At 63.2% G+C, this 53148-nt stretch carries 57 protein-coding genes and 2 pseudogenes; 25 read left to right on the top strand and 34 right to left on the bottom strand.

Features of this window, described 5'->3' with window-relative positions:
- Positions 1–23: 23 nt before the first annotated feature.
- The 10 genes and pseudogenes from WMO24_RS04040 to WMO24_RS03995 all read right to left on the bottom strand — a co-directional run bounded on the left by WMO24_RS04040 (position 24) and on the right by WMO24_RS03995 (position 6869).
- On the bottom strand, positions 24–1346 hold the full coding sequence (locus WMO24_RS04040) for a hemolysin family protein (protein ID WP_349215033.1): 1323 nt from the start codon (positions 1344–1346) through the stop codon (positions 24–26).
- 192 nt (positions 1347–1538) lie between these two features.
- Positions 1539–1985 carry a hypothetical protein gene (locus WMO24_RS04035; protein WP_349215032.1) on the bottom strand — a complete coding sequence of 149 codons (447 nt, stop codon included), beginning with the start codon at positions 1983–1985 and terminating at the stop codon, positions 1539–1541.
- A gap of 112 nt (positions 1986–2097) precedes the next feature.
- The gene (locus WMO24_RS04030) at positions 2098–2508 is read right to left on the bottom strand and encodes a flavodoxin (protein WP_349215031.1); all 411 of its coding nucleotides are present in this window, start codon (positions 2506–2508) and stop codon (positions 2098–2100) included.
- A 21-nt stretch (positions 2509–2529) separates the two neighbouring features.
- Positions 2530–3084: a DUF3793 family protein gene (locus tag WMO24_RS04025; protein WP_349215030.1), complete on the bottom strand. Its 555-nt coding sequence runs from the start codon at positions 3082–3084 to the stop codon at positions 2530–2532.
- Between the two features lie 126 nt (positions 3085–3210).
- Positions 3211–3618, bottom strand: coding sequence for a metal-dependent transcriptional regulator (locus WMO24_RS04020; protein WP_349215029.1), 408 nt, complete (start codon positions 3616–3618; stop codon positions 3211–3213).
- A 14-nt stretch (positions 3619–3632) separates the two neighbouring features.
- Positions 3633–3941, bottom strand: a complete 309-nt coding sequence (locus WMO24_RS04015; RefSeq protein WP_349215028.1) for a hypothetical protein — start codon at positions 3939–3941, stop codon at positions 3633–3635.
- Between the two features lie 84 nt (positions 3942–4025).
- A complete protein-coding gene (locus tag WMO24_RS04010; RefSeq protein ID WP_349215027.1) occupies positions 4026–4172 on the bottom strand; it encodes a FeoB-associated Cys-rich membrane protein in 147 nt (48 codons plus the stop codon).
- 13 nt (positions 4173–4185) lie between these two features.
- A pseudogene (gene feoB / locus WMO24_RS04005) lies at positions 4186–6358 on the bottom strand (ferrous iron transport protein B).
- 62 nt (positions 6359–6420) lie between these two features.
- Positions 6421–6642 carry a FeoA family protein gene (locus WMO24_RS04000; RefSeq protein WP_349215026.1) on the bottom strand — a complete coding sequence of 74 codons (222 nt, stop codon included), beginning with the start codon at positions 6640–6642 and terminating at the stop codon, positions 6421–6423.
- A 14-nt stretch (positions 6643–6656) separates the two neighbouring features.
- Positions 6657–6869, bottom strand: coding sequence for a FeoA family protein (locus WMO24_RS03995; RefSeq protein WP_349215025.1), 213 nt, complete (start codon positions 6867–6869; stop codon positions 6657–6659).
- Positions 6870–7019: 150 nt separating this feature from the next.
- Between WMO24_RS03995 and WMO24_RS03990 the strand changes: the two genes are divergently transcribed.
- From WMO24_RS03990 to WMO24_RS03980, 3 genes are read left to right on the top strand one after another with little or no spacing between them, the layout of a single operon-like run.
- Positions 7020–7409: a metal-dependent transcriptional regulator gene (locus WMO24_RS03990; RefSeq protein ID WP_349215035.1), complete on the top strand. Its 390-nt coding sequence runs from the start codon at positions 7020–7022 to the stop codon at positions 7407–7409.
- Complete coding sequence (locus WMO24_RS03985; protein ID WP_349215024.1) at positions 7406–8200, top strand: DUF1848 domain-containing protein; 795 nt, start codon at positions 7406–7408, stop codon at positions 8198–8200. Before WMO24_RS03990 ends, WMO24_RS03985 begins: the two co-directional genes overlap by 4 nt.
- Before the next feature lie 18 nt (positions 8201–8218).
- A complete protein-coding gene (locus WMO24_RS03980) occupies positions 8219–8689 on the top strand; it encodes an NADH-quinone oxidoreductase subunit NuoE family protein (RefSeq protein WP_349215023.1) in 471 nt (156 codons plus the stop codon).
- Between the two features lie 37 nt (positions 8690–8726).
- Here the strand turns inward: WMO24_RS03980 and WMO24_RS03975 are convergent, their stop codons facing one another.
- Positions 8727–9644 (bottom strand): NAD(P)-dependent oxidoreductase, encoded by a 918-nt coding sequence (locus WMO24_RS03975; protein WP_349215022.1) that lies wholly within the window; start codon positions 9642–9644, stop codon positions 8727–8729.
- 119 nt (positions 9645–9763) lie between these two features.
- Here WMO24_RS03975 and WMO24_RS03970 point away from each other — a divergent pair, with 119 nt between their 5' ends.
- The 5 genes from WMO24_RS03970 (at position 9764) to WMO24_RS03950 (ending at position 13646) form a co-directional block, all read left to right on the top strand.
- Entirely contained in the window at positions 9764–10594 is an 831-nt protein-coding gene (locus tag WMO24_RS03970; protein WP_349215021.1) for an HAD hydrolase family protein, read from the top strand.
- Position 10595: 1 nt separating this feature from the next.
- Complete coding sequence (mutY, locus tag WMO24_RS03965; protein ID WP_349215020.1) at positions 10596–11639, top strand: A/G-specific adenine glycosylase; 1044 nt, start codon at positions 10596–10598, stop codon at positions 11637–11639.
- A 61-nt stretch (positions 11640–11700) separates the two neighbouring features.
- Positions 11701–12024 carry a hypothetical protein gene (locus tag WMO24_RS03960; protein WP_349215019.1) on the top strand — a complete coding sequence of 108 codons (324 nt, stop codon included), beginning with the start codon at positions 11701–11703 and terminating at the stop codon, positions 12022–12024.
- An 80-nt stretch (positions 12025–12104) separates the two neighbouring features.
- The gene (locus tag WMO24_RS03955; protein ID WP_349215018.1) at positions 12105–12254 is read left to right on the top strand and encodes a hypothetical protein; all 150 of its coding nucleotides are present in this window, start codon (positions 12105–12107) and stop codon (positions 12252–12254) included.
- Positions 12255–12350: 96 nt separating this feature from the next.
- Complete coding sequence (locus tag WMO24_RS03950; RefSeq protein WP_349215017.1) at positions 12351–13646, top strand: MFS transporter; 1296 nt, start codon at positions 12351–12353, stop codon at positions 13644–13646.
- A gap of 44 nt (positions 13647–13690) precedes the next feature.
- Here the strand turns inward: WMO24_RS03950 and WMO24_RS03945 are convergent, their stop codons facing one another.
- The 11 genes from WMO24_RS03945 to WMO24_RS03895 all read right to left on the bottom strand — a co-directional run bounded on the left by WMO24_RS03945 (position 13691) and on the right by WMO24_RS03895 (position 24381).
- Positions 13691–14293 carry a GNAT family N-acetyltransferase gene (locus WMO24_RS03945; protein ID WP_349215016.1) on the bottom strand — a complete coding sequence of 201 codons (603 nt, stop codon included), beginning with the start codon at positions 14291–14293 and terminating at the stop codon, positions 13691–13693.
- On the bottom strand, positions 14290–15057 hold the full coding sequence (locus WMO24_RS03940) for a C39 family peptidase (protein WP_349215015.1): 768 nt from the start codon (positions 15055–15057) through the stop codon (positions 14290–14292). Before WMO24_RS03940 ends, WMO24_RS03945 begins: the two co-directional genes overlap by 4 nt.
- Before the next feature lie 108 nt (positions 15058–15165).
- A complete protein-coding gene (locus tag WMO24_RS03935) occupies positions 15166–16011 on the bottom strand; it encodes a prephenate dehydrogenase (protein WP_349215014.1) in 846 nt (281 codons plus the stop codon).
- Positions 15998–17266: a 3-phosphoshikimate 1-carboxyvinyltransferase gene (gene aroA, locus WMO24_RS03930; protein ID WP_349215013.1), complete on the bottom strand. Its 1269-nt coding sequence runs from the start codon at positions 17264–17266 to the stop codon at positions 15998–16000. Before aroA ends, WMO24_RS03935 begins: the two co-directional genes overlap by 14 nt.
- 4 nt (positions 17267–17270) lie before the next feature.
- Positions 17271–18287 carry a 3-deoxy-7-phosphoheptulonate synthase gene (gene aroF, locus WMO24_RS03925; RefSeq protein ID WP_349215012.1) on the bottom strand — a complete coding sequence of 339 codons (1017 nt, stop codon included), beginning with the start codon at positions 18285–18287 and terminating at the stop codon, positions 17271–17273.
- Positions 18284–18742 carry a type II 3-dehydroquinate dehydratase gene (aroQ, locus tag WMO24_RS03920; RefSeq protein ID WP_349215011.1) on the bottom strand — a complete coding sequence of 153 codons (459 nt, stop codon included), beginning with the start codon at positions 18740–18742 and terminating at the stop codon, positions 18284–18286. The genes aroF and aroQ overlap by 4 nt, the downstream gene beginning before the upstream one ends.
- Entirely contained in the window at positions 18714–19973 is a 1260-nt protein-coding gene (locus tag WMO24_RS03915) for a shikimate kinase (protein ID WP_349215010.1), read from the bottom strand. Before WMO24_RS03915 ends, aroQ begins: the two co-directional genes overlap by 29 nt.
- Positions 19958–21079: a chorismate synthase gene (gene aroC, locus WMO24_RS03910; RefSeq protein ID WP_349215009.1), complete on the bottom strand. Its 1122-nt coding sequence runs from the start codon at positions 21077–21079 to the stop codon at positions 19958–19960. The genes WMO24_RS03915 and aroC overlap by 16 nt, the downstream gene beginning before the upstream one ends.
- Positions 21076–22089, bottom strand: a complete 1014-nt coding sequence (aroB, locus tag WMO24_RS03905; RefSeq protein WP_349215008.1) for a 3-dehydroquinate synthase — start codon at positions 22087–22089, stop codon at positions 21076–21078. The genes aroC and aroB overlap by 4 nt, the downstream gene beginning before the upstream one ends.
- 13 nt (positions 22090–22102) lie before the next feature.
- The gene (locus tag WMO24_RS03900) at positions 22103–23176 is read right to left on the bottom strand and encodes a bifunctional chorismate mutase/prephenate dehydratase (protein WP_349215007.1); all 1074 of its coding nucleotides are present in this window, start codon (positions 23174–23176) and stop codon (positions 22103–22105) included.
- Positions 23177–23217: 41 nt separating this feature from the next.
- Positions 23218–24381: an aminotransferase class I/II-fold pyridoxal phosphate-dependent enzyme gene (locus tag WMO24_RS03895; RefSeq protein ID WP_349215006.1), complete on the bottom strand. Its 1164-nt coding sequence runs from the start codon at positions 24379–24381 to the stop codon at positions 23218–23220.
- A 157-nt stretch (positions 24382–24538) separates the two neighbouring features.
- On the opposite strand from WMO24_RS03895, the gene WMO24_RS03890 reads away from it, so the two are divergent.
- From WMO24_RS03890 to WMO24_RS03840, 10 genes and pseudogenes are all read left to right on the top strand, one after another.
- Positions 24539–25030, top strand: coding sequence for an SLOG family protein (locus WMO24_RS03890; RefSeq protein ID WP_349215005.1), 492 nt, complete (start codon positions 24539–24541; stop codon positions 25028–25030).
- Between the two features lie 56 nt (positions 25031–25086).
- Positions 25087–26325, top strand: a complete 1239-nt coding sequence (locus WMO24_RS03885) for a M23 family metallopeptidase (protein ID WP_349215004.1) — start codon at positions 25087–25089, stop codon at positions 26323–26325.
- 10 nt (positions 26326–26335) lie between these two features.
- A complete protein-coding gene (locus tag WMO24_RS03880) occupies positions 26336–28012 on the top strand; it encodes a M23 family metallopeptidase (RefSeq protein WP_349215003.1) in 1677 nt (558 codons plus the stop codon).
- 16 nt (positions 28013–28028) lie between these two features.
- Positions 28029–29180 (top strand): AI-2E family transporter, encoded by a 1152-nt coding sequence (locus WMO24_RS03875; RefSeq protein WP_349215002.1) that lies wholly within the window; start codon positions 28029–28031, stop codon positions 29178–29180.
- A gap of 342 nt (positions 29181–29522) precedes the next feature.
- Positions 29523–31162: pseudogene (locus tag WMO24_RS15795) on the top strand (carbon starvation CstA family protein).
- 135 nt (positions 31163–31297) lie between these two features.
- A complete protein-coding gene (gene epsC / locus WMO24_RS03860) occupies positions 31298–31960 on the top strand; it encodes a serine O-acetyltransferase EpsC (protein ID WP_349215000.1) in 663 nt (220 codons plus the stop codon).
- Positions 31961–32043: 83 nt separating this feature from the next.
- Entirely contained in the window at positions 32044–32211 is a 168-nt protein-coding gene (locus tag WMO24_RS03855; protein WP_349214999.1) for a hypothetical protein, read from the top strand.
- Between the two features lie 12 nt (positions 32212–32223).
- Positions 32224–33249, top strand: a complete 1026-nt coding sequence (locus tag WMO24_RS03850; RefSeq protein WP_349214998.1) for a Gfo/Idh/MocA family protein — start codon at positions 32224–32226, stop codon at positions 33247–33249.
- 24 nt (positions 33250–33273) lie between these two features.
- Positions 33274–33711 carry a hypothetical protein gene (locus WMO24_RS03845; RefSeq protein ID WP_349214997.1) on the top strand — a complete coding sequence of 146 codons (438 nt, stop codon included), beginning with the start codon at positions 33274–33276 and terminating at the stop codon, positions 33709–33711.
- Positions 33712–33727: 16 nt separating this feature from the next.
- Positions 33728–33892, top strand: coding sequence for a hypothetical protein (locus WMO24_RS03840; protein WP_349214996.1), 165 nt, complete (start codon positions 33728–33730; stop codon positions 33890–33892).
- An 82-nt stretch (positions 33893–33974) separates the two neighbouring features.
- On the opposite strand, the gene asnS is transcribed toward WMO24_RS03840, so the two are convergent.
- Positions 33975–35360, bottom strand: coding sequence for an asparagine--tRNA ligase (gene asnS / locus WMO24_RS03835; RefSeq protein WP_349214995.1), 1386 nt, complete (start codon positions 35358–35360; stop codon positions 33975–33977).
- A gap of 445 nt (positions 35361–35805) precedes the next feature.
- Between asnS and WMO24_RS03830 the strand changes: the two genes are divergently transcribed.
- A complete protein-coding gene (locus WMO24_RS03830; RefSeq protein WP_349214994.1) occupies positions 35806–37347 on the top strand; it encodes a UDP-glucose--hexose-1-phosphate uridylyltransferase in 1542 nt (513 codons plus the stop codon).
- A gap of 60 nt (positions 37348–37407) precedes the next feature.
- Here WMO24_RS03830 and WMO24_RS03825 read toward each other — a convergent pair whose 3' ends face one another.
- On the bottom strand, positions 37408–38271 hold the full coding sequence (locus tag WMO24_RS03825) for a hypothetical protein (RefSeq protein ID WP_349214993.1): 864 nt from the start codon (positions 38269–38271) through the stop codon (positions 37408–37410).
- Positions 38272–38348: 77 nt separating this feature from the next.
- On the opposite strand from WMO24_RS03825, the gene WMO24_RS03820 reads away from it, so the two are divergent.
- Positions 38349–38489: a hypothetical protein gene (locus WMO24_RS03820; protein WP_349214992.1), complete on the top strand. Its 141-nt coding sequence runs from the start codon at positions 38349–38351 to the stop codon at positions 38487–38489.
- A 23-nt stretch (positions 38490–38512) separates the two neighbouring features.
- On the opposite strand, the gene WMO24_RS03815 is transcribed toward WMO24_RS03820, so the two are convergent.
- The 7 genes from WMO24_RS03815 to WMO24_RS03785 form a co-directional block, all read right to left on the bottom strand.
- Positions 38513–38734 carry a helix-turn-helix domain-containing protein gene (locus tag WMO24_RS03815; protein WP_349215034.1) on the bottom strand — a complete coding sequence of 74 codons (222 nt, stop codon included), beginning with the start codon at positions 38732–38734 and terminating at the stop codon, positions 38513–38515.
- Positions 38728–39351, bottom strand: coding sequence for a DUF2975 domain-containing protein (locus WMO24_RS03810; RefSeq protein ID WP_349214991.1), 624 nt, complete (start codon positions 39349–39351; stop codon positions 38728–38730). The genes WMO24_RS03815 and WMO24_RS03810 overlap by 7 nt, the downstream gene beginning before the upstream one ends.
- 124 nt (positions 39352–39475) lie before the next feature.
- Complete coding sequence (locus tag WMO24_RS03805) at positions 39476–39994, bottom strand: stage V sporulation T C-terminal domain-containing protein (protein WP_349214990.1); 519 nt, start codon at positions 39992–39994, stop codon at positions 39476–39478.
- A gap of 107 nt (positions 39995–40101) precedes the next feature.
- Entirely contained in the window at positions 40102–41700 is a 1599-nt protein-coding gene (locus WMO24_RS03800; protein ID WP_349214989.1) for an SGNH/GDSL hydrolase family protein, read from the bottom strand.
- A gap of 105 nt (positions 41701–41805) precedes the next feature.
- Positions 41806–43038, bottom strand: coding sequence for an MFS transporter (locus WMO24_RS03795; protein WP_349214988.1), 1233 nt, complete (start codon positions 43036–43038; stop codon positions 41806–41808).
- Between the two features lie 178 nt (positions 43039–43216).
- The gene (locus WMO24_RS03790) at positions 43217–43858 is read right to left on the bottom strand and encodes a TetR/AcrR family transcriptional regulator (RefSeq protein ID WP_349214987.1); all 642 of its coding nucleotides are present in this window, start codon (positions 43856–43858) and stop codon (positions 43217–43219) included.
- Positions 43859–43959: 101 nt separating this feature from the next.
- The gene (locus WMO24_RS03785; RefSeq protein WP_349214986.1) at positions 43960–44520 is read right to left on the bottom strand and encodes an ECF transporter S component; all 561 of its coding nucleotides are present in this window, start codon (positions 44518–44520) and stop codon (positions 43960–43962) included.
- A 121-nt stretch (positions 44521–44641) separates the two neighbouring features.
- Here WMO24_RS03785 and pdxR point away from each other — a divergent pair, with 121 nt between their 5' ends.
- A complete protein-coding gene (gene pdxR, locus WMO24_RS03780) occupies positions 44642–46060 on the top strand; it encodes a MocR-like pyridoxine biosynthesis transcription factor PdxR (RefSeq protein WP_349214985.1) in 1419 nt (472 codons plus the stop codon).
- On the opposite strand, the gene WMO24_RS03775 is transcribed toward pdxR, so the two are convergent.
- From WMO24_RS03775 to WMO24_RS03765, 3 genes are all read right to left on the bottom strand, one after another.
- Positions 46032–47210, bottom strand: a complete 1179-nt coding sequence (locus tag WMO24_RS03775) for an MFS transporter (protein ID WP_349214984.1) — start codon at positions 47208–47210, stop codon at positions 46032–46034. The genes pdxR and WMO24_RS03775 overlap by 29 nt on opposite strands.
- An 85-nt stretch (positions 47211–47295) precedes the next feature.
- Positions 47296–49083, bottom strand: coding sequence for an aspartate--tRNA ligase (gene aspS, locus WMO24_RS03770; RefSeq protein WP_349214983.1), 1788 nt, complete (start codon positions 49081–49083; stop codon positions 47296–47298).
- 58 nt (positions 49084–49141) lie between these two features.
- A complete protein-coding gene (locus WMO24_RS03765; protein WP_349214982.1) occupies positions 49142–50416 on the bottom strand; it encodes a DUF1015 domain-containing protein in 1275 nt (424 codons plus the stop codon).
- 76 nt (positions 50417–50492) lie between these two features.
- On the opposite strand from WMO24_RS03765, the gene WMO24_RS03760 reads away from it, so the two are divergent.
- From WMO24_RS03760 to WMO24_RS03745, 4 genes are all read left to right on the top strand, one after another.
- Positions 50493–51326: a DMT family transporter gene (locus WMO24_RS03760; protein ID WP_349214981.1), complete on the top strand. Its 834-nt coding sequence runs from the start codon at positions 50493–50495 to the stop codon at positions 51324–51326.
- Positions 51327–51398: 72 nt separating this feature from the next.
- Positions 51399–51686 carry a hypothetical protein gene (locus WMO24_RS03755; protein WP_349214980.1) on the top strand — a complete coding sequence of 96 codons (288 nt, stop codon included), beginning with the start codon at positions 51399–51401 and terminating at the stop codon, positions 51684–51686.
- Between the two features lies 1 nt (position 51687).
- Positions 51688–51879, top strand: coding sequence for a helix-turn-helix transcriptional regulator (locus WMO24_RS03750; RefSeq protein ID WP_349214979.1), 192 nt, complete (start codon positions 51688–51690; stop codon positions 51877–51879).
- Positions 51880–51916: 37 nt separating this feature from the next.
- Positions 51917–53116, top strand: coding sequence for a hypothetical protein (locus tag WMO24_RS03745; protein WP_349214978.1), 1200 nt, complete (start codon positions 51917–51919; stop codon positions 53114–53116).
- The last annotated feature ends 32 nt before the right edge of the window (positions 53117–53148 follow it).

The raw sequence follows: 53148 nt of genomic DNA, 5'->3' as shown, positions 1-53148 counted from the left end.
CGCGGCCGCGTGCGGAGCACTTTTTATTCTGCGGTCTGCACCCGGGAGACCTGCGCCTGCGGGATGCGCCGGCCCTGCACCGCGTCCACATGCACGTGCAGGCCCAAGCACTCCACGTCCAGCGGGGTGCCGTCCTGGGGGATGGTGTGCAGGCAGCTGAACACCATGCCGCCCAGCGTGTCGTAGTCCAGCTCGTCGGGCAGTTCCAGCCCCACGGCTTCGGCCAGGTCCTCCATGCTCACGCTGCCGGACACCTGCCACAGGTTCTCGCCCAGCTGCTGGATCTCCTCGGGCTCGGCCGGGTCAAATTCGTCGTAAATATTGCCCACGATCTCCTCCAGCAGGTCCTCCATGGTGATGACGCCGGCCGTCTCGCCGTATTCGTCCACCACCACCGCCAGATGGATCTTTTTCTGCTGCAGGTCCTGAAACAGCACGGTGCAGCGGATGCTCTCGGGCACGAAATAGGCCGGGCGCAGAAGCTGCTGCAAAGGCGCTGTGTCCCCCGTGCTGCGGCACAGCAGAAAGTCCCGGGCGTTGAGAACGCCCACGATGTTGTTGAGGTCCTCGCCGTACACCGGGAAGCGGGTCAGGCCGGTGCTCCGGATCCGCGCCAGGATCTCCGCATCGGTGTCGGTCAGGCACACCGCCTCCACGTCGGAGGCATGGGTCATGGCGTCACTGGCAATGGCGTCGCCGAAATCGAACACATTTTCGATCCACTCTTTTTCCTCCCGCTGGATGGCGCCCTTTTCCTCGCCCAGGTCCACCATCATGCGGATCTCCTCTTCGGTGACCGCTTCCTCCTCGGCCTCGGTCTTCATATGCAGAAGGCGCAGCACGCCGTTGGTGGAAGCGGACAAAAACCAGATGACCGGCCGCATGACCACCGACAGCCCGTACACCACCCCGCAGGTGAAGCGTGCCACCGGCAGCGGCTTCTGCATGGCGATGCGCTTGGGCACCAGCTCGCCCAGAATCAGCGTGAAATAAGACAAAATGATGGTGATGACGATGACCGCCAGCGCGTCCAGCGTGCCGGGGGAAAGCGCCCGGAAGCCCAGGTCCTCATACACCCAGTCCACCAGGTATTCGGAAAAGCTGTCCGCCGCGAAAGCGCTGCCCAGAAAGCCCGCCAGCGTGATGCCGATTTGAATGGTGGACAGAAAGCCCGCGGGCGTCTCCACCATTTTCAAAAGCCGCCCGGCCTTTGCGTCGCCTTCCTCCGCCATTCGCCGCAGCTTGGCCGGGTTCAGCGAAATGACCGCGATCTCCGTCATGGCGAAAAACGCGTTGAAAAAAATCAAAACTGCCTGCAGCAACAGCTGCCTTCCAATGTGATCCACTGCTTCTCTCCTCTTTCTTTTGAAAAAAACAATAAAAGGCACAGCCCGCCTTCCCTGCGGAAGGCAGACTATGCCTTGTTCGATTCAGTTCGGTCCGGGTGCGCGGCGTCGCCGTCAGCGTCGTCCATAGTGGCCCTGCGTTCTCCTTTTTTGAATAAATTAAGACGATTATACGTGTTTTGGGGTGTTTTGTCAAGGGGCCGTTTCCCGCCGCTCATACACGATGGGGCCCCGGTGGCAGATGCTCAGCGTCACTTCCGCCAGCCGGTCGGGCAGCGACAGATACCCTGTGTATTGCACCTGATCGTAGCCGAAACTCTCGTCCAAGATCTCCAGCGGGCAGCTGCCGTACCGGCTCACAAACCGGCTCAGCTCCATCTTTTCGCCCTGAAAGCGGCCATGCCGGCCGCTGGGGCTCAGCACCCAGGCCACCGAAAAATCCCAGTTCACCTGCTTTACGCACACGTCGCCGTCCTCCTGCCGCACCGGCCGGGACAACTTGAAATACCCCGTTTCCAGCCGCAGCCACAGATCGCCGCCCGCCCGCTCCAGCGCGCGCACCCGGGCGTCGTGCAGGCTGCAGGGCGCGTCAAAGACGTACTTGTACTCCATGGTCTCACCTCGGTGCCATCTTACCACACCGGCATTCTTCCCGCAAGGAAAAAGCCGCCCTTTCCGACCCCGTCCAAAGGCGGGAAAAGGCGGCTTTTTATGGAGGAAGTTTGTCTATGTAAAGAGAAGAAAGGCTGTTTTATTGTGCGGCCAGCGCCCGGCCCAATGCCCGGCATTCGTCCAGCTCGCTGTCCTGCGGCGCTTCGTTCACCGTCACCGGGTCGGCACACAGCTGCGCGCCGGCTGCCCGCACCCGGTCTGCCCAGTCACGCATCCACTGTCCGTCACCCCATCCGTAGGAGCCGAACAGCGCCATGGGTTTTCCCGCAAGATGCGGTTCCAGTTCTGTGAAAAAGGGCTCGAACGCGCTCTCCTCCAGCACCTCGGCCCCCATGGCCGGGCACCCCAGGGCCAGCGCGCCGTACTGGGCCGCCTCACCGGCGTCAAGCTCGCTCACTTCAAACAGGTCCGCGCCCGCGCCCTCGGCCACCGCCTGCGCCATGGCCTGGGTGTTGCCCGTGCCGGACCAGTAGATCACTGCTGTTTTCATTGTCATCGCCTCCGTAGAAATTCACGCCGCCTGCAGCAGCTGCGCCAGTGTGATTCCCTGTTCCACCGCGCGCAGCACACAGGTGCGGCATGCGTCATAACATACAAAGCGTGCCCGGGCGGCCTCTACGTCGCCGTATACTTTCCAGTATCCGCACAGTTTGCACCCCGCGCCGCCTTTTTCCACAAAGGCCAGCACATCGTCCGCCGGATAGTCCAGAAACAGGCCGATCTCATGGGGAAACGCCCCGCCCTGCGCCAGCCGCGCCCGCAGCCGGGCCAGGTGCCCGTCCAGCGTGTCGCCGGGCGCATACCCGAACCGGGCCAGCACATCGCCGTCCCGCCGAAGCCGCCGGGCCAACAGCGCCGGCCGGTAGACCAGCAGCAGACTGCGGCGCCCGCATTCACACAGCAGCGTGAACGCGAGCCCGCAGGCCGCAAACTGCCGGTTGTAGGCCTCCACCGTACCCTGAAGGGCCGGAACCTTCTGCGCGTCCAGGGAGACCAGGTTGGCCGCTTTCGCCCCCAGCAGGGTCGGAGCACAGTACCTTGCCAGGTGCATTTCAAACAGGTCCAAAAGCGGCGCCTCCCTTCAGTTAGCCTTTGCTAACCAACTCGGAAAAGAAAAAGCGCGGCTTGCCTCACGCTTTTCTCTCCGTCGGTTAGTTTCGACTAACCTTATGGCTATAAGATACCATACCTTTCAGGCCTTGTCAACAGGTTTTTCAAAATTTTTGCTTTGGGCGGACTTTTTTCGGTCTTTTGCGGCCCGCAGCTGCGCGTAGGCCTCCGGGCTGACCGCATGGCGGACGCGGTATGCCTCGGTCCGGGCACAGTCCGCAGGCAAACCCGCCTCACGCAATAATTCTTCAAAATAACGCTGTTTTTCCCGTACCAGCAGGGCCGCCTCGCGCCCGGGACCGCTCAGGCACAGCTCTTTGCCCGTGCGCACCACATACCCGTTTTTGCACAGCCCGGCCACCGCCCGGCTGACGCTGGCACGGCTGACGCCCAGGCGCCGGGCAAGGTCCACGGCGTAAACCGGCTGCTTTGTCTCGGTCAGGCTCAGCAGCGCCTCCAGATAATCGCCTCCGGCAGCGGAAAGCGGCATGGTCGTTCCTCCTTTCAAACGCCCGTCAGGGCGTGCACGGAACAGCCCTGCTCCGTCAGCACCCGGCGGATCTCCCGGCCGTCGGGCGGGCGGCGGCAGTACACCCGCACCGTGCCGCGCACCGGGTCGGCCACGGCCCGGCATTCCCCGGGCCGGTTCAGCGCCTGCTCCACCCGCCCGGCGCGGCCGCGCAGGCCTGACACCTGCGCCACCGCCAGATAGCTCAGGCGCGGCGCCCCACGTTCCCGGCGAAGCGTACGCCGCACCCGCAGCGCCGCCAGACACAGGCACAGCGCACACGCCGGTCCCAGCCATTCCGTCATGGCCCACACTCCTTCCGAAACACGCCGGCCCGGCCTTTGCCGGGCCCAAAAAGGCCGGGCCGTGAAGTACGGCCCGGCCCCGGTTCATTTTTTCGAATGGCACCCGCAGGAACCCGAGCAGCCGGAGCAGCCCGAGCAGCCGCCCTTTTTGCGCCTGCGGACTTCTGTCACAAGGATGGCCGCCACAACTGCAAAGATCGCCGCGGCCAGAAGCACAGTTTGTGCGTTCATGAGTTGCCTCCTCTCAGGCCTTCTCCGCCGCGCGGATGGAGAGGGCCGGTTTCCGATAATCTGCGTTGTATTTGTTGGGACGCACCAGCAGGTAGACCAGCGCCGCCAGCACCGCGATGGCCACCACTGTACCCGCGCCGAAGGGCACCTGCCCCAGAGCAAGACCGCCCAGCTGGTACACCAGCAGGGATGCGGCGTACGCAAAGCCGCACATGTAGCCGATGGCCGCCAGCGTCCACTTGCCGTTGTTCATCTCCCGCTTGATGGCGCCCATCGCCGCGAAGCACGGCGCGCACAGCAGGTTGAAGATCATGTAGCTGTATGCGGTGAGGGCCGTAAAGTCCGTGGCAATGTTGCCCCAGATCTCATCCCCCTCTTCCGCCACTTCGGCAAAGCCGTACAGCACGCCGAAGGTGCCAACCACGTTCTCCTTGGCGATCAGGCCGGTGAACGTAGCCACGGACGCCTGCCAGCTGCCGAAGCCCAGGGGCGCGAAAATGGGTGCCACCACGCTGCCCACCGCGGCCAGCAGGCTGTTGTTGTTGTCCTCCACCATGGTGAAGGCGCCGTCCACAAAGCCGAAGCCCTGCAAAAACCACAAAATCACAGAGGACGCCAGGATCACGGTGCCGGCCCGCTTGATAAAGCTCCAGCCGCGCTCCCAGGTGGCGTGCAGCACGTTGCGGGCGCTGGGCATGTGGTAGGCGGGCAGCTCCATCACAAAGGGAGCCGGTTCGCCCGCGAAAGCCCGGGTCTTTTTCAAAATCACGCCGCTGATGACGATGGCCGCCACGCCGATGAAATAGGCGCTGATGGCCACCAGACTGCTGCCGCCGAACAGCGCGCCGGCAAACAGGCCGATGATGGGCATTTTCGCGCCGCAGGGCACAAAGCAGGTGGTCATAACGGTCATTTTGCGGTCGCGGTCATTCTCAATGGTGCGGGACGCCATGACGCCCGGCACGCCGCAGCCGGAGCCGATGAGCATGGGAATAAAGCTTTTGCCCGACAGGCCGAATTTGCGGAACACCCGGTCCAGAATGAAGGCGATGCGGGCCATGTAGCCCACGTCTTCCAACAGGCTGAGCATCAAAAACAGCACCAGCATCTGGGGCACAAAGCCCAGCACCGCGCCCACACCGGCGATGATGCCGTCGGCCACAAGACCCGTGAGCCAGTCGGCCACACCCCAGCCCGTCAGCAGAGCGGAGGCGTTGCCCTGCAGCCATTCGGCCGCGAATACGTCGTTGGTCCAGTCGGTCAAAAAGGTGCCGAACGGCCCCATGGCGATCCAGTACACCGCCGCCATGACCCCCACAAAAATGGGCAGCGCCGCAATGCGGTTGGTCACCACCCGGTCGATCTTGTCCGAAACGCTGAGGCTGTGGGCCGCGGACCGCTTCTTCACGCAGCGGTCCATCACCTTGCTGATGTAAGCGTAACGCTGGTTGGTGATGATGCTCTCCGCATCGTCGTCCATCTCTTTTTCGCAGTCCTGAATGTGCTGTTCGATGTGGTCGGCCAGCGCCGCGTCCAGCTTGCGCTCTTCCAGCACTTTTTCGTCCCGCTCGAACAATTTAATTGGCGTACCAGCGCATATTTCTTTCGCTGATCTGACCGGTCAGAGATTCTTCGATGTGGGCGATGGCATGCTCTACGCTGCCGGTGAACACGTGGGGCGCCTCGGCTGCGGCGCCCGCGCGGGCCGCCTCCACCGCGCACTCGGCCGCGGCCATGCTGCCCTCGCCCTTCAGCGCGCTCAGCTGCACCACCCGGCAGCCCAGCTCCGCGCCCAGTTTTTGAATGTCGATGGAATCGCCGTTTTTGCGCACCAGATCGATCATGTTCACAGCCACCACCACGGGGATGCCCAGCTCGATCAGCTGCGTGGTCAGATAGAGATTTCGCTCAATGTTGGTCCCGTCCACGATGTTTAAAATCACGTCCGGCTTTTCCTGCACCAGATAGCTGCGGGCCACCACTTCCTCCAGCGTGTAGGGGCTGAGGGAATAAATGCCCGGCAGGTCCTGAATGACCACGTCCTTGTGGCCCTTCAGCCGCCCTTCCTTCTTTTCCACGGTCACACCGGGCCAGTTTCCCACGTACTGGCTGGAGCCCGTCAGGGCGTTGAACAAAGTGGTCTTGCCGCAGTTGGGGTTGCCGGCAAGTGCGATGGTAATGCTCATTTCATTCACTCCTCCGAAACTCTTTGTAGTTAGTTTTAACTAACTATCAGGCATCAAAACACTTACTCCAGCTCGATCATCTGGGCGTCGGCCTTGCGCACGCTCAGTTCATACCCGCGCACATTCAGCTCCATGGGGTCGCCCAAGGGAGCCACCTTGCGCACGTGCAGCTGCACGCCTTTGGTGATGCCCATATCCATGATGCGGCGCTTCACCGGACCCTCGCCGTGCAGCCGCCGCACGGTCACGATGTCGCCCACTTTCGCGTCCTTCAACGTCTTCATGTTCCGTCCTCCCATCAAATCATCACGCGGTTGGCCAGCGTCCTGTCCAGAGCGATCCGGCTGTCTTTTACCTGACAGATCAGATTTCCCCCCAGCGCGCTGACCACCGTCACACAGCTGTCCACCACAAAACCCAGTTCGGCCAGGTGCTGGCGCACCTCATCCCTGCCCGTGATTTTCCGGATGACTACGGTCTGCCCGGGGTTTGCCATCGTCAAAGGCATCAATCCGCCTCCTCCTCTCTGCGTTAGACATGACTAACCTTCTTTTCGCATCAAGTTTACTCCAACTAACCGCGTTTGTCAATCCCCTTTTTTGCCTTGCCAAAACGGCGGTGCTGTGTTAAGGTGGAAACATACAGAAGGGAGCGAATGTTTTTGATACTGCACGAATCGGCTGAGGACTATCTGGAGACCATCCTGATGCTGAAGGAGCGTCTGGGCATGGTGCGCTCCATCGATATTGTGAACCAGACCGGATACTCCAAGCCCAGCGTCAGCGTGGCCATGAAAAAGCTGCGGGAGAGCGGGCACATCACCATGGATAAGGACGGCTACATCACCCTGACGGAGCAGGGCTCCCAGGTGGCGCAGCGGGTGTACCAGCGGCATCGCCTGCTGACCCGGTTCTTTATGACGCTGGGCGTCAGCGAGGAGACCGCCTCTGCGGACGCCTGCAAGATCGAGCACGATCTCAGCGAAGAGACGTTCCGCTGCATTCTGGAGCACGCCCGGCGGCATCTGGACGATCTGCCCGGCGAGCAATGACCCCGGCCATCGTCAGCGTCAGCCGCCGCACCGACGTGCCGGCCTTTCACGCGGACTGGTTTTTCCGCTGCCTGGAGCAGGGCTGGGCCATGGCGCAGGGGCCGGGCGGGTCCCGGTTTGTTTCGCTGGCGCAGCGGGACGTGGCGGGCTTTGTGTTCTGGACCAAGAATCCGGCCCCCATGCTGGACCGGCTGGACCAGCTGGGCGATGTGCCCTTTTATTTTCAATTTACACTGACTTCTTACGGCCGGGACGTGGAGCCGGGCATTCCGCCCAAAGGCGAGGTGCTGGTGCCGCTGTTCCGGCAGCTGTCCCGGCAGGTGGGCCGCCGGCGCGTGGTGTGGCGGTACGACCCGGTGTTTTTCAGCCCGGTGTACACGCTGGACTACCACCGCCGCTGGTTTGACCGGCTGGCCGGTCTGCTGGGGCCTTACACGGACACCTGCACCGTCAGTTTTCTGGACTGGTACCCGGTGATGGAGCGAAGCATGACGCAGCTGGGCGCGCAGCACGAGACTTCGCAGCTGCGGCGCGAGGCCATGGCCTGTTTTGCCGCCTGTGCCAGGCGCGAGGGCATTCGGCTGGTGACCTGCGCTCAGGACGGAGATTTTTCCGATCTGGGCGTGACGCCCGGCGCCTGCGTGGACCCGGCCCGGCTGGGGCTGCCCCCCGCGGGGCGCGACCGGGGCCAGCGCCCTCTGTGCCGGTGCGCCCCCAGCGTGGACATCGGCTTTTACGGCAGCTGCCGGGGCGGCTGCCGGTATTGCTACGCCGCCCGCGGGGCATACTGAATGAAAAAAGGAGATTCCATGAACGAAGAACAGCTTTCGGAAATTTTTGACTATTACGCCGCTCTGCCGGACCCCCGCCGGCAGGAAAACCTGGTGGCCATGCTGCGGGAAATTCAGGACGTGCTGGGCTGCGTGCCCGACGGAGTGGCCGCTCAGGCAGCCCGGGCCGTGGGAGAGAAACCCGTGGTCCTGACCAGCCTGGTGCGCCGGTTCTCCACCCTGAAAAGCGCGGCGTGGAGCCACCGGATCACGGCCTGCAGCGGCGCGCGCTGCGGAGCCCGGCAGGGCGCCGAGGTCTATCGGGCTCTGTGCGAAGTGCTGCGGCCGGGACCGGACGGGGTCAGCGAAAACGGACGGGTGCTGCTGTGCACCCAGAACTGCCTGAAGCAGTGCCGCACGTCCCCCAATGTGCTGGCGGACGGGGTGCTGCACCCCCACATGACCCCGGAAAGCGCCCGGGAACTGGCGCGCAAACTGCTGGAAGAATAAAAAAACGAGGAAGGCGACAGTCCTTCCTCGTTTTTTGTCACACCTCGTATTCCGCCGGTTTTCCGTCCAGCACCGCCAGCACCTGCCGGGCCACGCACAGCCCGGTGCGCCGCAGCGCCTCCCGGGTGGTGGCGGCAATGTGCGGCGTGGCGATGAAATTTTCCAGCCCCAGCAGCGGGTTTTCCGGGCCCGGCGGCTCCCGGCGAAACACATCGCAGGCCGCGCCGCCCAAAGGTCCTTCCGTCAGCGCCCGAAGCAGCGCCGCCTCATCCACCACGCCGCCCCGGCTGGTATTCACCAGCAGCAGGCCCGGTTTTGCCGCCGCCAGAATGTCCGGTCCGATCAGGTTCCGGGTGCCGTCGTTCAGCGGCACGCCCACGGTCACCGCATCGCACTCACCGAACAGTTCCCGCAGGCTGCCGCTCCGCTCCATGCCCAGGGCCCGGGCGCGGCTGTCCGTCATGGACGGCGACCACACCCGCAGGCGCATGCCGAACCCGTCCCGCAAAATCTCGCCTGCCCGGCAGCCGATCTCGCCCGCGCCCACCAGGCCCAAGGTCCTGCCCCGCAGCTCCACGCCGCACAGCGACGCATCTCCGGGCCGGGCCGCGCCCGCCCGGGCCATCCGGTCCGCCCGGGGAACGCGCCGGGCCAAAGCCAGCAGCAGCGCCGCAATGTGTTCGGCCACGCTCTCCACATTTTCATGGGGCGCATACACCACCCGCACGCCCCGCCGGCGCGCCTGGGTCAGATCCACTCCGTCCAGCCCGCGCCCGTGGACGCCCACTGCGCGCAGGCGGGAGCATTTTTCAAAAAAAGCGCGGTCAACCGCAAAATTGCGGGTAATCACCGCGTCCACGGTCCCCAGCTGCGCCGGGTCGTCCGTCACCTCCGCACGCTGCCGCAGCAGTGCCAGCGCCGCGGGGTCCAGCGGTTCGCACACAAAGATCTTCATGTCCCCTTCCCTCTCTTCCGCCTTTCATGGTAGCACATCCTTTTGTGCGGAGCAAGGCGCTTTTCGTCCCGATTTTTTTGTGGTACAATGAGGTCATTCTTTCCACGGGAGGCGTTTTTTTGACCACACTGTACGTCACGGATCTGGACGGCACGCTGCTGAATGCCCAGGGCCGGGTCAGTTCCTCCACGGCGGCGCTTCTCCGTCCGCTGGTGGACCGGGGGCTGGCGCTGACCATCGCCACCGCCCGCACCCCTGCCACCGCTTTGGACCTGGTGCGCCCGCTGGGCCTGCACCTGCCCGCGGTGATGATGTCCGGCGCGCTGGTGTATGATCTGGGCACCGGGCGGCCGCTGGCCACCCGCAGCCTGTCCGCCGAAAGCCGCAGCGCGCTGCTGACCCTGCTGGACCGCGCCGGGCGGGACGCGCTGGTATACTGCGTGCTGGACGGCCGGCTGGTGGTGTTTCACCGCGCCCCCACCTGCGATTACGCCCGCAGCTTCATCGCCCAGCGCAGCGGCTCGCCGCATAAGCAGTTCGTGCAGGTGGAACACTATGGGCAGATCCCGCTGGCGGCCCGCTGTCTTCTGACCCTGTTCTGCCTGCCCTGCCCGGACCTCCCCCTGCTGGAGGCGCTGCAGCGCCTGCCCGGCACGCACTGCCTGTGCTACGCCGATGAATACGGCCGGGGTGTGACCGCCGAGGTCTTTCCCGAAGGGTGCGACAAAGGCGCGGGCGTGCAGGACCTGCGGCGCCTGACCGGCGCCCGGCGGGTGGTGGCTTTTGGCGACAATGTGAACGATCTGCCGCTGTTTGCCGCAGCGGATGAGCGCTATGCCGTGGCGAACGCTGCCGCGGCGGTAAAAGAGGCTGCCGACGGCGTGATCGCTGCCAACACACAGGACGGCGTGGCCCGCTGGCTGGCCGCGCGCGAAGGAGGGAGCCTCTGACATGGAAAACATCGCCCCGGCCCTGCTGGCCTGGTACGACGCGGAAAAACGGGTGCTTCCCTTCCGCACGGTGTCCACGCCTTACCGGGTGTGGGTCAGCGAGATCATGCTGCAGCAGACGCGGGTTGCCGCGGCGCTGCCCTATTTTGAACGATTTATGGAAGAATTGCCCACGGTGGCGGACCTGGCGGCCTGCCCGCCCGAACGCCTGACCAAGCTGTGGGAGGGGCTGGGCTATTACAGCCGGGCGCGAAACCTGCAGAAAGCCGCGCAGATCCTTGTGGAACAGTACGGCGGCCAGCTGCCCGATGACCCGGCTTTGCTGCAGAAGCTGCCCGGCATCGGGCCGTACACGGCAGGCGCCATCGCGTCCATCAGCTTTGGCAAGCGGGTGCCTGCGGTGGACGGCAATGTGCTCCGCGTGGCCAGCCGGCTGCTGCTGGACGAAGGCGACGTGACCACCCCGGCGGTGCGCACCCGCCTGACGCAGGCCGTGCAGGCCATGCAGCCGCCGGACCGGCCCGGCGACTACAACCAGGCGCTGATGGAACTGGGCGCACTGGTGTGCGTTCCCGGCGGACCGCCGCTGTGCGACGCGTGTCCTCTGGCCGGGCTGTGCCGGGCCCGGGCGGCGGGCTGCGCGCAGCAGCTGCCCGTAAAAGCGCAGGCCAAACCCCGGCGCGCGGTGGATTACACCGTGGTGCTGGCCACGGCACAAAGCGCGGTCCTGCTGTGCCAGCGCCCGGCGAAAGGCCTTCTGGCCGGGCTGTGGCAGCCGGTGATGCTGGAGGGAAGCCTGGACGAAGCCGCCGTGTGCGCCGCGCTAAAAGCAATGGGTCTCGCGCCCGGCGAGCCTCAGCCGCTGCCCAACGCCAAACATGTGTTTTCGCACCTGGAGTGGCATATGACCGGGTACCGGGTGCCTGTGGCGCCCTGCCCGGCCCCCGCGGGGTTCGTGTGGGCGCAAAAGGACCAGCTGGAGAGCGTTTACGCCGTGCCCGGCGCGTTCCGGGTCTACCGGGACGTGCTGAAAAAGTGCTTGTAATCCCTTTGCAAAGCAAGTATAATGAAGAAAACAGACGGCCGGTCGAAAGGAGTGCTTGTCAATGAGTTCCTGGGGCAAGATCGCACATACCGTGTACGGCGCGGGCAAGATCGCGGCCGCCGCAAAACACATGACACACAAGGCGGGCCGTGCGCTTCGCCCGCAAAAAGAGGAGGATGTTTTCACCATGAAGAAATCGACCCTGATCGCCATCGTCGCGTTTCTGTCCGCTGTAGCGGGTGCTTTGGCCGCTGCGTTCGTCTATCTGCGCCGCCGCGAGGCCGAGCTGGACGAGTACGAACAGCTTTTGTTCAGCGAGGATTTCAGCCACGAGGAGCCGCAGGATGATGCGGTGGAAGATGCGGCCGAGACCGAGGAGATCTGACATCGTTTTGAAAGAGCGGCTTTGCCTGGCAAAGCCGCTCTTTTTTATATCTTTTCAAATACGACAGGAGTGAGAGAACCATGATTGCGCTCGCCGTTATTTGCACGCTGATCGCCGGGGTGATCGGCGCATATCTGGAACCCGTTTCGTTTGCTGTTTCTCTGCCCATTGCGGTCATGGGCGGATTCATTCTCAAGGCGCTTTCGGACCGCGCGTCCTCTGAAAAGTGACCGTTTTTTCACCGGACGTAAAAAATACGTCAAAACACGGGACGCACAAGCACGGCCCGTGGTACAATAAGGGCAATCAAGAAAAGGGGGCATCTTATGAAACTGAATTACAAACGCACCACCCTTGTGGGCCTCGCCTTTCTGTCCATCTGCGCGTTCTGGCAGGTGTACGACAACCTGATCCCGCTGATTTTGAAAGAGACCTTTGCCGTGGACGACACGCTCATCGGCGTGGTCATGGCGCTGGACAACGTGCTGGCACTGTTCATGCTGCCGCTGTTCGGCAAACTCAGCGACAAGACCCGCACCCGTGTGGGCCGGCGCATGCCGTACATTGTGGGCGGCACGGTGGCGGCCGTGGTGTGTCTGGCGATTCTGCCCCTGGCCGAGCGGCAAAACAACCTTGTGCTGTTCTTTGCGGGGCTGGGCTGTGTGCTGATCGCCATGGCTACCTACCGCAGCCCCGCCGTGGCCCTGATGCCCGACGTGACGCCCAAGCCCCTGCGCAGCCAGGGCAACGCGGTCATCAACCTGATGGGCGCTTTGGGCGGCATGCTGATGCTGGGCACCATGCAAGTGCTTTTGCCCAAGCAGGTCACGGGCGAGGTGTTCCGCCCCAACTACCTGCCCATCTTTGCGGTGCTGGGCATTCTGATGGCCGTGTGCATCGCCCTGCTGTTCTGGAAGATCAACGAGCCGGCCTGCGTGCGCGCCATGGAAGAGGAGAGCCGCGCCGCGGGCCTTTCACCGGACGAAGAAGAAACCGCACCGGACGGCACGGGCAAAAAAATGCCCCCGGCCCAGGCGCGCAGCTTTGTCTTTATTCTGGCCAGCGTGTTTTTGTGGTTCATGGGCTACAACGCCGTTACCTCCGGTTTCAGCCGATACGCCACCCAGGAACTGAAGGGCAGTTTCTCGCTGATTTTGATGGTCTGCACGGCGGCGGCCATTGTGGCCTATCTGCCGGTGGGCGCCATCGCGGCGCGCATCGGCCGCAAAAAGACCATTCTGGTGGGCGTGCTGTTTTTGGGCGTGGCCTTTGCGGCGGGCTCGTTCTTCCATCAGGTGTCGGCGTTTTTGTACATTTTCTTCATTTTCGCGGGCTTCGGCTGGGCCTTCATCAACGTGAACAGCTACCCCATGGTGGTGGAGATGGCCGGCGGCGCGGACGTGGGCAAATACACGGGTTACTATTACACCGTGAGCATGACGGCGCAGATCGTGACGCCCATTTTCTCGGGCTTTCTGATGGGGCACGTGGGCTATCGCACCCTGTTCCCCTATGCGGCGTTCTTTGTGTTCGCCAGTTTTGTGACCATGCTGATGGTGCGCCACGGCGACTCCAAGCCGCAGCCGAAAAAAGGGCTGGAAGCACTGGATGTGGACGATTAAAAAAACGCGGGAGCGGCCAAAACCGCTCCCGCGTTTTTTCTGTTTCACTGGTCAGGCACCCCGGTTCCGTTTTCGAAAAAGCCATCCACCGGCTCCAGAAAATGGCGCGGATGCTGTTTCCAGTAACCCGAATAGGTCCAGTCCGAAGGCAGTGCAAAGTTAAGCTGGTACATGCGGAACGTGACCGGAACATTTTTGGGCTGCCACTGCTCGATATAACTGTACCGGTACATCATGCCGATTCGTCGCATCACCGCGCCGCTGGGCAGATTGTTCACGTCATGGGTGGCGGTCAGATAGGGCACGCCCTGCCGCCGCGCTTCTTCGGCCACCGCCCCGGCGGCCTCGGTGGCAAAACCCTTTCCCCGCAGTTTCGGCGCCAAAGCATAGCCCAGGTCCCAGGCGGGGCCGGGGCTCAATGTCACGTATCCTGCAGGCGCACCGTCCGCGCACACCGCAAAACACATGCCCGGGCCACGGACATGTGCCTCGATCCAGGCCTGCGCCTGCTCCACGTTCTGCAGCGCAAACATGGGCGGAAAACGGGTGGTCTCTTCCTCTTTCAAAAGTCTGTACACCGCCCCGGCATCCTCCGGCGTGAAGGGGCGCAGCAAAAGCCGCTGTGTATGCAAAACCGTCGTCTTCATTGGCTGTCTTCTCCAAATGCCACCGCCCGCTCCCCGGTGGTCCAGTACCGGCTCATGAACTGCTCCCGGTCCACGGTGACCGTGCCTTCAATGGGGTCCATCAGGGTGAAGGTGTCCCCTTCGTAGCCCGTCAGCACCATGCAGTGCAGGTTTGAAAAGGGATAGTATTCCTCGCCGCTGGGCAGCGTCCAGTGAAAGGAACTGAACAGCCGGGTGTCCATGTTCAGCGTGGCCCACACGATCACCGGCGTGCCCTCGTCCAGCCGGCGCATCAGATCCAGCGCCGACGCCCCGGTGATATCCACCGCGCGCCAGCCGGAGTTCTGTTCGGCCAGATACTGGTTTGCCGCCTGCACGACGGGCCCCGCAAAGCAATAAAACCCCGTATACCCTTCCTCCGGCCAGCCCGCGTAGGCCTCGGCCGGGTCCGGCCCGCAGGCGATCATGCCGTCCTCGCTGTAGGTGATGGGCTCGCTGGGGATATAGCCGTACACCAGCTCCAGCGCGGTCACGTCGTAGCCCAAAAACCGCAGCACCGCCGCCAGGCTGGTGGCCTCGCAGCCATTGGGCAGTTCCGGGTACTGGCACAGTTCCTCCACATCCAGAGAGGTCCCTGTGTCCACCGCCATCACGGACTTTACCAGCCCGGTTTTCCACCGCGCCGTGCTCTTCCATTCCACCGAAGGGCTGTCCGCCCCCAAAACCAGCAGCGCCAGAAGCGGCACCAGCAGGCGAAGCGCCCGTTTTTCCATGCGCAAAAACACCCCGTGCCGCCTCCCTTGCCTGACAGAAAGTTTCTCTTTCTATTATTTTAGGAGGGCGCACACGGGGGTGCAAGCATCTTTCGTCTTTTTTCGCCAAAAAACCACAAATTACCGGTCAAACATGGCCCTGCGTGCCGTGGAGCGACGGAACAGGTCCTTCAATCCTTCCTCGTCGCCGGCCTGCAGCTTTTCCTTCAGGTCCGTGAGGCTGGCCTCGAACTGTTCGATCTCGGCGCACAGCGCGTCCCGGTTCAAAAGGAACAATTCGCTCCACAAATGCTCGTTGATGCGGGCAATGCGGGTCAGGTCCCGGAAGGAATCGCCCGTGAACTCGCACAGGCGCGGGTCGCCGTTGGCGTTCATCAGGCTGACGGCGATGGCGTGGGTCAGCTGGCTGACATAGCCGATCATCCGGTCGTGCTCGGCGCAGCTGAGCTGCGCGATGTGGGCAAAGCCCAGCGTTTCGGCCAGCTGCCGGGCAAAGGCAATGCCCCGGGGCGTGTTGCGCTCCGTGGGGGTGATGATGAAGTTGGCCGGCCGGAAAATGGCGCTGTCCGCATACTCCACGCCGCTGACTTCCTTGCCCGCCATGGGGTGGCTGGCAATGAACTCCACCCCTTCGGGCATGGCGTCCTGCACCGGACCCACCACCGCCTGTTTGACGCCGCACACATCCGTGACCAGCGTGCCCGGGCGCAGAAACCGCGCGTTGGCCCGCACCCAGTCGATGAGCGCGTGGGGGTACAGCCCCAGGACCACCGCCTCGGCCTGCTCCAGCAGCGGCCGGGCATCTTCCGTGGTGCCCTGGGCGATCCAGCCTTTGTCCAGCGCGAAGCGGATGGCTTCGCCCCGCACATCCACCGCCGTGACGCGGCAGCCCGCCTCGGTCAGGCCACGGGCGTAGCTGCCGCCCAAAAGGCCCAACCCCACAATACAAAAATTACGTTGTTCCATCTGTTTTTACCTCCGCGCCCAGCTGCTGCATCCGGGAGAAAAAGTCCGGCCAGCTTTTGCGCACCGCCTCGGCTTCCTGAATGCACACCGGCACGTCCGCCGCCAGAGCCGCCACGGTCAGCGCCATGACCACCCGGTGGTCGTTGTGGCCCGCAAGGTCCGGCGCGCCGTGCAGCGATGCGCCGCGCACCCGCACCGTGCCGCCTTCGGCCTCGATGCGCCCGCCCAGCTTTTCCACTTCCTGCTGCATGGCGGCGATGCGGTCCGACTCCTTGACCCGCAGCCGTCCGGCATTGCGGATGACCGTCTCGCCTTCGCAGAACAAGCCCAGCACCATCAGGATGGGGCCCAGGTCCGGGCAGTCGGCCAAATCGATGTCCACGGCGCGCAGCGGCTGTTTTTCAAAACGCCAGCCGCCGGGCACCGCCGTCATGCCCGCGCCGCAGCGGCGCAGAATGTCGAAGATCACCCGGTCGCCCTGGCAGGAGTCCTCCCGCAGGCCCGTGACCGTAATGCCGCCTTTCACCGCGCCCAGCACTGCCGGAAAAGCCGCCTGGGAGGCATCGCCTTCCACCGCGCCGTTCCGGGGGCGGTAGCGCTGGTTGCCGGGAATGAAAAAGGTGTTTCCTTCCCGCCGCACCGAAACGCCGAAATCCGCCATGGCGCGCAGCGTCAGGGCCACATAGCTCTGGCTTTCAAAGGGCGGGGTCACCTGCAGCACGCTGTCGCCGTCCAGCAGGGGCAGCGCCAGCAAAAGCCCGCTGATGAACTGGCTGGACACGCCGCCCTCCACCCGGTACTCCCCCGGGCGCAGGGGGCCGCACAAGGTCAGCTCCTGCTGGGTTTGAGAAAACGGCAGGCCCTGCCGTTCAAACAGGCGGGCGTACACGTCCTGGGGGCGCTGCATCAGACGGCCGTGCCCAAGCAGACGCACCGGCCGGCCGCAGCTCGCCAGCAGCGGAATGAAAAAGCGCAGGGTGCTGCCGCTTTCGCCGCAGTCCACCGGGCCGTCGGGCGCTGTCAGGCGGCCGCCGCAGCCGTCCACCACAGCCCGGCCCTCTTCCAGCCGGACCCGCGCGCCCAATGCCTCCAGCGCACGGGCCGTGGCCAGCACGTCCTGGGACGGGTCCACCCGGTCGATGACGCTGCGGCCTTCCGCCAGGCCCGCGCAGATCAGCAGCCGGTGGGCCATGCTTTTGGAGGGAGGCGCCTCCAGCGTGCCGAAAACGCGGCTTCGTTCGATGGTCACCCGCATGGCGTCACATCTCCCGGCCGATGACCCGGGCGATGGCCCGGCCCTTTTCGATGACCGCGGCAAAGCGGTCCGGCTTCAGGCTCTGGGCCCCGTCGGACCAGGCGCACTCGGGATTCTCGTGCACTTCGATGATCAGCCCGTCCGCCCCGGCGGCAATGGCCGCCAGACTCATGCTCTCCACATAGCGCCAGTTGCCCGTGGCATGGCTGGGGTCGATGATGATGGGCAGGTGGGTTTTCTCCTTGATGATGGGAATGACCGACAGATCCAGCGTATTGCGGGTGTATTTTTCAAAGGTACGGATGCCCCGCTCGCAGAAGATGACGTTTTCGTTGCCCGCGGCCATGATGTACTCGGCGGACATGATCCATTCCTCGATGGTGTTGGCAAGGCCCCGCTTGAGCAGAACGGGCTTTTTCATTTTGCCCACGGCTTTCAAAAGCTGGAAGTTCTGCATGTTGCGCGCGCCGATCTGCACCAGGTCCACATACTGTTCAAACTCTTCGATGCGGTCCTCGCTCATCAGCTCGCTGACGATGGGCAGACCCGTGGCTTCCCGGGCCTTCACCAGGTCCAGAATGCCCTCGGTGCCCAGGCCCTGAAAGGCGTAGGGCGAAGTGCGGGGCTTGTAGGCGCCGCCCCGCAGCATAGTGCCGCCGGCGGCCTTGACCTTTTTGGCCACATCGATGGTGGGCTGCTCGCCCTCCACGCTGCACGGGCCGCCGATGACCACGATTTTTTCGTGGCCGCCCACTTTCACGCCCGCCACATCGATGATGCTGTCCGCCTCGTGAAACAGGCGGTTGGCCTTTTTGTACGGCTCGGACACCCGCTGCACGTTTTCCACATAGGGATTGGCCCGGATCTGCTTTTCGTCCAGAATGGTGGTGTCGCCCACCAGGCCGAACACGTTGTAGTCCGTGCCGCGGATCATGGTCACGGACAGGCCCTTTGCCTCAAATTCGTGAATAATTTTCTCCAGCTCTGCAGCCGGGGTTCCCCGTTTGGTGCTGATGATCATGACTGTTTCTCCCCTTCGTCCCTGTTTTGCCCATCGGCCAGCAGCGCTTCCATGCCGCGCACGTAGCCCTCTTTTCCAAGGCCGATGAAATGATATTTGCAGGCCATGCCCGCATAACTGATCTGCCGGAAGCTCTCCCGCTTGGTCACATCGGACAGATGCACCTCCGCCGCGGGCAGCGCCACCGCCTTCAGCGCGTCCAGAATGGCCACGCTGGTGTGGGTGTAGGCCGCCGGGTTGATGACGATGCCGTCCACCCGGCCCAGCGCCTTTTGAATGGCCGTGACCAGCTCGCCCTCGCTGTTGGACTGAAAGAACTCCACCTCACAGCCCAGGCGGGCGGCCTCGCCCTTCAGATATTCCAACAGGCCCTCATAGGTCAGGGTGCCGTAGATGTCCGGCTCCCGGATGCCCAGCATGTTGATGTTAGGCCCGTTCACAATCAAGAACTTCATAAAAACGCTCCTTCACACGGTCCGCCACCGTGTAAAACGGGGCGTCGTTGTTCACTTTTGCATGGCAGGCCTTTTGGTACAGCGGCGCGCGGACCGCGTACTGCGCCTCCAGCGCCTGCCGGCTTTGGGACAGGGGCCGCGCGCCCCCGGGCTGCAAGTCCTGTAAAGGCCGGTCAATATACACCACCACGCCGTTCTGGCGCAGGGCGGCCACGTTCTCCTCCCGCAGGACCACGCCCCCGCCCGTGGACAGCACCTGCCCGCTCTCCCTGGCGAACCGCGCGGTCACCCGGCTTTCCACGTCCCGGAAATAGGTCTCTTTGCCGGGAGCCAGAATCTGCGAAATGGGGCGGCCTTCCTGCCGCTCGATCTCCGCGTCCAAATCCACAAAGCGCTTGCCCAGCAGCTTGGCGCAGGCCTTGCCCAGGCTGGTTTTGCCGCAGCTGGGCATGCCGATGAGCACCAGGTTCGCCTGTTTGGCGCGCAGATCCCGGTAGATGGACTCGATTTCTCCATCCGGTATTTTTTTATCCGTAAAATACTCTGCGGCGTATTTCGCCTGTGCCACCAGCATGGACAGGCCGTTCACACACCGCACGCCCAGCGCCTCGGCCTGCTGCAGAAGGGCCGTGTGGAAGGGGTTGTACACCACGTCCGCCACGGCTTCCAGCCGGGGGAAGGCCGTCAGGTCCAAAAGGCACTCCCCATTGTTGGGGTACATGCCCGCGGGGCTGACGTTGACCACCACTTCCACGTCTTTGCGCTTCATGGCGTCCTCGTAGGACAGCGCGCCGTTTTTGCCGCTGCGGGAGGCCAGAAGGACCTCCTTCGCGCCCTGATCCCGGGCCACGGCGGTCACGGTGCGGCTGGTGCCGCCGGTGCCCAGCAGCAGCACCGTGCGGTTTTGAAAAGCAATGCCCGCCCGCTTTGTCATGTACGCAAAGCCGGCGTAGTCGGTGTTGTAGCCGTACAGCCGGCCGGATCGGTTGATCACCGTGTTCACCGCGCCGATGGCAGCGGCCTTTTCATCCACTTCGTCGCAGGCGGCCAGCGCCAGCTGCTTGTAGGGGATGGTCACGTTCACGGCCCGGAAGTCCCGGGATGCGAAAAACGCCCGGGCCGCGTCCTCATCGGGCAGAGGCACCAGGTCGTAGGCATAGCCGCCCAGCGCCTCGTGAATGGGTTTGGAAAAGCTGTGGCCCAGCTTTTGGCCGATCAATCCGTATTCCATGACGAACCCTCCTGCCAGGCTGTGCCGAACTGCTGCGCGCACAGGTCCGCCAAACCGAACGCCACCAGACTGTCCTGCACCACACGGGCCCGGTGCACGATGCACGGGTCGTGCCGGCCGTTGATCTGCAGGGTGGCGTTGCGCTTTGCGGCGTAATCCACCGTCTGCTGCACTTTATAAATGCTGGGGGTGGGCTTGACCACAGTGCGCAGCACCACGGGCATGCCGTTGGTGATGCCGCCGTTCACCCCGCCGTTGCGGTTCTGGGTGGTGACCACCCGGCCGCCCTGCATGCGGAAGGGGTCGTTGGCCTGGCTGCCCCGCAGGCCCGCCAGCGCAAATCCGTCGCCGAACTCCACACCTTTCACCGCGGGAATGCTGAACAACAGGCCGGCCAGCACGCTCTCCACGCTGTCAAAGAAGGGTTCGCCCACGCCTGCGGGCAGGCCCAGCACCACGGTTTCCAGCACGCCGCCCACGCTGTCGCCCTCGGCGGCGGCCGCCTCGATGGCCCTTGTCATGGCCGCGCCCCGCACCTCGTCCAGCACGGCGAAGTCCTTTTCATTCAGCTGCCGTGCCTGGCGCAGCAGCGTCTCCGGGTCCCGGGAGAAAGGCGCATCCTCCACGCCCGCGCATTTGGCCAGGTGCGTGGCAATGACCACGCCCTTGTCCTCCAGCATCTTCGTAAAAATGCTGCCGGCGGCCACCACGGGTGCGGTGAGCCGGCCGGAGAAATGGCCGCCGCCCCGGGCGTCCTGATAGCCGCCGTACTTGGCATAGGCCGTGTAATCCGCATGACCGGGGCGCAGAAGGTCCGCGGTCTTGGCGTAGTCGCCGCTGCGGGTGTTCTCGTTTTCAATCAAAAGGGTCAGGGCCGTGCCCGTCGCCCGGCCCTGGTACACGCCCGATACAAAGCGCACCCGGTCGGCCTCGGTGCGGGCCGTGGAAATTTTACCCTTGGCCCGGCGCTTGTCCATCTGGCGGGCCACAAACGCCTCGTCGATGACCGTGCCCGGCCGCAGCCCTGTGACCACAGCGCCGATGGCGGGGCCGTGGCTCTCACCGAAGACGGTCAGGGTGAAGGCAGTGCCTGTGCAGTCGCTCATTGGATCCCCTCCCCGATCAGCGTGCGAAGCTCTTCCAGCGGAATTTTGTCCAGCCGCACCTGACCCAGCTCGGGCACGCGCACCACGGTCACCGCGTCGCCCGACGCCTTTTTGTCATGGGTCGCAAACCGGAAGATCTCGTCGCCGTCGTATTCGATGGACGCGGGCAGCCCCAGGCGCTTGTACACCGCTTTGACCCGGCTGCGCAGCGTCTCGTCCTCGATCATGGGCAGCATGCCCAGCGCCACGCACTCGCCGTGGTACAGGCCACCCAGATGCTCGGCGCTCTCGATGCCGTGGCCGATGGTGTGGCCAAAGTTCAGCACCGCCCGGCGGCCGGTCTCCCGCTCGTCGTTTTCCACCACGTTCTTTTTCACCACCAGGCTGCGGTACAGGATCTCTTCCAGGTCCTTGTCCGCGTCGCCGGTCTCAAACAGTTCAAACAGATCCTCGTCGGCGATCAGGCCGGCTTTCACCGCCTCGGCCAGACCGTTGATGAAATGGCGGCGGGGCAGCGTGTCCAGCGTGTCCGGGTCCGCCACCACCAGCCGGGGCTGATGGAAGGCGCCCACCACATTTTTGGTGCCCGCCAGGTTGACGGCGGTCTTGCCGCCGATGGAGGAATCGATCTGGCTCAGGGTGGTGGTGGGGCAGTTGATGAAATCCACGCCCCGCATGTAGCAGGCAGCCGCAAACCCGGCCAGATCGCCCACTACGCCGCCGCCCAGCGCCAGCACCGCGTCCGAACGGCCGAACCCGGCTTCCAGCATGGTGGTGAGGATGCGCTCCAGACAGGCGAAGCTCTTGGACCCTTCGCCCTGGGGCACGCACACCTCCACGCCCCGGCCGCACTGGGCCAGAATCGCTTCCACATAGCGGCGGGGCACGCCCTCGTCCGTCACCACCAGCACCTTTCGGTTCAGGTTGATCAGCTGGTTGACCCGGGCCAGAGCGCCCCGGCGCACCACGATGTCATAGCTGCGCACACCAAGACGCATGGTCAGTTTCATGTTGCTCTCTCCTTTATTCCCGGCCGTACACGCCCAGCACCCGGGCGGTGCGGCACAGACCGTTCAGTTTTTCCAACAGCGCGCGGGAGCTGTCCGAAGACACGTCGCCCACCAGCTCCACATAAAAGTAATACTCCCAGGGCACATGGGGCATGGGCCGGCTTTTGATGCACTCCATGTTGAAGCCCATCTCCCCGATGGCCTGCACCACCCGGGCCAGACTGCCGGCCACATGGTCCACGGTAAACAGCAGGCTGAACCGGTTGCCCGCCGCGGCCATCTCCCGTCCGATGACGATGAACCGGGTGGTGTTGCTCTCGCTGGTGTTCACGTCTTCCGCCAGCACCGCAAGGCCGTACAGGGCCGCCGTCTCTTTTGAGGCGATGGCCGCCAGCGTCACGTCGCCGGTCTCGGCCACATACTTGGCCGCGGCGGCGGTGTTGGCCATGGGCCGGGTCTCCAGCCCCAGCGTGCGCAGGAACTTTGCCGACTGCTGCAGCGCCTGCGGGTGCGACACCACCTGCCTGACCTCGCTCAGCTTTGCGCCGGGCACGCCCAGAAGGTTCTGGCTCACGGGCAGATCGTACACCTGCTGCACGCACAGGTCTTCGTGGGCAAAGCACAGATCCAGCACTTCGCTGACGTCGCCCGCATGGCTGTTTTCAAAGGGCAGCACGCCGCAGGCGGCCTCGCCCTTTTCCACCGCGTCAAACACCTGGGCCCAGGTGGGGTACGCCCGGGCCGCTGCATGGGGGAACAGCCGGGTCAGCGCAATGTGGCTGAAGGCGCCCTCCACCCCCTGATAGGCCACGGCGTCCCGGGCCAGCACCCGGCTTTGAAACGCCCGGGACACGGCCATGTTGTGCCGCACAAAGTCCTCGTACCATTCGGCGTACGCTTTGTCCGGCAGCAGCGCCAGGTTCTTTTCCACCACAGCCTCTTCCCGGGATGCATCCAGCACCGGAAGGCCGTGTTCTTTTTTATAGGCCACCACGTCCCGCACCGCGTCCATGCGGCGGCAGAACAGCTGCGCCATCTGGGCGTCCACTTCGTCAATGACGGCGCGCGCCTGTGAAAGTTTGTCCACGCAAACCACCTCGTTTTTGCCAGTATACCAGAGCACCGGCCTTATTTCAATTGCAGCAGGGGCATTTGGGCCATCCGGTCAAAGGCCTCGGCCATTTTGTCCACGCCCACGGTGCAGGCGATGCGCAGATAGCCCTCGCCCGCGTCGCCGAAGGCCGAGCCGGGCACCATCAGCACATGGGCCTCTTCCAGAATCCGGGCGCAGGCCTCCATGCTGGTCAGCCCGGTCTTTTTGATGCCCGGGAACAGGTAGATGCCCCCCGCCGCAGGGCTGAGGGTGAAGCCCGGGATCTCCCGGATGCGCTTTGCGCCGTATGCCATGCGTTTCTCAAATTCCGGCACGATCTGCCGCGCGTATTCGTGCCGTTTTTCCAGCGCGTACAGCGCCGCCCGCTGGGAATAGCTGGGCGCGGAGAAGATCAGGCTGTCGTTGATGCGCTTCACCGCCCGGCAGATCTCCGCCGGGGCCACGATGTTGCCCACCCGCAGGCCGGTCATCACAAAGTTCTTGCTGAAACTGTTGATGGTCACCGTGCGCTGCGCCATCTCCAGCAGGCTCATGATGGGGACAAAGCGCCCGCCGTACACAAAACTGGTGTAAATGTCATCCGCGATGACCAGCAAATCGTGCCGCCGGGCAAACGCCGCCAGCGCGGCCAGGGTCTCGTCCGAATAGCACACGCCCGTGGGGTTGTTGGGCGTGTTGATCAGCAGCGCCTTGGTGCGGCCGGTCACATAGGCTTCGGCCCGCTGCACGTTGGGCTGCCAGCACTCCTCTTCGGTGCAGGGCACGCACACGGGCACGCCGCCCGGGATGCGCACCTGCTGCTCATAGGCCGAGAAGTACGGGTCGAACACAAGCACCTCGTCTCCTTCTTCCAGCACGGCTTCCATCACAAGGCTCATGGCCGCGCAGCCCGCCGTGGTCACAAACACGTTCTCCCGGCCGATGTTCACGCCATAGTCCTCGGCGTAAAAGCGCACGATGGCGTCCCGCAGTTCCGGATATCCCCAGGGGTCGCTGTACTTGGTGTACCCGGCCAGCGCATCCGCCCCCGCCTTTTCCAGAATCTCCGCCGGCACCGGAAGATCCGGATCTCCGATGGAAAAATCAATGATGTCCGGATACAGCTTCGCCTTGTCCGTCACCGTCATCAAGGGGTTCGTCTCCTCGCCCTGCCACTCTTTTGCCAAAAACTGACGCATTCCCATTCCCTCCGTGATTTGACGATTTGGGTCCAGTATACCACGTTTGGAACAAGTTTAGCAATAAAACATCGAAAAAAGCCGCCGGAATTCCCCTTGACGGGCCGGTCTCTTTGGCTTATCTTGAAGGGAGAAACCCTTATAATAAGGAGGTCGTATGAAAGCGCTGCAAACCTGCTGCCTCACCGGCCACCGGGATCTCCCCGCGGATACCCGGCTTCTGGAGGCCCGCCTGACCGAGGCCGTCCGCGGCCGTCTGGCCCAGGGCGTTCGCTATTTCGGCGTGGGGGGCGCCGTGGGGTTTGACACCCTGGCCGCCGAGGTCCTTCTGAACCTGCGGGACACCCTCTATCCTCAGATCCGGGTCATCGCGGTAGAGCCTTTTGACGGGTTCACCAGCCGGTGGACCGACGCGCAGCGCGCCCGGCGGCAAACGCTGCTGCCCCGGTACGACAAGCGGGTGTGCCTGCTGCCCCGGGGAAGCCGGGAAGCCTATCTGGCCCGGGACCGGTACCTGGTGGACAACTCCGCCCACTGCATCAGCTACTGCAATCGCACTTCGGGCGGCACGGCCTACACCGTGCGGTACGCGCTGCGCCGGGGGCTGTACGTGGAGAACCTGGGCAGCCTGAACGTGGCCCTTTTTTGACGAAAATGCCTTTTATATGCTATAATAACTTAATTATACAGTAAGGGGGCGGTGGGATGCGCGCACTGAAACGTACCTTGCTCTGGCTTTTGCTGGTGGCCGTTCTGGTGGGCGGCCTGGTGGGCGGCACGCTGTTCTGGCTGTACCGCAGCACCGACGAGACGGACTTTGAGCCCCCTGCCCTGACGCTGAACGGGCAGACCCTGACCCCTACCCAGTGCGAATGGCACGCGCCCGTGCTGAACGGTGTGCTGTATAAAACCTATGCACCTGCCGCTTCTCCGCGGCAGGACCTGGGCGAGATCGGGCAGGCCACCGTGCCCCTGTCTCTTCCCAAAGACGCGCTGGTGGCCCTGACGGTCACCGGGCCGGACGGCGCCACGCTGTACAGCGAGAACTCCGCCCAGCGGACGGAGCTTTCGTTCTCCCAAAACGGCACGCACATTCTGCGGGCCACGGTGGAGATCAAGCCCCGGGCGGGCAAGGGGTACGGTGTTTTTCGGTATGAAGCGGCCTTCACGGTCAATGCGCCCCCGCAGGTGCAGTTCTCTTCCACGCGGCTGGAACAGGGCGGCGTGGTGTGCGTACGGGTCAGCGGCGTGCTGGACGAAGGTGCGGCTCTGCAGCTGGAAAGCGATCTTCCCGCCACGCCCTTCGTGGACGTGCCCGGCGGAAAGGCGGCGTTTCTGGGCCTGCACTACAACCGGGAACCGGGCGACTATGCCGTGACCGTGCGCTGCGGCGATTTTGTGCAAAGCGCGGTGGTCACCGTGGTGCACCGGGATTATCCCCGCCTGTATCCGCCCGCGTCCGAGCCTGCGTCGGCCGTAGCTTTGCAGCAGTGGCGGGACGCCATCTATCCGCTGTACAGTATGTCCGCCACACCCCCGGCCTGGAGCGGCCGGTTCACGGCGCCTCTGGCGTCCGCCGTGGAAAGCGTGCCCTACGGCTCGTTTGTGTACGAGGGCGGCAGCCAAAGCCCCAGCCGCTCCAGCGGCGTGGAATACAGCTGTGCGGCCTCGTCGCCGGTGACGGCGCCGGCCGCGGGCACCGTGGTGTTTGCGGGCTCGCTGGAGCTGACGGGCAACACCGTGGTGCTGGACCACGGCGCGGGCCTGAAAACCTACTTTTTCTACCTGTCACAGCTGAGTTGTGAAAAGGGCCAGACGCTGGAGCAGGGCGCTCAGCTGGGGCTGAGCGGCGAACGCCTGTTCTTTGAGGCCCGCATCGGCAACCAGAGCATTGACCCCGCCGCTTTGTTCGACGGAAGCAGCGGTTTGTATTTTGCACAGTAAGGAGCAACCCATGGAACCTACCAATCACACACCGGAAAACCTGCCTGCGCAGCAGCCGGAGACAGCGCCGGCCGCAGACGCGCCCCAGGAGCAGGCCGCCGCACCCAAAGCGGATACCCCGGTGCTGCACAAGATCGTGACCAACCTGCAGCGGGGCGCCAATGACGGCGCCGCCCAGCCGCAGAACGGAAAAATTCCCGCCGGGGCCGTTTGGAACGCCCTGGGCCAGCTGTTTTACCGGGTGGGCCAGCAGACCGAATACGCCTTTGTGCGGGCGGGCCGCCGGTTGCGCCGCATTCTGCGGGCGCTGCGCAGCGGCGCCGTTGCGCTGACGCTGCTGTTTCTGCTGCCGGTCCTGCGCTTTTTCGGCCTGATCGTACAGGATCTGACCGAGCCCTTCCGCCGCTTTGCCCGGGGCCTGCGCAACGCCTACCGGGCCGCGCAGGAAGGCGAGGGAAGCAAAGACGGTCTGAACTATCTGAAAAGCGGCGTAAAGGCCTACCGCTATCTGGTGGGCAACGCCCTTCGTTACCTGATGCCGCTGGGCGCGGCGGCGGTGCTGGTGTTCACCGTGCATCAGGTCCTGTCCTACGACTACTCGCTGGCCGTGGAGTACAACGGCCAGATGCTGGGCTTCATTGAGAATGAAAACGTGTGGGAAAGCGCCGAAAACTACGTGCGCGAGCGCATCATCGCCTCGGATGAGAGCGCCCGGGACTGGACCGCCGAGCCCACCTTCTCCATTCGCCCCATTGACGCGGCCGCCCGGTCCACGGCCTTCCAGCTGGCGGACGATATCATCGCCAGCGCCAGCGACGAGATCCAGAACGCCACGGGCGTGCACATCAACGGCGAACTGCTGGGCGTGGCCACCGACGGCCAAGCCATTCAGGACGTGCTCAACCAGGCCCTGGCCCCCTATCAGGAGAGCCAGAACGAAAACCACCGGGTGGAATTCGCCCAGGACGTGCAGCTGGTGCCCGGCGTGTATTTCACCTCGTCCATTGAAGGCACCGACACCCTGATCGACGCCCTGTATTCCAACCCGGATTATCTGAAGGTCAAGACCATCGACGTGGTGGAGTACGACGAGGAGATCGCCTACACCACCGAGGAAGTGGAGAGCGACGACTATTACACCGGCGTGCGGAAGGTGATCCAGGCCGGCCGCAACGGCACCCAGCATGTGGTGGCCGAAGTGACCAGCATCGACGGGCAGGAGGTCTCCCGCGTGCCGCTGCAGGTCACGGTCACCGAGGAGATGACGCCCCGCATCGTGGCAGTGGGCACCCAGACGCCGCCCACCACCTCCATCACCGGCTCGGGCGTTCTGGTGTTCCCGGTGCCGGACTACGTGGGCATCAGCACCCGGTTCGGCCAGGGCGGCCACCGCGGCGTGGACCTGCGCGCTCCTTACGGCGCGCCCATCTACGCCTGCGACAGCGGCACCGTGGTGGAAGCCGGCTGGCATTACAGCTGGGGCAACTATGTGAAGATCGACCACGGCAACGGCATGGCCACTTTGTACGCCCACTGCTCCAGCCTGGCGGTAAGCGCCGGCCAGGGTGTGGCGCGCGGCCAGGTCATCGGCTATGTGGGTTCCACCGGTTACTCTTCGGGCAACCACTGCCATCTGGAGCTGTACATCGGCGGTTCTCTCACCGATCCCATGGCCTATATCAGCTGACGAAAGAGGTGCTTTTATGAAACTGGATAAACCCACCCTGCTGCGCCTGGCCCTGGTGCTGGGCGGCTGCGTGGTCCTGTACTGGGCGCTGTGCAACCTGGCGCTGCTGGGCGCGGCGCTAGGGCTGCTGGCCGGGGTGCTGTTCCCGCTGACGCTGGGCTTCTGCATTGCCTTTGTGCTGAACGTGCCCATGCGCTTTCTGGAACGGCACCTGTTCCTCCGCACTCAAAAGCCGGTGCTGAAGCGGCTGCGCCGGCCCCTGTGCATCCTCATCTCGCTGGTGTTCATTCTGGCTGTGCTCACCGCGGTGTTCTGGCTGGTGGTTCCGGAACTGGTCAATGCCCTTGTGGTGCTGGCCAACACCGTGCCGCCCTTCCTGGCCAAGGCCACGGCCTGGCTGCAGGACAACGCCGACCGCTTTCCCCAGCTGGAGAGCTGGCTGGCCGGGCTGGACATCGACTGGGCCAAAACCGGCCGAGACATCATCACCTACCTGACCGGCCAATTCAGCTCCCTGCTGGGCGGTACCGTGCAGGTCATTTCCGCCACGGTGGGCGGCGTGACCAATGTGGTCATCGCCTTCATTCTGGCGCTGTACATCCTGCTGGGCAAGGAAAAGCTGAAAGCCCAGTGCACGGCGGTCTGCCGTGCCTTCCTGCCCGAGCGCTTCGCCAAAGGGCTCTTGTATGTGACGCGCCTTTCCTCCGACACTTTTGCCAGCTTTGTCACCGGCCAGTGCATTGAGGCCTGCATTCTGGGCACGCTTTGCTGGCTGGGCATGACGCTGTTCCGTTTCCCCTATGCGCCCATGATCGGCGCGCTGGTGGGCTTCTGCGCTCTGATCCCCATTGTGGGCGCGGTGATCGGCACTGTGGTGGGCGCCTTCATGATCATGATGGTGGACCCTGTTCAGGCCATTCTGTTTGTGATTTTCCTGTTGACGCTGCAGCAGATCGAAGGGAACCTGATCTATCCCCGGGTGGTGGGTTCCTCGGTGGGTCTGCCCGCCATTTGGGTGCTGGCCAGCGTCACGGTGGGCGGCAGTTTGTGGGGTATCGGCGGCATGCTGTTTGCCGTGCCGGTGTGCAGCATTCTGTACACGCTGATGCGCCGCGTCACCCAGTACCGGCTGGCGGAAAAAGAGGCCAAAAAGCATGCGGCTTCCTGACGCCGCCGGGGGTCCGGCTCTCGATCGCACAGTGTTTAACTCATAAAGCGGAGGATACGTCCTCCGCTTTCTTTGTGTGTAAAATTCACAACGCACATAGTGTTTAGTTGTTAAACTTATTGCATTTTGTCCATTGACGAATGTCTCCTCTGGCGGTATGATAATACACATCAGCATCGTTAAATGCAGCGTACAGGCAGTACTGCATGGGCCCCTGCTTTCAGAGAACCGCCGGATGGTGCAAGGCGGCAGCAGACCAGGTTAGGCATCCCCTGCGAGCAGCCGCGTCCAACGGATTCTTCCCAGTAAACGCGGCCGGACGCCGCCCCGTTATCGGCGGGCATGTTTTTTCGACACCGCAAAGGGGCCGCGCTTGCGGCAAGCGAAGTGGTACCGCGGAACTTGTATACAGGGTTTCGTCTTCACAAAGAAGGCGAAACCCTGTTTTTTAACGGTGAAAAATCAACGAGAGAGGGAATCAATATGAACGGACTCATCATGATGTGCATCGCCATCGTCGTGCTGGGCGCCGGCTATCTGGTCTATGGCCGCTGGCTGGCGAAAACCTGGGGCATCGACCCCAACGCAAAAACACCCGCCTACGAATTTGAAGACGGCGTGGACTATGAACCGGCGGACACCAACGTGGTCTTCGGCCACCAGTTCGCCTCCATCGCAGGCGCAGGCCCCATCAACGGCCCCATCCAGGCCGCGGTGTTCGGCTGGGTACCCGTGCTTTTGTGGGTGCTCATCGGCGGCGTGTTCTTCGGCGCCGTGCAGGACTTCTCGTCCATGTACGCCTCTGTGAAAAACAAGGGCCGCACCATCGGCTACATCATTGAAGAATACATCGGCAAATGGGGCAAAAGCTGTTCCTTCTGTTCTGCTGGCTGTTCTGCATTCTGGTGGTCGCCGCTTTTGCGGACGTGGTCGCGGGCACATTCAACGGCTTTGCGACCGACGGTTCGCAGATCGTGGCCAACGGCAACGTGGCCACCACCTCCATGCTGTTCATTGTGGAAGCCGTGGCCCTGGGCTTTTTGCTGCGCTACGGCAAGCTGCACAAATGGGTGAACACCGCCATTGCCATCCTGCTGCTGGTGGCGGGCGTGGCCGTGGGCCTGCACGCTCCGGTGTTCATCTCCCAGGGCACCTGGCACCTGGTGATCTTCGCCTACATCTTCGTGGCCAGCGTGGTGCCTGTGTGGGCGCTGCTGCAGCCCCGTGACTATCTGAACAGCTACCTGCTGGTGTTCATGATCGTGGCCGCCGTGGTGGGCGTTCTGCTGACCAATCCTTCCATCAACCTGCCGGCCTTCACCTCCTTCTACGTGGAGGGTACGGGCTACATGTTCCCCATTTTGTTCGTCACCATCGCCTGCGGCGCTGTGTCCGGCTTCCACAGCCTGGTGTCCTCGGGCACTGCGTCCAAGCAGATCAAAAACGAGAAGAACATGCTTCCCGTCTCCTTCGGCGCCATGCTGATGGAGTCCATGCTGGCGGTGATCGCGCTGATCGCCGTGGGCAGCTTTGCCACCGGCGAGGCCGCAGCTCAGGGCTACACCACGCCCGCCCAGATCTTCGCAGGCGGCGTGGCAGGCTTCCTGGCAAAGCTGGGCCTGTCCTGCAACCTGATCTTCACGCTGATCAACCTGGCGGTGTCCGCCTTTGCGCTGACCAGCCTGGACAGCGTGGCCCGCATCGGCCGTCTGTCCTTCCAGGAACTGTTCCTGGACGCTTCCATTGAGGATGACCATATGGAGCCCTGGCGCAAAGTGGTCACCAACAAATACTTTGCCACGGTGCTGACGCTGGTTCTCAGCTACCTGCTGGCCAAGGCCGGTTATCAGTCCATCTGGCCGCTGTTCGGCTCTGCCAACCAGCTGCTGAGCGCGGTGGCCCTGTTTGCACTGGGCATCATCGTGGCTGTGCAGGGCGTGAAAAAACTGCTGGCTCAGGAGCCGGCCAAAGCCGAAAACTGAGCGCACAAACTTTGAGGGGTGTTGCGGGCGCGGAAGGAAAAGCCTTCCGCGCCCGTTTTTTTTGCGCTTGTGCGACGGCTTTTGGCATGGTATACTTGTATGTATCCTGATTTTGTAGACAAAGGAGTGTTGTGCATGGGCCTTTTGGCAGACGCCCGTTCCATGCGGGAGAAGGACCCGGCCGCCCGGACGCTGGCCGAGGTCATGCTGTTGTATCCGGGCTTCCATGCGCTGGTGTTCTACAGGGTGTCGCACTGGCTGTTCCGGCACCGGCGTTTTTTCCTGGCGCGGATGGTCAGTCAGTGGGGACGCGGATTCACGGGCATCGAGATCCATCCCGGCGCCACCATTGGCGACGGACTTTTCATCGACCACGGCGCGGGGGTCGTCATCGGCGAGACCGCCGAGATCGGCAACAACGTGACGCTGTACCACGGCGTGACGCTGGGCGGTACCGGCAAGGACGAGGGCAAGCGCCACCCCACCATTTGCGACAACGTGCTCATCGGCACCGGGTGCAAGGTGCTGGGCCCCATCGTCATCGGCGAAAACAGCCGCATCGGCGCCAACAGCGTGGTGCTGGCCAACATTCCGGCCAACGCCACCGCCATCGGCATTCCGGCCCGGGTGGTGCGCATCAACGGCAACAAGGTGCAGCACGAAAGTGAAGTGCTGAACCAGCGGGATTATCCCGACATTGTGCGGGCCGAGCTGGCGGCGCTGCAAAAGCGCATCACCCAGCTGGAAGAGCGCGCCCACGATTTCTCCCGCGGCGGCGGAGAGGACGATTACGAATAAACGGTTTTGCCTTTTGTGTTCCGAAGGGCAGGTTCGGCCCCGGGGCCGGGCCTGCCCTTTTTTGTTTGACGGAGGATCTGCGCATGTTTCTGTTCACCGGAGCGCTGTTTGTTTTATGCGGCCTTCTGCTGCTGGCCAAGGCGCGGCGCATGACCCAAAGCCGGGGAATTTCCGTGGTGGTGGGCCTGTGCGCCGCAGGGCTGGCGCTTTTGGGGCTTCGGTTGATTCTTTACGCATTTACCACATTTTGAGGAGGACTCCACATGGAAGAACTGCTTCGTTTCGGCATTGTGGGCTGCGGCTCCGTCGCTGCTTTCCACGCACAGGCCATTGAAAACACCTCCGGCGCGGTGCTGACCGCCTGCTGTTCCGGCAACCCTCAAAAAGCCCGCACCTTCGCCGCCGCCCATGGCGCCCGCGCTTTTGACACTCTGGAAGAGCTGCTGGCAGGCCCGGTGGACGCCGTATGCCTGTGCACCCCCAGCGGTCTGCACGCCCGGCAGGCGCTGGAAGCCATGGCCGCCGGGAAGCACGTGGTGGTGGAAAAGCCCATGAGCCTGACGCTGGAAGACGCGGACCGGGTTCTGGCCGCCGCCCGGCAGACCGGCCGCAAGGTGTGCGTGATCTCCCAGCTTCGGTTTCAGCCGGCGGTGCAGGCCGTGCGGCAGGCGCTGGACGCCGGGGCGTTCGGCCGGCTTGTGTGCGCCAATCTGTCCATGAACTATTACCGCAGCGAAGCCTATTACCAGGCCGGCGGCTGGCGGGGGACCTGGGCCATGGACGGCGGCGGCGCCCTGATGAACCAGGGCATCCACGGGGTCGATCTTCTGCGCTGGCTGATGGGCCCGGTGACCAGCATCCGGGCGTCGGTGCTCACCCGCGCCCACGCCATCGAAGTGGAGGACACGGCCGCCGCTTTGCTGGAATTTGAAAACGGTGCGGTGGGCACGCTCACCGGTTCCACCGCCTGCCATCCGGGCTATCCCCGGCGGCTGGAGATCTGCGGCACCGAAGGCAGCATCGTACTGGTGGAGGACGCTCTGGTCCGCTGGGACCTTCCCATCCCCTGCCCGGTGCCTGTGGGCGAAGGAGCCAACAGCGGCGCAGCCGACCCCAATGCCATCGGCGCGGCGGGCCATACGCTGCAAATTGCCAATTTTGTGGACGCTGTGCGCAACGGCACGCCGCTGCTGGTGGACGCGCAGCAGGGCCGTCAGGCACTGGAAGTGGTGCTGGGCGTCTATGCTTCCGGCCGGACCGGCCGGACCTGGCACCCGGAAACACCCTGACCGGATAGAAGGGAGACCGAACCCATGAAAAAGAAACGGCTGGCAGCGGGACTTTTGGTGCTTGCCGCCATCGGCCTGTTTGTTTATTTTCGGCCGCTGCCCCTGGCGGATACGCTGAACGGCAGCGATCAGCTGCTGGTTTTGCTGGAACAGACCACCATTGAGAACGGCAAGCCCCACATGGAGGTCTCTCAATACGACCGCCTTACCCCGGAACAGCAGGACCTCATTCGGGCGCTGTTTGCAGACGCCACTTACCACCGGACCCTGCACACGCCCTTTTCCGACGGCTCCACCCGGAAATTGTCGGACCGGGTGGCTTATGTGCACACCTTTGATGAAAATGCGTGGGTGGCCACGGTGTATTTTTCCGAGGCGGGCGAACTTTCCGCCAACTACCGGACGCACCGGCTGAACGACGCGTCGCAGCTGATGGAAGAGCTTGCAAAGATCTGCCAATAAAAGGATGGAAAGCAATATGAAAGCGTTTGTTTTCTGCATTGTCATGAACTTTGTGGCGGCGGTGGTGCTGATCGGCGCCGGCGGTATGGAAATGAACAACCTGGGGACCGGCATTCCCGCGGTTTTGTGTGCCGTTGCCGGCGTCTGCGGCATTCTGCAGCTTTCCAAAAAGAAACCGTAAAAAAGCAGGGAGAGGCAGCTGCCTCTCCCTGCTTTCTTGTCCTACCAAAAAGGGAGCAGTTCTGCTCCCTTTTTGTTTTCATTTAAAAGCCGCCGGCCGTGCGGGGGAAGGGGATCACGTCCCGGATGTTGGGGATGCCCGTCAAATACATGATCAGGCGCTCGAAGCCCAGGCCGAAGCCCGCGTGCTCCACGCTGCCGAACCGCCGCAGGTCCAGATACCACTCGTAGTCCTCTTTGCCCAGGCCCAGCTCCGCCATGCGTGCTTCCAGCACGTCCAGGCGCTCTTCACGCTGGCTGCCGCCGATTAGTTCGCCCACGCCCGGCACCAGCATATCCGCCGCGGCCACGGTCTTGCCGTCGTCGTTCAGCCGCATGTAGAAGGACTTGATCTCCTTGGGATAATCGGTGACGAACACCGGCTTTTTGTAGATCTGCTCGGTCAGATAGCGCTCGTGCTCGGTCTGCAGGTCGGTGCCCCAGTCCACTTTGTACTGGAACTGGTCGTTGTGGGCTTTCAAAAGTTCCACGGCCTCGGTGTAGCTGACGCGCACGAACTCGCTGTTGACCAGCGCGTTCAGGCGCTCCAGCAGGCCCTTGTCAAAGAACTGGTTGAAGAACGCCAGCTCGGCGGGGCACTGCTCCAGCACATAGGCGATGACGCTTTTGACCATGGCCTCGGCCAGGTCCATGTCGTCGGCCAGGTCCGCAAAGGCGATCTCCGGCTCAATCATCCAGAACTCCGCCGCATGACGGGGCGTGTTGGAATTCTCCGCCCGGAAGGTGGGGCCAAAGGTGTACACCTTGCCGAAAGCCGTGGCCATGGCCTCGGCTTCCAGCTGGCCGGACACGGTCAGGTTGGTGGAACGGCCGAAGAAGTCCTGGGAGAAGTCCACGGTTCCGTCCTCGGTGCGGGGCACATTGTCCAGATCCAGCGTGGTCACCCGGAACATCTCGCCTGCGCCCTCGCAGTCGGACCCGGTGATCAGCGGCGTATGGGCGTAGACAAAGCCGTTCTCCTGGAAGAACTTGTGAATGGCGTAAGCTGCCACGCTGCGCACCCGGAAGGCCGCCGCAAAGGTGTTGGTGCGGGGGCGCAGATGAGGCATGGTGCGCAAAAATTCAACCGTGTGGCGTTTTTTCTGCAAAGGATACTCGGGGCCGCAGACACCCAGCACCCGAATTTCGTCGGCGTTCACCTCAAAGGGCTGCTTGGCGCCCGGGGTCAGCACCACCCGGCCGGTCACCTGCAGGCTGGTGCCCACACCGGCCTTGGCGATCTCCCGGTAGTTGTCCAGCTTGGCCGCTTCGAACACGATCTGCAGCGGCTTGAAGCAGCCGCCGTCCGACAGTTCGATGAAGCCGATGTTCTTGGAATCGCGCACCGTTCTGGCCCAGCCGCACACGGTGACAACCGCGCCGTCCGCCGGGGTCTCGCGGTAGAGCTGGCGAATCTCCGTTCGTTTCATTGTACATCACTCCTGAAAATAAAAAATCCGACAGCCCGACCGTCCTCTTTAGGACGAATCGCTGTCAGATCCGCGGTGCCACCTAAATTACCGCCGAAGGCGGTCCCTTTTCCGCTCGAAAAAGCGTTGCAGCTTAACGCGCTGCCCACGGCGCACCTACTGGCCCGAAAGTGTTCGGCTTGCGGCTCGGGAGGGTTCTTCACGCGGGGCGCGGCGCAGGGCTTCCACCATCCCCCGCTCGCTTTGCCTGCCGGATCGCCTTACTTTTCTCCGTCGCTGCCTTTGGCTTTTATGGTACCATTCCCGCGGCCGGTTTGTCAAGTGGGGACAGATTCGCCGCATTCCACAACAAAAGTACATGGAAAGCGCGGGCTGCCGCCGATATAATGAAGATAAAGACCGATGCGAACCAAGCTTTTTGTTTTCCACAAGAGGAGGAGTTTTCATGGCAGAGACCGCGCTCCTGATCGAACGGCTGCTTCGTTTCAGCCTGCAACATTCGCTCATCACCGAACTGGACGAGTATGTGGCCCGCAACACCCTGCTGGACCTGTTCGGCCTGTCCGAGCCCTGGTCGGGGGAAGTGCCCGAGGAACATTTGGACGTACCCACGGAAATTTTGGAAGGCCTTTTGGACTGCGCCGCCGAAAAAGGCCTGTTTGACAACGAGGTGCCCGCTTTGCGCGTGAACTTTGAAGCGCGCATCATGGGTGCGGTCATGCCCCGGGAAAGCGAGGTGGCCGCCAAGTTTGACGCACTGTGGAAAACGGGCGGTTCCAAGGCCGCCACGGACTACTTCTACGATTTGTGCATCGTGTCCAACTACATCCGCACCGCACAGATCGCCAAAAATATTCAGTGGGACTATCCCTGCAAATACGGCACGCTGGAGATCACCATCAACCTGACCAAGCCGGAAAAGGACCCCAAGACCATCGCTTTGGAGCGCCTGCAGCCCGCGGCCAGCTATCCCAAGTGCATGCTGTGCCCGGAGAACATCGGCTACGCGGGCCGGGTGAACTTCCCCGCGCGCCAGAACCACCGCATCGTGCCCCTGAGCCTGTGCGGCGAGCGCTGGTACCTGCAGTACAGCCCCTATGTCTATTACAACGAGCACTGCATCGTGTTCGCGGAAAAACACGAGCCCATGCGCATTCAGCCCCGCACCTTTGCCCAGCTGTTTGATTTTGTGCGCCAGTTTCCCCATTACACCTGCGGCTCCAACGCGGACCTGCCCATTGTGGGCGGCAGCATTCTCAGCCACATGCACTTCCAGGGCGGCCGCTACACCTTCCCCATGCAGCGCGCCCAGACGCTGAACACCTATCAGCACCCGGCGTATCCGGACGTGAAGATCGAAACGCTGCGCTGGCCGGTGAGCACTGTGCGCGTCACCGGCCGTGACGTGGCCCAGATGCAGGCCTTTGCCGAGCAGTTCCTGCAGACCTGGCGCGGCTATTCCGACGCGGCGGCGGACATTCTGGCCACCACCGAGGAGAACGGCGAGAGCGTGGCCCACAACACCGTGACCCCCATTTTGCACTACGACAGCGAGGCGGGCTATGTGCTGGATCTGGTTCCCCGGAACAACCGCACCAGCGAAGAGTACCCGGCGGGCATCTTCCATCCCCATCCCGAGATCCACCACATCAAGAAAGAGAACATCGGCCTGATCGAGGTCATGGGCCTGGCCATTCTGCCCAGCCGGCTGGAGAAGCAGTCGGCCCTGGTGGCCAAGGTGCTGGCGGGCCGCATGGACGCCGCCGACGCCAAGGCCGCCGCGCCCGAGCACAGCGACTGGATCGATTTTCTGGTGGAAAAATACGGCTGCGGCACCAGCGAGGCCAAGGCGCTGGAGATCGTCAAACAGGAGATCGGCGCCAAGTTTGAGACCTGCCTGGAGCACGCGGGCGTGTTCAAGCAGACCCCGGCGGGTCAGGCCGCTTTTGACCGGTTCCTGGCAAAGCTGGGCTGTGCGAAACTTTAAGACTTCACAAACACCAAAAGGGAGGCAATGCCTCCCTTTTTCTTTTTGCAAAGCCGCCTGTCAATCGGCCTCGTCGCCGCTGAGGAAACTTTGCACCACAGCATCCGCCTGCTGGCCGGGGCGGAACAAACCGTCCTCGCCGTATTCCCCCGGCAGCGTAAAGGACCGGCACTCCGGCGACTGCTTCTCCAAAAAGCGGAAAATGCGCTCATAATCGTAGATTTTGGTGGCGGTCAGCGCGGTGGAGCACCGGCTCACAGCCGTGCGCATGGCGTCGGGCAGCACCTGGGTCAAATGCTCCATGCCCGCCTTCAGAAAGGCCAGGTATCCCTCGGCCCGCAAAAGCAGCTCCCGCTCCGGATTGGCCGCCCCCGCCTGCAGCACCTGGCTGAACAGTTCGGTGTTGAGCGCCATGCTGCCCACCCCCGGAATGCTCAGCTGCAGCTCGCCCAAGGTGGCGGCGCTCATATAATTGGCCAGGCTCATGCTGGCGTTTCCCAGCCCGGCCGTCAGCTGTGCCAGCAGATCCCCGTCACAGTACACATAATCGCTGACCGGAACCCCCAGCACCTGGTACAGAAGCTCCGCGGCCTGGGCCGGGCCCGCGCTCTGCACCGCCTGCAGCAGGCTTTGCTGGCCGCCCGTCCCGGGCACGGCCAGCTGGGCGGGCACCGCCATGGTGGCAACCCGGTTTTCCATGGCGTCAAACCGAAGCAGCACAAAGTGCTCCGGCTCTTCGGCGCCGGTCATCACCAGAAGGGTTTTGGCGTCGGTGGAAGTGGGGTGCGTGATGGGCACATCCGTGCGGATCTCCTGCACCGGGGCCGCCCGGCTGAACCCATACGCCGCCACCACCAGATAGAAGGGCAGAATCACCGCCAGCGACATCAGCAGCGAGCGCCAGAACAGTTTGGAACGCTTCATCTTCCCCCTCCTTTCCATGATGTATATAGCATGGCCCGCCGGCACATGTTATATACAAACGGAAAGGAGGACCAGCCATGAAAAAAGACCCTATGAACGCGCCGGCCGTGCGCGCCGCACGCCGTGCGCGGCCGGACCCGGCGGACCCCTTCGGCAGCTACACCGGCCGCCCCGAAGATCCCGCCGAGACGCCCGTGCAGGACGCCGACGACTTGTGACAAAGAAGGGTGCCGACCGCCAGTCAGCACCCTTCTTCTTCGTCTTCCACGTATTCCAGAATGTCGCCGGGCTGGCAGTCCAGCGCTTTGCAGATGGCATCCAGCGTGCTGAAGCGCACCGCCCGCACTTTCCCGGTTTTTAAGTACGATAAATTGACATTGGAAATGCCCACTTTGGCAGCCAGATCGTTCAGCCGCATTTTTCGGTCCGCCAGGACCCGGTCCAGTCGAATGATGATCATAATGTGTGGTCCACCTCGTCCTGCAGGCTGACCCCGTACGAGAGGATATACGCCGCCACCAGAACCGCAATGCTGGGAATGGCGTTGTTCAGCAGATTTTGCCCGGTGGAAAGGGCGATCCGGCTTTGGGAAAACAGATTGAACAGTCCGCAAAGCCCCAGCTTGAGGAACGGGACCAGCAGCGCCGTGAAAAGCTGCAGCAGACCGTAATACAGCAGGCCGGCAGCGTTTCGCTGCGAAAAAATTTCGCCCCGGTGGATATTGGCAAACACCCGGCTCAAAATCCAATAGGCCGCAACCAGCGGCACCGCGTTCACCGCGTACAATAAAACCAGAAAGACCCGCACCGCCGGGTCGATCTCGCCGTCCTGTGCCCACACGTACACCGAATCGGGGGACGTGACGGTCAGGCTGCGGGAAGCCGGTTCGTGGTTTTCCTCTGCGTAAATGGCGCGCTCGTATACTCCTTCGCCCGTGTGCAATTCAAAGGTCTGCCGCCCCAGGGCGCTCAAAAGCAGCCCCAACAGGAAAAAGCCGATCACAAAATAACAAATCACACGCAAAAACTGCGCCGCCGCGCGGGCCACAGGCTCCCGCATCCATGCTGACAGCTGCTTCATCTTCCTCACCTCACTTTCATTGTAATCGACTGCTCTTCTTTTTTCAACACAAATTTAATGAAAAACATTAAATTTTTAATCCAATAGCAGAACAGGGCGGCACCGTGACGGTGCCGCCCTGTGTTTACTCTTCCAGCCTGCGCCCCAGAAAGAACGCCGCCACACGCGCCAGCATGGCCGCGCATTCCTGGCTGGCCGCTTCGCCCTGCCGGATCGCCACGCTGCCGATCAAATCGCCGCTGCTCAGAATGGGAGTCATGAGCCCGGCCCCCACCCCGGCGCACACGTCGAACAAGGTTCCGTCCTGTACGTACAGCCGGCGCGCCTCCATGCGGCTGCTGTACTCCGGCGCCAGCGCCTGCCCTGCGGCCGGGCGCAAACTGCCCGCAGCCGCCACCACCTTGTCCCGGTCCGTGACCAGCGCTGAAACACCGGCGTTTTTGTACAGCGCTTCCACCAGATGTTCCGCCTCGCCGGCCAGTTCGCCCACAGGGCTGTATTTTTTGAAAATCACTTCACCGGTGCTGGAAACAAAAATTTCCAGCGGGTCTCCCACGCGGATCATCTGCGTGCGGCGAATCTCCTTGGGGATCACCACGCGCCCCAAATCATCGATGCGGCGCACAATTCCAGTTGCCTTCATCTTTCTATGCCTCCCTCAATGCGTTGCTTGTAGTATTTGTTGAAATGCGCCCGCCTATACAAAATGGCACAAAAAAAGCGGTCCCCGAAGGGACCGCCTGAATGCATTTATGCCGCCGGCTGCGCAGTGGAGTTTGTCTCCGTGCCGGTGGGCGTAGAATTGGTAGGTGTAGAGGTAGGCGGCGAAGAAGGCGGCGGCGCCGTGCTGGAAGAAGGCGGTGCCGGCAGCGCAGGAATCACCTCGGTGTACTGTGCGCCGCACACGGGGCACTGATACACCCGGGAGCCGTCCACGCCCACCTGAGCGGGCGTTTCACTGACAAGAATGCTGAAATTGTGCGCACCGGTGGCCGGCACCTGCTCGGTGTAGGTGGCCTGGCACTTGGTGCAGGTAAAGGTCTTGACGCCTGCCGCGCCGCAGGTGGGCTGGGTGGTGATGACACCGGCGTCATAGACATGCTCGCACACGGTCTTCTTGAAGCTGGCCGTCACGGTGATGGTGGTGCCGCCTTCCACATAGGCGGGCACATTGAAGGAAAGCGAGGGATTGTTCACATTGGAGATGGTTCCCACGCTGCAGCCCCAGGTCACAGCATAGCCGCTGTTCACATTGGCCGTCACCGCGGAACAGGTGGAGCCGGGCGCCACTTCCTGCTGAAGCGTACCGCTCAGCGAACCGCCCGCCGTGTCGCCTGCCACGCTGAATACCACTTTCACCTTGCCCTGGGCTTCGCTGGAAGACGAAGAGGACGAGGACGAAGAGGATTCCGGCTCGTTGACCGTCACAAACAAGCCGTCCGGCGGCGCCACATGGGTGGGAACATTGGTCACAGTGGGCCGTGTGTCCTCGGTCTCATGGGCGTGGGTGCGGATGTATTCCATCAGCGCGTCCATGCCGGTCTGGCTCAGGTGCACGCCGTCGCTGACCATATAGCCGCTTTTTGCATAACCGGTGGAAGCATCCTTCAGCGCCTCGCTGGAATTCAGGAAGGTATAGCCCTCTTCCCGTGCCAGCTCCAGCAGCGCCTGATTGAAGCTGTCAATGGTCTGCATGCTGATGTTGGGATACGCCCGCTCCTTGGCCACGGGGGAAACGGCGTTGATGATGATGTCCGCGTAAGGATAGGCCTCGTGGATGGCATCCAGCGCCTTTTTATACTGCTGCGCAAACACGTCGGCCGACCAGCCGGTGTTGTTGGTGCCGAAGGTGATGATGATGCGCTGCGGCTGCAGCATCTCCACTGCTTTGGGAACCAGCACCAGCGAAGAATACCCGGAAAACTTCTGTGTCGGTGTTCCGGTCACGTCCTGAATGCCCATGCCGGTGACGCCCAGGTTGTTTTCCCAGGTGGTCGCACCGTAAACTACCATGCGCTCGGTGTTGGAGTCGCCGATGAACAGCGTGTTGTCCACGTACTCCTGTCCGGCGTCCTCGGTTTTGGGCAGCACCGTGCCGTCGTACTCCTCCACCGCCAGGGAATTGGCGTTCATGTCATAACTCTCGCTGACCGAAACCGTCGAAGAAGGGGTGGAAACCGGCTCTTTGGCGCCGGCAAGGGTCATCACCAGGATGGCGATCAGCACCACCACAAGCAGGCAGGTCACCGCCAGAATGGCGATGTCCAGCGGGCTTCCTTTTCGCACGCGCCGGAAGAAACGCTGCAATGCCTTTCCGGTTTTTCGGAAGAATTTCTGGATCTGGTACAATCTGTCTCTCCTCCCACAGGCCGCAGGGGCATATTTTTTCACGATTCTTTTATTGTACATGATTTGTATGAAAAAAACCACCCCGAAGACATTTTTTCCAAAAAATCAGTTCCAGGGGCGGCGAAACAGCGGCGCAAACAGTGCGCCCAGCACCGCCAGTGCCGCACCTGTGACGCTCAGCACCCAAAATCCGGGCAGCGTGTCGAACAGCACCCCGTACAACAGCTGACCCGCAGGCTGCGCCGCCTGCACCGCCGCTGCGGTGAACGCCATGACGCGGCCGGTCATGGCCGGGGGCGTGCACGCGCCCAGCGCACTGATGGCAAACACCGAAAACAGACTGGCCAGCGCCTGCCCCAGGCAGAACAGCACCACCAGCGCCGCACACCGGGCGCCCGCACCGGGCAAAAGGGGCAGCGCACAGGCCGGCACAAACACCGCTCCCATGGCCACCAAAACAAGATGCAGCCGTCCGGTACCGGCACGGCCGGCCAGCGCGGACGCAGCCACGCTTCCCGCCAGTGCCGACGCGCCCACCAATCCCTCGGCCGCGCCGTACACCTGGGCGGACATGCCCAGCACCGTGCGCACCAGGTACGGAAATCCCACCGCCGCCAGACCGACCACCAGAAAATTGGCCAGCGCCCCCAATCCCAGAAGGCCTCCGGCCCGGGGCTGCTCAAACCGAAGGAACCGAAGCGCCCCGGCCAGACCGTGCCCCCCATGAGAAGCACCCGGCACCGCGGGCAGCTGCAGAAAGCACTCAAACCCGGCGGTGAATGAGAAGCACACCGCCGCGGTCCACAACGCCGCCCGAACGCCAAAGGCCCCATAGAACAATCCGCCCAGCACCGGCGCGGCCAGCCCTGCCAGCGCCTGCACCTGTGCTGCCGCCGCATTGGCGCGGATCAGGTTTCCGCCCCGGTGCATCTGCGGAATGCTGGCCTGGGTCACCGGCGTTTCCAGCGCCGCGGGCACCGCCAGTGCCACCGATAAGACCCCCAGCATCCACACGCCGCCCCTGTGAGAAAAGAACAGCGCGGCCGTCAGGGCGCACAGGCCCGAAAGGCCGTCCAGCGCCACCATCAGCTTTCGCCGGTCCAAACGGTCGGCCAGCACGCCGCCCACCGGCGAGAGCACCACGGCCAGCGCTGTGCCCACGGCCAGAATGCCGCCGTAGATCCCGGCGGAGCCGGTCTGCTCCAGCACGTACATGGACAGGGCGAACCGCAGCATCCCATTGCCCGCCAGCGAACACACCTGCCCCAACAGCAGCAGCGTAAAATTCCGGGTAAACAGCGGCCCCTCTGCCGCGCAGCGCAAATTCTTCTGATTCATGCTTCTTCACTCCTGTTGTTTATTTCATACCTTCGGAAGGTATGTATCATTGCAAACCGCCCCTCTTTTCATTTTTTGAGGCTGCTTCAGATACATACCAAAAGTATGTATCTTTCGAAACGAAAACCGCGCCGGGGCGCTTTTGCCTTTCGGCGCGGCTGCAAAAGCCAGGGACCGCTCACCGGTCACACAGTGCACGGATGTACTGCTCCATACTGTCGAAAAGCGCCTGGTCAAACAGCGGCACGCCCATTTTCTCCAGCAGATCCGCCAGAAAATGCACCCGGCGCATCATGGCCGCCTGTCCGTCCGCAAAGCCGGCGCCCATCCACAGGTTGGTCAGCATGGGCAGCACCTCGGCCAGCTCGTCGGCGTACTCTGTGTGCAGGGAACCGTCCCGGTTGCCCTCTTCCAGCAGCTTGCGCCACAAGGGCGCCAGGACCTTCTGGTTGCTTTCCATGGTCTGGGCCAGCACCCGGGGATTCTTCAAAAGAGGGATCGCCTGCCGGGTCATCTCATTGCGCCGGGCGTCCTGCCCGGACAGACGGATGACAAGGCGCATCTTTTCCAGCCCGTTCAAATCCCGGCGGCCCAGGGCCTCATCAAAGGGATTGTTCTGGTAAAACATCCGGTCTCCCAGCGCGTCCATAATGTCTTCTTTGCAGGAAAAATGATGATAAACCGCGCCTTTTGTCAGATTTCCCAAGGCATCCACAATGTCCTGAATGGTGGTGTTGTCGTACCCTTTTTCCAAAAACAGGCGGCCCGCCGCGTCCAGAATGCGCTGTTCGGTTTCCTCCGGGTGTTTGTTGCGCGCCATGGAGCCATCTCCTTTACATTCATTCGGTATGTATTATATCCTCATCCGCGGCGCCTGTCAACAAAAAACAGGGACCGGACCGGTCCCTGTTTTTGTTCGGATCAATGTGCGTGCCCCAGGCCCAGGACCCCCGCCCGCTCCAGCGAGGGGCGAATGGCCCGCACCAGAGCCACCGAGGCAACCACGGCCAGCACGCCGTTGATGGTGCTGGTGACACCCTTGGTCACCAGCTGCACCTGCACCGCACCCAGCGCCTGGCCTTCCACCAGATACATGACGATGAAGGATTTCAGCAAATACAGCACCACATAGGCGGCGCTGCCCACGGCCGCGCCCACCGCGTCACGCCGCAGCGTGCGCCGCGGACCCCGGCAGGCGATCCAGCCCGCCAGAAAGCCGATGAAAAATTTGGTCAGGAATGTGATCCAGCTCTCGGCGATGTACGCCGGGTTGGTAAAGTCAAACAGCATGCTGCCGAAGCCCGAGGCCAGCCCGCCCACCAGCGGCCCGAACAGCAGGCCGCTGAGCGCGCAAAACACGTTGCCCAGGTGAATGCGGGCCACGTCCCCGATGGGGATCTGCACCCAGCTGAATACAAAGACCAGCGCGCTCAACAGGCCTACCGCGGCCAGCTGGCGCACCGAAAAACGTTCTTCTCTCATGGTTCTTTCCTCCCTCTCTTGACAGGCGTCTTGTTTCGCCTTATCCTCATTATAGAGCAAATTGAACTCATTGAAATATTCAATTTGTGATTTTTTTATGGGTTCAGATTGGAGGATTCCCATGGAAGACCTGGTGTTTGTGCCCCAGGCGGACAGCAAAACGCCTTTGTACCAGCATCTGTACGCCCACTTTGTGCGGGCCATCCGTGCGGGGCGGCTGGCCCCGGGGGAAAAACTGCCATCCAAGCGGCGGCTGGCCGAGCAGCTGAAGCTGAGCGTGAACACCGTGGACGCGGCGTATCAGATGCTGACCGCAGAGGGCTATCTGGAAGCCAAGCCCCGCAGCGGCTTTGTGGTGCAGAAGCTGGAGCGGCTGGCGCCGCCCGCGGCCCCGGCCAAAAAACCGTGCAAAACCTCTGCTCCAGTGCGCTGGCGTTATAATTTCGAAACGGCCAGCATCGACACCGGGCTGTTCCCCTTCAAGACCTGGCGGCGCATCCAGCGGGATGTGCTGTGCGGCCAGCCCCACCTGCTGAACCACGGCCCCCGCAGCGGCGACGAGGAGCTGCGGGCCGCCATTGCCCGACATTTGCGGGAGGCCCGGGCCGCCCGGTGCGAACCGGAGCAGATCGTGGTGGGCGCGGGCATCGAATATCTGCTGGGCATTCTGGCCCGGCTGTTCGCGGGGCAGACCTTTGCGGTGGAAGACCCGGGCTACGCCCGCACCCACCGCATTCTGGCCAACAACGGCGCGCCGGTGGCCTTCGTTCCCGTGGACGGGCAGGGCATGTCCGCCCGGGCGCTGGCCGCCAGCGGGGCCCATCTGGCCTATGTAACGCCCAGCCACCAGTTTCCCACCGGCGTGACCATGCCCGTGGGGCGGCGCACCGAACTTCTGCAGTGGGCGGGCGCCGCGCCGGACCGGTATGTGATCGAGGACGATTACGACAGCGAATTCCGTTTTGACGGACGTCCCATTCCCTGCATGCAGGGCCTGGACGAGGCGGGCCGGGTCATCTACATCAGCACCTTTTCCAAAAGCGTGGCTCCGGCCATCCGCATCGGATACATGGTGCTGCCCGCGCCGCTTCTGGAAACTTACCGCCAGCGGTTCGGCTTCTACTCCTGCACCGTGAGCCGCTTTGAACAGCAGACCCTCAGCCGGTTCATGGACGGAGGCTGGTTCTCCCGCCATCTGGCGCGGCTGCGGGCGGCCTACCGGCACCGGCGGGACGCGCTGGTGCAGGCGCTGGACCGGGAGCTGGCGGCCATTCCCCACACGGTGCGGGGCAGCCACACCGGGCTGCACCTTCTGCTGGAGGTCCATGCGGGCGTCAGCGAAGCCCGGCTGGTGGAACGGGCTGCCGCCGAGAGCGTGCACCTGACCGGCCTGTCCGACTACTACCACGGCCCCTGCTGCGCGCCGCCCACCCTGGTGCTGGGCTACGCGGGCCTTGCCCCGGAGGACATTGACGGCGCGGTGCGCGCTTTGGGCCGCGCCTGGAGCGGCCTTACAGACGGCGGCCCTGGGTCGGTTTGAGAAAGAACAGGCACACCAGCCCCGCCGCAGCCGCCCCCACGGCCACGGCGTGGCGCCCGGCGGTCAGATGCAGCACCCGGGCCAGCAGCGGAAAGCCCACGCTGCCCGCGCTCATGCCCAGCGCCGCAAACCCGTAGTTGACCCCCGTGTGCCGGGGGCCGAACAGGTCCGTGACGGCCGACGGCAGTACCGCTGCCTGACCGGAGTAGCAGAAGGTCAGCAGGCTGTACACCACCAGCACCCACCAGCCGCCGGCGCGCCAGAACCACACCGACAGCCCGCACAGTCCCGTGAAGAGAAGCATGTCCGTGTACCGGCGGCCGATCTTGTCCGACAGCCAGGGCATCAGCAGGCGGCCGGCGGCAGAGCACACCGACCCCACCACGATGCAGGAGAGCGCCGCCTGTTCCGACAGGCCCCTCTCCTGGGCCAGCTCCACAATGATGGGGCTGAACAGCAGCACCGCCGGGGTGGCCAGCGCCACCACCGCCACCAGCAGCCAGTACTGCCGGGTTTTCACCATCTGGCCGGGCGTGTAGTTCCGGGCGCCGCTTTGCGGCGCACCGGCGCCGGTTTCGGGGTTTTCCAGCAGCACACAGGCCGCGCCGCACACCGCCAGCATGCCGGCGCCCAGGGCGCAGAACGCCCCCCGAATGCCCCACAGGCCGATGAGACGTCGCCCCAGCCAGGTGAGCACCGCGCCGGAGATGCCCACCGCGCCGCCGATGACCCCGGTGGCCAGCCCCTTTTTGTCGGCGTACCATTTCTGGGCGCAGCTCATCACAGCCGGGTACAGGAAGGCGCAGCCAAGACCCACGGGCGCACTGAAGGCGGCGTAAAACAGCCAGGGACTCCCGCCCGGGATCCACAGTCCGGCGCACAAAAAGCCGCTTCCCAGCAGAAGGGTGCCTGCGATCCCGGCGATCCGGGGGCCTTTTTTGTCCTGCAACAGGCCCCCCAGCACGCACCCGATGCCGAAAAAGCAGATGACAAAACTGAAGATCATGGCCCCGTCGGCTTCATTCAGCCCGTAGCCCTGACAAACGCTTTTTTGAAACACGCCCCAGGCCGAGGGAATGCCCGTCAGCACCTGAATGGCGGCGCCCGCGGCCAGAATGCTCCAGCGGTGTTTTTTCAAAAACTGCTGCATACTCCACGCTCCTTTCGTGGAAGTATGGGACGGACCGGGCCAAAAAATACAAAAAAAAGAGAGGCGTCTCGCCTCTCTTTTTCGTTTATTCTTCGGTTTTGGGCACATAGGCAATGGACAGATCGTCCAATTGCTTCTGCTCCACGGTCTCCGGGCAGCCGGACATGGGCTCGCCGGCGTTCTGCACCTTGGGGAAGGCGATCACGTCGCGGATGGAGTCCTTCTTCAGCATCAGCATCACCAGCCGGTCGAAGCCGAAGGCCATGCCGCCGTGGGGCGGCGCACCGTAGCGGTAAGCGTCCATCAGGAAGCCGAAGCTCTCCCGGGCGCGCTCTTCGGTAAAGCCCAGCGCACGGAACATCCGGTCCTGCAGAGCCGGGTCGTTGATGCGGATGGAGCCGCCGCCCACCTCACAGCCGTTGAGCACCATGTCATAGGCTTTGGCGCGGCAGGCGCCGGGGTCGCTCTCCACCTTGTCCAGGTCCTCGTCCTTGGGCATGGTGAACGGGTGGTGCTTGGCCATGTAGCGGCCCTCTTCCTCGCTGTACTCGAACAGGGGGAAGTCGGTGACCCACAGGAAGTTGAATTTGTCCTTGTCGATGAGCTCGTACTTTTCCGCCACAGCCAGACGCACCGCACCCAGAATGGTGCAGGCTTTTTCGCTGTTTGCATCCGCCGCCAGCAGCAGCACGTCGCCCTGGGCGAAATCCGCCGCGGCATACAGCGCGCGGATCTCCTCTTCGGTGAGGAACTTTTCAAAGCTGGAAGACTTGGCGTCCGCGGTCCAGCGGGTGTAGGCAAGGCCCTTGGCCCCGTAGGTCTTGGCCACCTCCACCAGCTTGTCGATCTCCTTGCGGCTGAGCTTGTCCGCCATGCCCTTCACATTGATGGCGCGCACGCTGCCGCCGCCTTCCACCGCCGAGCGGAACACCACGAACTGGCTGGTGCGCACCGCGTCCGTCACATCCATCAGCTCCAGGCCGAACCGGGTGTCGGGCTTGTCGGAGCCGAACCGGGCCATGGCCTCGGCGTAGGGCATGCGCAGGAACGGGGTTTCCACTTCCACGTTCAAAATCTCTTTGAACAGCTTTTTCACCAGGCCCTCGTTGACGGTCATGATGTCTTCTTCCGTAGCGAAGCTCATCTCCATGTCCACCTGGGTGAACTCGGGCTGGCGGTCGGCGCGCAGATCCTCGTCCCGGAAGCAGCGGGCGATCTGGAAGTACCGGTCAAAGCCGGACAGCATCAGGATCTGCTTGTACAGCTGCGGAGACTGGGGCAGCGCATAAAAATGGCCGGGCTGCACGCGGCTGGGCACCAGATAGTCCCGGGCGCCTTCGGGCGTGGATTTGATGAGCATGGGGGTCTCGATCTCCACGAAGTGATTGTCGCAGTAATAATTGCGGATCAGCTGCGCGATTTTGGACCGCAGCACGATGGGCTCGTGCATGGACGGACGGCGCAGGTCCAGATAACGGTATTTCAGGCGCAGCTGGTCGTTGACGTTGATGCCGTCCCGCACCTCAAAGGGCGTGGTCTCGGCCTCGCTGAGGACCCGCAGTTCGGTGACGAACAGCTCCACCTCGCCGGTGGGGATCTTGTCGGTCTTGGCGTCCCGTTCGCGCAGAACACCTTTGGCGATGACCACGTACTCGCTTTTCAGGCTGCCGGCTTTTTCAAACACAGCCTTGTCGGTGGAATCGTCAAAAATCAGCTGCAGGATGCCGGTGTTGTCCCGCAGATCGGCAAAGATGATGCCGCCCTTGTCCCGGCATTTGGCAATGGAGCCGGCAACGGTCATTTCCGTGCCCGCGTCCTTGGCCCGCAAAGCGCCCACATAATGGGTGCGGCGCAGATTACCCATGGTTTCCATGAAACATTCTCCTTACGATTGTGAAATCCTCTAACAGTATACCGCCTCAGGCGCGGTTTTACAAGATTTTCCGACATTCCAGATAATAGCGTTTTTCCTGGGCATGACCCATGGAGAAGGTCTTTTTGGGCAGCACCCCGCCCAGCACCACGCCCCGGAAGAGATCGCTTTTTTGAAAATCGGGCAAAAGCACGCCCACAGCCCCCTGCTGTGCCAGGCGGCGCACCTCGTCCCGGCCGTGGATGTAGTCCACCCGCGCGCCCGGGTTCTCCCGGCCAAAGTCCGCCAGAAACGCCTCCAGCGTGCCCACGGCCAGCGGGCGGGGCGGGTTGGCCGCTCCCAGCGTCAGCGTTTTTTCGCCGTCGGTCAGGCCGAACGTCTGCGGGGCACCGTCGTTCTCCGACGCACCGCCATGGGCCTGCAGCCAGGCGCGGAAAGCGTCGGCCAGCACGCCGAACGACGTGCCGAACACCGCCCGGTGGATGGGCTCCACCCGAATGGCGGGGCAGTGAATGTTCTCCAGCTCCACCAGGCACCAGCGGGCCGGATGGGTCTCTTTTTCGGCCTCGGTCAGGCCGGCTTTCACCTCTTCCCAGGCCGCTTTGGCCGTGGCCAGCGAGTGATTGCCGTCTCCCACCGCCATGGCCAGCGGCGCGCGGCCCGCCGCCTCGGGATACTTTGCGTCAAAGGCCGCCTGTGTGCCCAGCGCTTCCAACGCGTTTTCCACGGCGGCGATGTCCGCCGGGTCGGTCACAGCCCAGCCTGCCACCCGGCCGCCGCCCAGCATCAAGGGCGTGTCGTACAGTTTGCGCAGCCGGTCCTTTCGGGCGCTCAGCGGCTCCACCACGGTCCTTTGCGCGTCATCGATGAGCATCAGAATATGGGGCGTTTCCAGCGCGGCGCCCCGCCGTACCGCCAGCCGGGGCGGAATGCGCTCGGCCACCGTATTCTCCGAGGGGCGCACCGGCGGCTGCGCGCCGGGCCGGTAATCGTAGGCCTCCAGGTCCACTGCGCCCACCAGGCCCTGGCGCACGCCGCTCTCCGTGGTTCGCTCCACGTACACAAAGCCGTGGACGGCGCGGGTCAGCACCCGGTCCAGATACTCGTTCATGGTGCGGTGAATGGCTTCGATGCGCGCCGCTTCATCGGGCGCGCCCAGATAGGCCTCCGGCAGGGTGATGTGCAAAGCGCCGGGCACGTCCCGGCACATCTCTTCGGCCTGCTGCCAGTACTCCGGCCGGCTGGTGAACTGATCGCAGGCCAGCGCCGCCCATTTTTCCAGGTTGATGCTCTCGTCGGGCAACAGAATGTCCGCCGCGCAGAATGGTTTCATGTTCTCTCCCCCCGTGCTCTCTCATATCTTTTTATGATAGGCGATGCCGCCTGTTTTTGCAAGGGGGAATGAGACCATGAAACAAACGAACGGCGCTTTGTGGCTGGTGCTGGCGGCGCTTTTGTGCAGCACCGGCGGCGTGTGCATCAAACTGGTGCCCTGGTCGCCCATGGCGGTGAACGGCGCCCGGTGCGCGGTGGCCGCCGCCGTGACCGGGCTGTTTCTGGCCGCACAGCACCGCCGCCTGCGCTGGAACGCCACGGTGGCCTGCGGGGCGCTGAGCCTTGCCCTGACCACCATCTTTTACGCCTTTGCCACCAAGCTGACCAGTGCCGCCTGCGCCGTGCTGCTGATGTACACCTCTCCCATCTGGGTCCTGACCGTTCAGCGGCTGCGGGGCCAGCGGCTGGAAAAGCGGGAGGCACGGGCCGCGGCGGGCGTGTTTCTGGGCCTTCTGTTCTTTGTGTGGGACGGTCTTTCCGCCGGGCGGCTGGCGGGCAACGTACTGGGGCTGTGCAGCGGCGTGTGCTATGCGGGGGTGTTCCTGTTCGGCGCGGACAAAGAGGGCGACGCCGCTTCCTCCTCCCTGTTCGGCCAGCTGATCGGCGCGGCGGCGGGGCTGCCCTTTCTGCTGCTGGAGCAGGACTTCTCCGCCGTGCCCCTTGGCTGCGTGGCCATTCTGGGCATTTTTCAGCTGGGGCTTTCCTATGTGTGCATGTCCCGGGGGCTGGCGGGCACCAGCGCCGGTGCCGCCAGCCTCATCACCGCACTGGAGCCTCTGCTCTCCCCGGTGTGGGTGGCCCTTTTCTGCGGCGAGATGCCCGGCCGGGCCGCACTGCCCGGGATGGCGCTGGTGCTGGCCAGTGTGCTGTACTCTCAGCTCGGAGCTAAAAATGTCAAAAGTTCTTGACATATCTTCCGCGCTGTGCTAGCATGAAATTATCAAAAGAATTTGACATTTCATACAGAGAGGAGCATGGATATGCCGGCAGGTGCCTTGATTTTTCTGGTGGTCCTTTTGATTTTCGCAGGTCTGGACGTATTTTTGGTGGTGACGCTGTTTCACCCCGGGGACGAGCGCGGCCAGCTGATGGTGTGGAAGGCGGGCAGCCATACGCTGCTGGTGATGAGCCTGGTGCTGGTGCTGGACGTGGCACACAATATGGTGACGGGCCAGCCGGAAATGGTGAACCCCTTCACCCATCTGACCATCACCGCCATCGTGTATTTCTGCACCTTGATGTACTTTAAAAGGAAGCACGGTGGCTGAGATGGAAAATCAGATCCGCGCCCGGCGCAAGGCGCTGGGCCTGTCCCAGGAAGAGCTGGCGCGCCGGTGCGGCGTGTCCCGCCAGACGGTGAACGCCATTGAGAACAACAAATATGACCCCACGCTGGCGCTGGCCTTTCACCTGGCCAAAGAACTGGAGACCACGGTGGACCAGCTGTTTTCCTGCCCGTGATTTTGTGGTAAAGTGATAGCAGAAGGGGGCGGTCCCGATGAAAAAACGAGTGGCTGCGCTGACGCTGGCGGCGGCTCTGCTGGCCGGCTGCACAGGGGCGGACGGCGAGATTCCCGACCGGGGCGAAGTGCTGGCGTATGTGGATGAGCTCTGCGCCGAGCCCTACCGGGAAGTGAGCCGGGAACTGGTGGCCGAAACGCCGGATGACATGGAATACCGCTTTGAGACCGACCGGGGCCTGCACTTTACGGCTCACAGCTATCTGAGCCCCATTTACATCGATGCCAGCAAGACATCCTTTTACACCCCCGAGATCTCCTGCGACTATGTGAGCGCGGTGCACCGGCTGTACTCGGACGATGTAAAAGCCAGCCTGTCCCGGTGCCCGCTGTACCGGGAAAAAGACGGCTGGATGGTCGTTCTGCAGTTTTCGGACCTGGATGCGGCGGCGGATGCGGTGACGAAGGCCGACGAAATTTACGCGGCGGAACTGGCCTTTAACAGCCCGGAATTTCTGGCGCAGCATCCGGTGGCCAGCACGCATCTGGCGTGGTATGCTTCCGAAGAAGCAGCCCGGGCCCACGAGCGCTGGGTGAACCTGACGGACCTGGCCGTGACCGGGCAAAACGACCGCGAAGCCCTGTACAAAGAGCTGGCCGACCGGTACGCCCAGCTGTGCGTGGACGGGCAGATCACAGACAGCACCGTGCCCGCCGAATACCTGGCGGACAAGCACGTTTCCCGTTTGGACACGCTGAAGCTGGACGGGCGGACCATGACCTACGACCTGGAGGACAACCCGTTTTCCACTTACGGGCTGACCACGGACGATTACTGCTACGCCTGGTACAGCGACGAAGCACAAACCTACCGGCTGGTGATGGACGTGGGCTTTGCCACCGAACAGTCCAGCTATCCCCTGATCAACCGGGAGTACGTCCGGGCTTTGGGCGGGCACTATTCGCTGGAGATCCAGGGCGACCGGTACCGAAGCAGCTGGACCATCGGCGAAAACACCTGGCACATGGAAACTCTGTACAAAGACGGGGCCATTCGCTCGGTGCAGGTGGAGAAAAACGGACAGCCGCTGGAACTGGACCTTGTGACCGTGGACGAGGACGCCCGCGTGGGCGCCACCTTCTGCGCGGGGGTCAGCGCCGAAGATTTCTGCAAGCTGTTCGATTTGCGCTTTGAGGCGGACGAGCCCGGGCGCACCCTGCGCTTTTTCAGCAAATAAAAAAACAGAGGACCGGGTGCCCGCGGGGGGCC

This window comes from Ruthenibacterium intestinale (genome assembly GCF_040096265.1).
In the GTDB taxonomy this organism is placed as follows: Bacteria; Bacillota; Clostridia; order Oscillospirales; family Ruminococcaceae; genus Ruthenibacterium; species Ruthenibacterium komagatae.
Note: the sequence above shows the minus strand (reverse complement) of the source record. Positions and strands in the feature narration are given on the sequence as shown.

Excerpts from the sequence above, each read along its gene's own strand:
- aroB (WP_349215008.1), bottom strand. The coding sequence starts at position 22,089 with ATGAAACTGACCATGCGTCTTGGTGTGCGCAGCTATGACATCGTGGTG.
- WMO24_RS03855 (WP_349214999.1), top strand. The coding sequence starts at position 32,044 with ATGTTTCTGTTCACCGGAGCGCTGTTTGTTTTATGCGGCCTTCTGCTG.
- WMO24_RS03755 (WP_349214980.1), top strand. The coding sequence starts at position 51,399 with ATGCCGGCAGGTGCCTTGATTTTTCTGGTGGTCCTTTTGATTTTCGCA.
- WMO24_RS04015 (WP_349215028.1), bottom strand. The coding sequence starts at position 3,941 with ATGACGGAATGGCTGGGACCGGCGTGTGCGCTGTGCCTGTGTCTGGCG.
- WMO24_RS03745 (WP_349214978.1), top strand. The coding sequence starts at position 51,917 with ATGAAAAAACGAGTGGCTGCGCTGACGCTGGCGGCGGCTCTGCTGGCC.
- WMO24_RS03785 (WP_349214986.1), bottom strand. The coding sequence starts at position 44,520 with ATGAGAGAAGAACGTTTTTCGGTGCGCCAGCTGGCCGCGGTAGGCCTG.
- WMO24_RS03960 (WP_349215019.1), top strand. The coding sequence starts at position 11,701 with ATGAGTTCCTGGGGCAAGATCGCACATACCGTGTACGGCGCGGGCAAG.
- WMO24_RS03760 (WP_349214981.1), top strand. The coding sequence starts at position 50,493 with ATGAAACAAACGAACGGCGCTTTGTGGCTGGTGCTGGCGGCGCTTTTG.
- WMO24_RS04010 (WP_349215027.1), bottom strand. The coding sequence starts at position 4,172 with ATGAACGCACAAACTGTGCTTCTGGCCGCGGCGATCTTTGCAGTTGTG.
- WMO24_RS03885 (WP_349215004.1), top strand. The coding sequence starts at position 25,087 with ATGCGCGCACTGAAACGTACCTTGCTCTGGCTTTTGCTGGTGGCCGTT.
- mutY (WP_349215020.1), top strand. The coding sequence starts at position 10,596 with ATGGAAAACATCGCCCCGGCCCTGCTGGCCTGGTACGACGCGGAAAAA.
- WMO24_RS03845 (WP_349214997.1), top strand. The coding sequence starts at position 33,274 with ATGAAAAAGAAACGGCTGGCAGCGGGACTTTTGGTGCTTGCCGCCATC.
- WMO24_RS03825 (WP_349214993.1), bottom strand. The coding sequence starts at position 38,271 with ATGAAGCGTTCCAAACTGTTCTGGCGCTCGCTGCTGATGTCGCTGGCG.
- aroC (WP_349215009.1), bottom strand. The coding sequence starts at position 21,079 with ATGAGCGACTGCACAGGCACTGCCTTCACCCTGACCGTCTTCGGTGAG.
- WMO24_RS04030 (WP_349215031.1), bottom strand. The coding sequence starts at position 2,508 with ATGAAAACAGCAGTGATCTACTGGTCCGGCACGGGCAACACCCAGGCC.
- WMO24_RS04000 (WP_349215026.1), bottom strand. The coding sequence starts at position 6,642 with ATGAAGACGTTGAAGGACGCGAAAGTGGGCGACATCGTGACCGTGCGG.
- WMO24_RS03985 (WP_349215024.1), top strand. The coding sequence starts at position 7,406 with ATGACCCCGGCCATCGTCAGCGTCAGCCGCCGCACCGACGTGCCGGCC.
- WMO24_RS03890 (WP_349215005.1), top strand. The coding sequence starts at position 24,539 with ATGAAAGCGCTGCAAACCTGCTGCCTCACCGGCCACCGGGATCTCCCC.
- WMO24_RS03915 (WP_349215010.1), bottom strand. The coding sequence starts at position 19,973 with ATGGAATACGGATTGATCGGCCAAAAGCTGGGCCACAGCTTTTCCAAA.
- WMO24_RS03830 (WP_349214994.1), top strand. The coding sequence starts at position 35,806 with ATGGCAGAGACCGCGCTCCTGATCGAACGGCTGCTTCGTTTCAGCCTG.
- WMO24_RS03840 (WP_349214996.1), top strand. The coding sequence starts at position 33,728 with ATGAAAGCGTTTGTTTTCTGCATTGTCATGAACTTTGTGGCGGCGGTG.
- epsC (WP_349215000.1), top strand. The coding sequence starts at position 31,298 with ATGGGCCTTTTGGCAGACGCCCGTTCCATGCGGGAGAAGGACCCGGCC.
- pdxR (WP_349214985.1), top strand. The coding sequence starts at position 44,642 with ATGGAAGACCTGGTGTTTGTGCCCCAGGCGGACAGCAAAACGCCTTTG.
- WMO24_RS03805 (WP_349214990.1), bottom strand. The coding sequence starts at position 39,994 with ATGAAGGCAACTGGAATTGTGCGCCGCATCGATGATTTGGGGCGCGTG.
- asnS (WP_349214995.1), bottom strand. The coding sequence starts at position 35,360 with ATGAAACGAACGGAGATTCGCCAGCTCTACCGCGAGACCCCGGCGGAC.
- WMO24_RS03975 (WP_349215022.1), bottom strand. The coding sequence starts at position 9,644 with ATGAAGATCTTTGTGTGCGAACCGCTGGACCCCGCGGCGCTGGCACTG.
- aroA (WP_349215013.1), bottom strand. The coding sequence starts at position 17,266 with ATGCGGGTGACCATCGAACGAAGCCGCGTTTTCGGCACGCTGGAGGCG.
- WMO24_RS03850 (WP_349214998.1), top strand. The coding sequence starts at position 32,224 with ATGGAAGAACTGCTTCGTTTCGGCATTGTGGGCTGCGGCTCCGTCGCT.
- WMO24_RS03945 (WP_349215016.1), bottom strand. The coding sequence starts at position 14,293 with ATGAAGACGACGGTTTTGCATACACAGCGGCTTTTGCTGCGCCCCTTC.
- WMO24_RS04020 (WP_349215029.1), bottom strand. The coding sequence starts at position 3,618 with ATGCCGCTTTCCGCTGCCGGAGGCGATTATCTGGAGGCGCTGCTGAGC.
- WMO24_RS03765 (WP_349214982.1), bottom strand. The coding sequence starts at position 50,416 with ATGAAACCATTCTGCGCGGCGGACATTCTGTTGCCCGACGAGAGCATC.
- WMO24_RS03795 (WP_349214988.1), bottom strand. The coding sequence starts at position 43,038 with ATGAATCAGAAGAATTTGCGCTGCGCGGCAGAGGGGCCGCTGTTTACC.
- WMO24_RS03775 (WP_349214984.1), bottom strand. The coding sequence starts at position 47,210 with ATGCAGCAGTTTTTGAAAAAACACCGCTGGAGCATTCTGGCCGCGGGC.
- WMO24_RS03935 (WP_349215014.1), bottom strand. The coding sequence starts at position 16,011 with ATGGAACAACGTAATTTTTGTATTGTGGGGTTGGGCCTTTTGGGCGGC.
- WMO24_RS03820 (WP_349214992.1), top strand. The coding sequence starts at position 38,349 with ATGAAAAAAGACCCTATGAACGCGCCGGCCGTGCGCGCCGCACGCCGT.
- WMO24_RS03875 (WP_349215002.1), top strand. The coding sequence starts at position 28,029 with ATGAAACTGGATAAACCCACCCTGCTGCGCCTGGCCCTGGTGCTGGGC.
- WMO24_RS03880 (WP_349215003.1), top strand. The coding sequence starts at position 26,336 with ATGGAACCTACCAATCACACACCGGAAAACCTGCCTGCGCAGCAGCCG.
- WMO24_RS03980 (WP_349215023.1), top strand. The coding sequence starts at position 8,219 with ATGAACGAAGAACAGCTTTCGGAAATTTTTGACTATTACGCCGCTCTG.
- WMO24_RS03955 (WP_349215018.1), top strand. The coding sequence starts at position 12,105 with ATGATTGCGCTCGCCGTTATTTGCACGCTGATCGCCGGGGTGATCGGC.
- aroF (WP_349215012.1), bottom strand. The coding sequence starts at position 18,287 with ATGATCATCAGCACCAAACGGGGAACCCCGGCTGCAGAGCTGGAGAAA.
- WMO24_RS03810 (WP_349214991.1), bottom strand. The coding sequence starts at position 39,351 with ATGAAGCAGCTGTCAGCATGGATGCGGGAGCCTGTGGCCCGCGCGGCG.
- WMO24_RS03790 (WP_349214987.1), bottom strand. The coding sequence starts at position 43,858 with ATGGCGCGCAACAAACACCCGGAGGAAACCGAACAGCGCATTCTGGAC.
- WMO24_RS03895 (WP_349215006.1), bottom strand. The coding sequence starts at position 24,381 with ATGCGTCAGTTTTTGGCAAAAGAGTGGCAGGGCGAGGAGACGAACCCC.
- aroQ (WP_349215011.1), bottom strand. The coding sequence starts at position 18,742 with ATGAAGTTCTTGATTGTGAACGGGCCTAACATCAACATGCTGGGCATC.
- WMO24_RS03950 (WP_349215017.1), top strand. The coding sequence starts at position 12,351 with ATGAAACTGAATTACAAACGCACCACCCTTGTGGGCCTCGCCTTTCTG.
- WMO24_RS03750 (WP_349214979.1), top strand. The coding sequence starts at position 51,688 with ATGGAAAATCAGATCCGCGCCCGGCGCAAGGCGCTGGGCCTGTCCCAG.
- aspS (WP_349214983.1), bottom strand. The coding sequence starts at position 49,083 with ATGGAAACCATGGGTAATCTGCGCCGCACCCATTATGTGGGCGCTTTG.